The sequence below is a fragment of the Saccharicrinis sp. 156 genome, assembly GCF_050589685.1.
Classification (GTDB): Bacteria; Bacteroidota; Bacteroidia; order Bacteroidales; family Marinilabiliaceae; genus Saccharicrinis.
Map to the genome: position 1 here is coordinate 115,343 of NZ_JBNGOS010000009.1, position 57,671 is coordinate 173,013.

The 57,671-nt window shown below is 39.7% G+C and carries 29 protein-coding genes and 1 pseudogene (1 of these 30 cut by a window edge); 25 read left to right on the top strand and 5 right to left on the bottom strand.

Annotation, left to right across the window (positions count from 1 at the left end; translation table 11 throughout):
- The 4 genes from ACRD64_RS07305 to ACRD64_RS07320 all read left to right on the top strand — a co-directional run.
- On the top strand, window positions 1-2,008 hold the 3' portion of the coding sequence (locus ACRD64_RS07305) for a hypothetical protein (RefSeq protein WP_430932621.1). Its footprint begins 461 nt before the window's first position; 2,008 of the gene's 2,469 nt are visible here — the last part of the coding sequence; its start codon lies beyond the left edge, outside the window; it ends in the stop codon at window positions 2,006-2,008.
- 4 nt (window positions 2,009-2,012) lie between these two features.
- Entirely contained in the window at window positions 2,013-5,075 is a 3,063-nt protein-coding gene (locus tag ACRD64_RS07310) for a sugar-binding domain-containing protein (RefSeq protein WP_430932622.1), read from the top strand.
- A 36-nt stretch (window positions 5,076-5,111) separates the two neighbouring features.
- A complete protein-coding gene (locus ACRD64_RS07315; protein ID WP_430932624.1) occupies window positions 5,112-7,283 on the top strand; it encodes a beta-xylosidase in 2,172 nt (723 codons plus the stop codon).
- Window positions 7,284-7,453: 170 nt separating this feature from the next.
- Window positions 7,454-10,174, top strand: coding sequence for a family 78 glycoside hydrolase catalytic domain (locus tag ACRD64_RS07320; protein WP_430932625.1), 2,721 nt, complete (start codon window positions 7,454-7,456; stop codon window positions 10,172-10,174).
- 55 nt (window positions 10,175-10,229) lie between these two features.
- Here ACRD64_RS07320 and ACRD64_RS07325 read toward each other — a convergent pair whose 3' ends face one another.
- Window positions 10,230-11,108 (bottom strand): AraC family transcriptional regulator, encoded by an 879-nt coding sequence (locus ACRD64_RS07325; RefSeq protein ID WP_430932626.1) that lies wholly within the window; start codon window positions 11,106-11,108, stop codon window positions 10,230-10,232.
- A gap of 132 nt (window positions 11,109-11,240) precedes the next feature.
- Here ACRD64_RS07325 and ACRD64_RS07330 point away from each other — a divergent pair, with 132 nt between their 5' ends.
- The 7 genes from ACRD64_RS07330 to ACRD64_RS07360 all read left to right on the top strand — a co-directional run bounded on the left by ACRD64_RS07330 (window position 11,241) and on the right by ACRD64_RS07360 (window position 22,393).
- Window positions 11,241-12,341, top strand: coding sequence for an L-rhamnose/proton symporter RhaT (locus ACRD64_RS07330; RefSeq protein WP_430932627.1), 1,101 nt, complete (start codon window positions 11,241-11,243; stop codon window positions 12,339-12,341).
- A 195-nt stretch (window positions 12,342-12,536) separates the two neighbouring features.
- Window positions 12,537-13,802, top strand: a complete 1,266-nt coding sequence (locus ACRD64_RS07335; protein WP_430932628.1) for an L-rhamnose isomerase — start codon at window positions 12,537-12,539, stop codon at window positions 13,800-13,802.
- 147 nt (window positions 13,803-13,949) lie between these two features.
- Window positions 13,950-15,068 carry a class II aldolase/adducin family protein gene (locus ACRD64_RS07340; protein ID WP_430932629.1) on the top strand — a complete coding sequence of 373 codons (1,119 nt, stop codon included), beginning with the start codon at window positions 13,950-13,952 and terminating at the stop codon, window positions 15,066-15,068.
- The gene (locus tag ACRD64_RS07345; protein WP_430932630.1) at window positions 15,068-16,447 is read left to right on the top strand and encodes an FGGY-family carbohydrate kinase; all 1,380 of its coding nucleotides are present in this window, start codon (window positions 15,068-15,070) and stop codon (window positions 16,445-16,447) included. The genes ACRD64_RS07340 and ACRD64_RS07345 overlap by 1 nt, the downstream gene beginning before the upstream one ends.
- Window positions 16,448-16,508: 61 nt before the next feature.
- The gene (locus tag ACRD64_RS07350) at window positions 16,509-17,663 is read left to right on the top strand and encodes an iron-containing alcohol dehydrogenase (RefSeq protein WP_430932632.1); all 1,155 of its coding nucleotides are present in this window, start codon (window positions 16,509-16,511) and stop codon (window positions 17,661-17,663) included.
- A 168-nt stretch (window positions 17,664-17,831) separates the two neighbouring features.
- Window positions 17,832-19,130: a class II aldolase/adducin family protein gene (locus tag ACRD64_RS07355; protein WP_430932633.1), complete on the top strand. Its 1,299-nt coding sequence runs from the start codon at window positions 17,832-17,834 to the stop codon at window positions 19,128-19,130.
- Between the two features lie 1,121 nt (window positions 19,131-20,251).
- Window positions 20,252-22,393 (top strand): TIM-barrel domain-containing protein, encoded by a 2,142-nt coding sequence (locus tag ACRD64_RS07360; RefSeq protein ID WP_430932634.1) that lies wholly within the window; start codon window positions 20,252-20,254, stop codon window positions 22,391-22,393.
- A gap of 77 nt (window positions 22,394-22,470) precedes the next feature.
- On the opposite strand, the gene ACRD64_RS07365 is transcribed toward ACRD64_RS07360, so the two are convergent.
- Window positions 22,471-24,966, bottom strand: coding sequence for a glycoside hydrolase family 2 TIM barrel-domain containing protein (locus ACRD64_RS07365; RefSeq protein WP_430932635.1), 2,496 nt, complete (start codon window positions 24,964-24,966; stop codon window positions 22,471-22,473).
- Between the two features lie 331 nt (window positions 24,967-25,297).
- Between ACRD64_RS07365 and ACRD64_RS07370 the strand changes: the two genes are divergently transcribed.
- The 10 genes and pseudogenes from ACRD64_RS07370 (at window position 25,298) to ACRD64_RS07415 (ending at window position 48,257) form a co-directional block, all read left to right on the top strand.
- Window positions 25,298-27,481: a glycoside hydrolase family 3 C-terminal domain-containing protein gene (locus ACRD64_RS07370; protein ID WP_430932636.1), complete on the top strand. Its 2,184-nt coding sequence runs from the start codon at window positions 25,298-25,300 to the stop codon at window positions 27,479-27,481.
- A 162-nt stretch (window positions 27,482-27,643) separates the two neighbouring features.
- Entirely contained in the window at window positions 27,644-31,822 is a 4,179-nt protein-coding gene (locus ACRD64_RS07375) for a two-component regulator propeller domain-containing protein (protein WP_430932638.1), read from the top strand.
- 438 nt (window positions 31,823-32,260) lie between these two features.
- Window positions 32,261-33,778 (top strand): alpha-L-fucosidase, encoded by a 1,518-nt coding sequence (locus tag ACRD64_RS07380; RefSeq protein ID WP_430932639.1) that lies wholly within the window; start codon window positions 32,261-32,263, stop codon window positions 33,776-33,778.
- 1,140 nt (window positions 33,779-34,918) lie between these two features.
- Window positions 34,919-38,071, top strand: a complete 3,153-nt coding sequence (locus ACRD64_RS07385; RefSeq protein WP_430932640.1) for a SusC/RagA family TonB-linked outer membrane protein — start codon at window positions 34,919-34,921, stop codon at window positions 38,069-38,071.
- Between the two features lie 12 nt (window positions 38,072-38,083).
- Window positions 38,084-40,021: a RagB/SusD family nutrient uptake outer membrane protein gene (locus ACRD64_RS07390; protein WP_430932641.1), complete on the top strand. Its 1,938-nt coding sequence runs from the start codon at window positions 38,084-38,086 to the stop codon at window positions 40,019-40,021.
- Window positions 40,022-40,040: 19 nt separating this feature from the next.
- Window positions 40,041-42,869 carry a SusC/RagA family TonB-linked outer membrane protein gene (locus ACRD64_RS07395; RefSeq protein WP_430932642.1) on the top strand — a complete coding sequence of 943 codons (2,829 nt, stop codon included), beginning with the start codon at window positions 40,041-40,043 and terminating at the stop codon, window positions 42,867-42,869.
- 29 nt (window positions 42,870-42,898) lie between these two features.
- Window positions 42,899-44,707: a RagB/SusD family nutrient uptake outer membrane protein gene (locus tag ACRD64_RS07400; protein WP_430932643.1), complete on the top strand. Its 1,809-nt coding sequence runs from the start codon at window positions 42,899-42,901 to the stop codon at window positions 44,705-44,707.
- A gap of 85 nt (window positions 44,708-44,792) precedes the next feature.
- Window positions 44,793-45,698: a DUF1735 domain-containing protein gene (locus tag ACRD64_RS07405; protein ID WP_430932644.1), complete on the top strand. Its 906-nt coding sequence runs from the start codon at window positions 44,793-44,795 to the stop codon at window positions 45,696-45,698.
- Window positions 45,699-45,767: 69 nt separating this feature from the next.
- The gene (locus ACRD64_RS07410) at window positions 45,768-47,279 is read left to right on the top strand and encodes a PKD domain-containing protein (protein WP_430932645.1); all 1,512 of its coding nucleotides are present in this window, start codon (window positions 45,768-45,770) and stop codon (window positions 47,277-47,279) included.
- 177 nt (window positions 47,280-47,456) lie between these two features.
- Window positions 47,457-48,257 (top strand): annotated as a pseudogene (locus tag ACRD64_RS07415) (SDR family NAD(P)-dependent oxidoreductase).
- Between the two features lie 124 nt (window positions 48,258-48,381).
- Here the strand turns inward: ACRD64_RS07415 and ACRD64_RS07420 are convergent.
- On the bottom strand, window positions 48,382-49,119 hold the full coding sequence (locus ACRD64_RS07420; RefSeq protein ID WP_430932646.1) for a DUF4197 domain-containing protein: 738 nt from the start codon (window positions 49,117-49,119) through the stop codon (window positions 48,382-48,384).
- A gap of 64 nt (window positions 49,120-49,183) precedes the next feature.
- On the bottom strand, window positions 49,184-51,085 hold the full coding sequence (locus ACRD64_RS07425) for a YgiQ family radical SAM protein (RefSeq protein ID WP_430932647.1): 1,902 nt from the start codon (window positions 51,083-51,085) through the stop codon (window positions 49,184-49,186).
- Window positions 51,086-51,266: 181 nt separating this feature from the next.
- Here ACRD64_RS07425 and ACRD64_RS07430 point away from each other — a divergent pair, with 181 nt between their 5' ends.
- The 3 genes from ACRD64_RS07430 (at window position 51,267) to ACRD64_RS07440 (ending at window position 55,317) form a co-directional block, all read left to right on the top strand.
- Entirely contained in the window at window positions 51,267-52,373 is a 1,107-nt protein-coding gene (locus ACRD64_RS07430) for a DNA polymerase III subunit gamma/tau (protein ID WP_430932648.1), read from the top strand.
- Window positions 52,374-52,519: 146 nt separating this feature from the next.
- Window positions 52,520-53,011, top strand: coding sequence for a hypothetical protein (locus tag ACRD64_RS07435; RefSeq protein ID WP_430932650.1), 492 nt, complete (start codon window positions 52,520-52,522; stop codon window positions 53,009-53,011).
- Window positions 53,012-53,091: 80 nt separating this feature from the next.
- Window positions 53,092-55,317: an NADP-dependent isocitrate dehydrogenase gene (locus tag ACRD64_RS07440; protein ID WP_430932652.1), complete on the top strand. Its 2,226-nt coding sequence runs from the start codon at window positions 53,092-53,094 to the stop codon at window positions 55,315-55,317.
- 205 nt (window positions 55,318-55,522) lie between these two features.
- Here the strand turns inward: ACRD64_RS07440 and ACRD64_RS07445 are convergent, their stop codons facing one another.
- A complete protein-coding gene (locus ACRD64_RS07445; protein ID WP_430932653.1) occupies window positions 55,523-56,350 on the bottom strand; it encodes an aminotransferase class IV in 828 nt (275 codons plus the stop codon).
- Between the two features lie 156 nt (window positions 56,351-56,506).
- On the opposite strand from ACRD64_RS07445, the gene ACRD64_RS07450 reads away from it, so the two are divergent.
- Window positions 56,507-57,196 carry a hypothetical protein gene (locus tag ACRD64_RS07450; protein WP_430932654.1) on the top strand — a complete coding sequence of 230 codons (690 nt, stop codon included), beginning with the start codon at window positions 56,507-56,509 and terminating at the stop codon, window positions 57,194-57,196.
- Window positions 57,197-57,671: the final 475 nt, after the last annotated feature.

A 57,671-nucleotide genomic window follows, 5' to 3' on the forward strand; every position in this document is an offset into this window, starting at 1 on the left:
TTATGATGCCAGGACTACTTATGGGCCTTTTGCGCTGACCTATGATTTCATTTGGAATTATTTGAAGAAGCCAGACCTTAAAGTATACAATAAAGCAACTAATGCTTATGTATTGTTTGATCAGGTTAAAGCGCAAAAAGCAATGACCAATATTGTGGGTAATGTATTACAAGAGTATGGTAAGCCGGATCGCCATGGTAAGTTCATTTCAAACCATCCTATTTTAACTGCAACGGGTGTTTTGTTCGGAATTCTTTGTGTTGAAGATGACATGGAACGCGAACGTTTGTTTAATGTGTTTTGGGAAACAGGAACATGGCATCAAAACTCATTTAAGCATACCATTTTACCGATGTTCTCCGATCAGGGTATATGGCCGGAGTCATTAAGTTATAGTTTTATGCCCATAATTACCATGGTATTAAATATTGTTGATAGAGTTAAGCCAGAAATGGATGTGACTGCTGACTATATGCATGTTTTCGAAGGTAATTTCCTTTTTGATTATTTAAGAAATCCAGACAGAAAATTTGTCCGATATGGGGATTCAAAACGAAATAATGATAATACGGCTGATCTATACAGGTATACCTTAAGCATCGCAGAAAGAAAAGGTTATGCTGAATTACAACAAAAAGCAGAACTCGCACTGCAGCTATCATATAAAGCTCAGGGAGGCTATCATCCACGTATAACACCAAATCAAATTTTCAATAATTTCCAAGCACTTGAATTATTTTGGGGTCTTCCTGTTCCAAAGGAGGTAGAAAGTGATATGGATTTTAATAAACCCACCGTGATTGTTGAGCATGCAGGTGTGGCTTTACAACGGAATGCCGTGGAGAAGGACAATGAAACCTACGGTTTGTGCGGAATAATTGGCGGAGCGCATTATGTACATTCTCATTTGACGGGTATTGCAATGGAATTGTATGGAGCTGGTTATGTAATGGCTCCCAATGCAGGTTTGCCTCCTTCGGTAAAAGAACGTAAAATTCCGTTGCACGAGCATTATTTTAGGCTTTATGCTGGTAATAATACTGTTATTGTAAACGGGACATCACATGGCCGTGATGAAGGGTCGTGGAAAGGCATGGCCAATGTTTGGCAAAATACAGTCAAAAATATAGCGTCTGAGCCCAAACATTTGGAAGAGCCAATTTGCGCAAATTTTAGTTTTGCTACTCAGTTTCTAAAGGATGAAGTGAATAATTGCGACCAGCAACGTACCTTAAGCACCATCCGTACCAGTGAAACAACCGGATATTACTTCGATATGTTTCGTTCAAAGTCTAACGATGAAAACAAATTTCACGATTATATCTATCACAATTTAGGAGACAAAACACAACTAAGTAATAAAAATGGTAAGGTTCTGGATCTAAAACAAACCAACAGATACCAAACCGATATAGGTGATGTTGTCCACTCTCCTGGCTGGCGATATTTTGAAAATACGGAAGTTTCTTCTCCAACAAAAGAAGCCATTAAGGTTCGTTTCGATATAAAATACGACGACAGATATATGCATATGTTTATGCCAGCAGGTGTCACACGTGAATATACCAAGGCATTGGCTCCTCCTAGCCGCGAGGCCCGTAATGGATATATTGATAAGAAAACGCAGGTGCTGGCTGTTCGTCAGCAAGGTGAGGCATGGAACAAACCTTATATAGCTGTTTTTGAGCCTTCAACCGAATGTGAATCGAGTATTCAAAGTGTGGAAGCATTAATGAATGGCGATAAGGTGGTTGGGGCTATCGTGGTTTCAAAGGTGAAAGATAAAATAATAACAGATTACATTATTTGCCAGGATAGTGCAAAAGATAGTTACATTAATAAGAAATTAAAACTGAAATTCGACGGCTGCTTTGGAATTGTTCGTACCCAAAGCAAAGGAAACAAAGTACAGGTTAGCTTATACATTGGTGAAGGGAGTAAGTTGAGTTTTGGAAAAAATGAATTAACTGCTGGTGAAAATAATAAAGCATTTAAAGAAATTAACTAAGCATATGACGACACGAACTAAATTCAAATTTATTTTAATCTTATGTTTGGTTTTGGCTGTGTTTACAGGTTATAGCCAAAGAAAAACAACGAATTTTAATAAGCAATGGAAGTTTATCCTGGATGAGGATAAGGAAAACTTTGCCAAAGAAAACTTCAATGATGCAAGCTGGACGCCTTTAGATGTTCCGCACGATTGGGCGTTTGAAAAAGGAGTGCGAACAGGCGGTGATCAGGGACAGGGTGGAGGTTACCATGATGGCGGAATTGGCTGGTATCGAAAATCGTTTCAGGTAAAAAACAAGAGCCTTTCAAACACTACTTATGTCAATTTTGAAGGCGTATATATGAACAGCGAGGTATGGATAAACGGACAACATTTAGGCAAGCGACCGTACGGTTATATTAGTTTTCGTTACGATATTTCAGAATATTTACAGGAAGGTAAAAATACCATTGCGGTAAGAGTGGACAACAGTTTAGAACCTTCTGCACGCTGGTATCACCCTTGCGGAATTTATGCACCTGTTCAACTGATTGAAGTCAATCCACTACATATTTCGCCAAACGGAATTTTCGTAACCACACCGGAAATATCAGAGGATAAGGGTAGCGTTAATGCTCAGGTGAAGTTAACAGTTTCGGGGAAAGTGCCCCCAAAGACAATCCTAAAAACTTCCATTCTTTCTTCGGATGGCAGAGTGATCGCAAAGGCCAAACATAGTGTTTCTGATACATCAAAACCATTTGACTTAAAAATGGATGTGAGCAAACCACAGTTATGGAGTCCGGAAACCCCTGCCTTATATGTGCTGGAAACGAAGGTAATGGTGGGCAAGAAAGTGATTGATGTGGTGAAAACAAATTTTGGGTTCAGAACCGTTAAATGGGAGCAGAGTACCGGTTTTTGGTTAAACGGTGAGAATATTAAGCTAAAAGGAGCCTGCGAACATTGGGAAGGTGGCCCGGTTGGTGGAGCCTGGACTAAACCAATGCTGCGCTGGAAATTGCAACTTTTAAAAGATATGGGGTTGAATGCCATTCGCCCTTCTCATAACCCAACCCCTCCCATGTTTTACGATATTTGCGATGAAATTGGTTTGTTGGTGATGGACGAAATTTTTGATGGCTGGCACAAAAAAGCGCCTCAGGATTATGGAAAGCAGGCTTTTAATGACTGGTGGCAACGCGACATCAAGGAGTGGATTACCAGAGACCGTAACCATCCAAGTATTTTTGTATATAGCCTGGGTAATGAAACACATAGCGACATTGCGCCCGAGTTGGTAAAATTCAGCAGAAACATTGATAATACCCGCTTGTACACTTCCGGCGCCGGTAATAGTGAAGACATGGATATTATTGGTGTGAATGGAGGTTCCGAGAACCAATCTTTTATTGAAAACAAAAGCTTCGATAAACCTTTTATCTCTACCGAAGCACCACATACCTGGCAAACCAGGGGATATTATCGTACCCACACATGGTGGCGCGATAATGAATTGCCCAATACTTACCCTCTACCAAATCTAACGGAAAAGGAGATTTTCTTTTATGAAGGTATCGACCCCCAAAAATGGAAGAACAGAAAACAACGTTTTAATTCCTCGTATGATAATGCGACGGTTCGGATTTGTGCCCGAAAAAATTGGGAGCAGATGCGTGATAATCCATGGCACAGTGGTCATTTCCGTTGGACAGGGTTTGACTATTACGGGGAGGCAGGTTTGGTTCATGGCGGTTTACCATTTAATTTATTTATGGGAGGAGCACTGGATGTGGCAGGTTTAAAAAAAGATCTGTATTACTTCTATCAAAGTCAGTGGACTAATGAAACAGTATTGCATATGCTTCCTCATTGGACCCACCCTCGCATGAAAAAAGGTACGATTATACCTGTTTGGGTTTATTCCAATGCCGATGAAGTAGAATTGTTTTTAAACGGTAAGTCCTTAGGCAAAGATAAGCCAGGTACCGTGTGGGATGAGATGCAGTGCGATTGGATGGTGCCTTACGAGAAAGGGAAATTAGAAGCGGTAGCCTATATCCAAGGAAAGGAAGTAAAACACCTTGAGGTAAACACAAGTAAACAACCATCAAAACTAAACCATACCGTTCAAACACTAGAAGCCGAAGACGGTTTTCCTGCAAGTTATATTTTAACATCAGAGGGTTTGGATAATGAAGGAAACTTATTTCCCTATGCCGAAAACAGAATATACTATCGTCTGCAAGGGGGTATTCAAAAGGTTTCCATGGAGAATGGGGATCCTATTGACCCAACGAGTCGTACAAAATCCGATTTTAGGAAAATGTTCTTTGGGAAAACAAGGCTGTTTCTGGAAGGAAATGATCATTGCACTGAGGCTTCTGTGATCACCGCCTCCATACTTGGAGACAAAAACCTTTACCTATCCAATGAAATTGCGATAGAAGCAAAACAAATTCCTGTTTTAGGTAATACAGATTTTCCTGAACTAAGTATCAAATACACGACTGATGGTTCCGACCCTAAAACGAATGGTATTAAATATCTATCTCCTTTTGAGGTTTCGGATGGAACTACCGTGAAAGCTATTGTCCTGCAGAATGGCATGGTGGTTTTATCCATGGAAGAGGTCTTTGGAGAAAACGAGGGTTTGTTCTGGGGAGATCAACATTCGGCTGATATGTGGATAGGAAGAGGTGTAAATATTGCTGCGGAAGATGCGCTGTTAGAAGGTGAAATAAAAGTTAGTGATAATGCACATCGTTATAAAGGTAGCGGCTTTGTAGTTTTTAATGGCCAGGATGGCGCTATTACTTGGTACAAGGAAAATGATGGTGAGGCCGGTGATTTTAGTATACGCTTTAGGTACATGCACAACAACATAGGAAAATTGCACCCCATGAAATTATTTGTCAATGACGAATATGTTAAAACGTTCGAGTTTAAGGCAACCGGTGGTTGGGAAAAAGAGTGGAAGTTTGTGAACACCATTGTCAATTTTAAATCGGGAGCCAATAGTATAAGATTGGAGACCACAGGACAAAGTGGACCCTATATAGATGAGTTATTTGTGGATTAATAAAATAGAGATTGAATAATATTTAAATACAGAACAATGAAAAAAGGTATAATTTTTTTGACGGCAGTTATCCTATTCACAGGATGTCAACAAAAGCAAACAAAGCAGTTGAGCAAAAAAGATGCAGAAATTGCAGTTAAAGTTGAGAAGCTTTTAAGCCAAATGACCTTAGAAGAAAAAATAGCCGAGATGACCCAGGATGCACCTGCCAATGACAGGTTGGACATTCCTGTTATGAAATATGGAGAAGCATTACATGGATTATGGCTTGTTCTTGACTATTATGGGAATACTACTGTTTATCCGCAAGCCGTAGCCTGTGCTTCAACTTGGGAACCTGAGCTCATCAAAAAAATGGCTTCTCAAACGGCGCTGGAAGCCCGTGCTTTAGGTGTTACTCATTGTTACTCTCCTAATTTGGATGTTTATGCAGGAGACGCTCGCTATGGTCGTGTTGAAGAATCTTATGGTGAAGACCCTTATTTGGTTTCACGAATGGGAGTTTCATTTATCCAGGGTTTACAAGGTACAGGTGATGAGCAATTTGATGAAAACCATGTTATTGCAACGGCCAAACATTTTGTCGGATATCCTGAAAACCGCCGAGGTATAAATGGTGGATTTAGCGATATGTCTGAGCGTCGTTTACGTGAGGTTTACCTTCCATCGTTTGAGGCGGCTGTAAAGGAAGCACAGGTAGGTTCCGTTATGCCGGGTCATCAAGACTTCAACGGCGTTCCATGTCATATGAATACCTGGTTATTAAAGGATATCTTACGAGATGAGCTTGGTTTCGACGGTTTTATTGTTTCTGATAATAATGATGTAGGTAGATTAGAGACCATGCATTTTATTCCTGAAACCAGAACAAAAGCGGCTATCTTAGGATTAAAAGCGGGTGTAGATATGGACCTGGTAATTGGTAAAAATGTTGAACTGGCAACATATCACTCAAATATATTGAAAGATACGGTAGAGCAGGATCCTTCATTAATGAAGTATATCGACAAAGCCACATCACGTATTTTGACCGCAAAATATAAATTAGGGTTGTTTGATACAGAACAAATAGAGATTGACGAGGAAACTGTAAATGCTGGTCGTGAAGAACATCGTGAGTTTGCATTGGAAATAGCGGAAAAATCTATTATCATGCTGAAAAATGATAACAATCTCTTACCTCTTGATCTATCAAAAATCAAATCTTTAGCTGTTATTGGACCTAACGCCCACGAAGAAAAACCTAAAAAAGGAACCTATAAACTATTGGGAGGATATTCAGGATTACCTCCATACTACGTTTCAGTTTTAGATGGTTTAAAGAAAAAAGTAGGTAAAAAAGTAAAAATAAACTACGCCAAAGGCTGCGATATTGATAGTTTTTCAAAAGAAGGATTTTCTGCAGCTGTATCTGCTGCAAAAAAGTCGGATGCAGTTGTTTTAGTTGTGGGTAGCTCTCATAAAACGTGTGGTGAAGGTGGAGACCGTTCTGATCTTGATTTGTATGGCGTTCAAAATGAATTGGTAGAGTTGATTCATAAAACAGGTAAACCTGTTATTGTTGTTTTAATCAATGGTCGTCCATTAAGTATAAATTACATCGCCGAAAATATCCCATCTGTGCTTGAGACATGGTATGGAGGTATGCGAGCAGGTGATGCTGTTGCCAATGTTATTTTTGGTGATGTAAACCCAGGTGGTAAACTGACAATGTCTTTTCCTCGCTCGGTTGGACAGGTACCTGTAACATATCTGGAACGTCCTGATTTTATTGGTTCGGGTAAAGGGTTATATCGATTTAGTGATAAGTCTCCATTATTCGCATTCGGTTATGGATTGAGTTATACAACTTTTGAGTATGGAACACCAAGGTTAGTAAAGTCGGCTATTAAGGTAGGTGATGCCACAACAGTATCGGTAGATGTTACCAATACAGGTAAACGGGCAGGTGACGAAGTAGTCCAAATGTATGTGAGAGATGACTATGCTTCTGTAGGCCGTTATCTTAAAATGTTAAAAGGATTTGAACGTATCAACCTTAAACCAGGCGAAACCAAAACAGTAGAGTTTAAATTAAACCCGGAAAATCTGGCTGTTTTAACGCAGGACATGAAAAAAGTAGTTGAGCCCGGTACTTTTACAATTTCGATAGGTACTTCATCAAGGACAGAAGATTTAAAGACAGTAAAATTAAGGGTAATCGAATAAGTTAAAATGTCTGGAACTATATATCTTAGTTGCCCCTATGATTTGATATGTCTGGATATTACCGCAGAATACGTATAGTTAGCCTATTGACCTATCCATAGCGTATTCTGTGGTTTGTTTTTTAGTTATTTGGATTATAAAATGCACCTAGTGTCTTAAAAATATTAACAATGAAATATATTGTAAAAGAGCTTGCTGTAACTATTTTGCTGGGTATGTTTGTTACATCTGTTTCTGCTAAAGTAAAAGTGGGTGAAACAGTTTGTGAGTACCACATTAATCCAATTGGGATAGATGTGTTAAAGCCCAGGCTTAGCTGGAAAATGTTTTCGGATAAGCAAAATGTAACGCAGTCTGCTTATGAAATAAGAGTAGCTGAATGTGAATCTAATCTTATTAAGGGAGATAAAATAACCTGGAGCACTGGCAAGGTCTTAAGTGACGAATCGGTAAGTGTTGAATACGCAGGTCCAGCATTAAAATCATCACAAAGAGTTTATTGGCAGGTTCGTGTTTGGGATAACAACGGGAAAGTGAGTGACTGGAGTAGGCCTGCTTATTGGGAAATGGGCATTATGTCATCTGATGAGTGGAAAGCGAAATGGATAACCAAAAATGAAAATAAGTCAAGTAAGTCACTTCCCGCTCAATATTACAGAAATGAATTTTCAACATCAAAAGAGGTGAGTTCTGCTCGTGCTTACGTAACCTCCTTGGGTTTGTACCAATTGTTTTTGAACGGAAAAAAAGTAGGCGACCAATTATTTACGCCGGGTTTTACCAGTTACAAAAAACGTTTGCAATATCAGGTTTATGAGGTCACAGGTATGCTTCAAAAAGAAAATGCCATTGGAGCGATGGTGGGTGATGGATGGTATCGTGGGTATCTGGGATGGGATGGCGATAAAGCGTATTATGGCGACCAGCTTTCATTGTTGGTTCAGTTAAAGGTGAATTACAAAGATGGAACAAGTGAACTGATAACCACCGATGAAAACTGGAAAGTTTCGTATGGGGCTATTCAGGAATCGGACATATACAATGGTGAAAAATACGATGCTACCCAAGAAATGGATGGCTGGGCTGACAGGGGGTTTAATGATGATGACTGGGAAACAGTAGAGCTTATTGATCATACAAAAGATATTTTGGTTGCATCAAATGGTCTGCAGGTTCGAGCTATTGAAGAACTTAGACCCATTGAAATAATTACTACGCCTAAAGGAGAAACAGTTCTTGACCTGGGTCAGAATATGGTAGGATGGGTTCGTCTGAAAGTAAATGGTGAAAGAGGAGACAAAGTAACGCTTCAGTTTGCAGAGGTGTTGGATAAAGAGGGAAATTTCTTTACTAAAAACTTACGTTCCGCCGAGGCTACAGATTCCTATACCTTAAAGGGAGGAGGTGAAGAGGTTTATGAGCCTCATTTTACTTTTCATGGTTTCCGCTTTGTAAAATTAGTTGATTATCCGGGTGTGGTAACTAAGGATGCTGTTACAGGAATTGTAATTCATTCTGATATGAAGCAAACGGGTAATTTCTCATGCTCTAACCCTTTGATTAACCAGTTGCAAAGCAATATTCTTTGGGGGCAGAGGGATAATTTCTTGGATATTCCAACGGATTGCCCTCAGCGTGATGAGCGTGTGGGTTGGACTGGTGATACGCAGGCCTTTAGTATGACAGCTTCTTATAATTTTGGAGTAGCTCCGTTTTATGACAAATGGTTGAAAGATTTATCGGCAGACCAGCAACCGAACGGTGAAGTTCCAAATATTATTCCTGATATGTGGAATAATAAATTTGGAGGTTGTGCCGGTTGGGCAGATGCAGCCCTTATTGTGCCCTGGACAGTTTATAAAGCATATGGAGATAAGCGTATTTTAGAGCAGCAATATTCAAGCATGAAAGCCTGGGTTCAGTATGTCAAGAAAAATGCAGGTGATGATTATATATGGAACCAAAGACGCCATCAATGGGGAGATTGGTTGAGTTATAATACCGATAAACCTGGCTATCCGGGGGCTTATACCGAAACTGATTTAGTAGCGACAGCTTATTATTGTTATTCAACTTCGCTTTTAGCTAAAATTGCAAGGGTATTAGGAAAAAATGAAGAGGCAAAGGAGTACGAAGAATTAGTAAAAAAGATAAAGGCTGCTTTTGCTAAGGAATATATCACTCCTAATGGTCGTTTGGTCTCGCATACACAAACAGCTTATGCTTTAGCCATCACTTTTGATTTAATCCCGGATGAACTTAAAGAAAAAGCTGCTCACTATTTTGCTGAGGATGTGAAAAAGTTCAAACATTTAACAACTGGCTTTTTAGGAACGCCCATATTAAATAGTAGCTTGTCTGCCATTGGTCGCGACGATTTGGCTTTTATGTTGCTAAACCGTAAAGAGTATCCGGGTTGGTTATATCCTGTTACGCAAGGGGCTACAACCATTTGGGAACGTTGGGATACACAAAAGCCAGATGGTACTATCATTGATGGTATGAATAGCTTTAATCATTATGCTTATGGAGCCATTGGAGAATGGTTGTATAGTTACGTAGCAGGTATTAGTATCGATGAAAATAATCCGGGATATAAACATATTTTATTTCACCCACATCCAGGTGGTGGATTAACAAACGTTATGTATGAGCTTAACACCATGTACGGAGAAGCTAAATCAGCCTGGGAAATTAAAGGAGAGCAATTTATTTATGAAGTTGTTATTCCTGCTAATTCAACAGGAACTGTGACTTTGCCTAATGCCAAAGGGAAGCCGGTAATGGTTAACTCAAAGCCCATTAAAACAATGGTTAAAACAGATATCACTGAATCAGCAGGTGCTTTAAAGTTGACGTTGGGATCGGGTTCCTACAAGTTTGTTTACTAAAATTTCATCTACATATATTTAATGGAGAGGTTGTTAGTCTTCGGATTAGCAACCTTTATTTTTTTATTACGGTACCTCTCAATTCTGTAGGATTTTGTCCAACTTTTTTCTTGAATAGACGACTGAAATAATGGATACTCTGAAAGCCCAGTTCATAGCTTATTTCCTTTATGTTTTTATCGGAAGTAAGGATGAGTTCTTTGGCTCTCATAATCTTTAAATCCAAGTGATATTGATGTGGTGAGATGCCTGTGTACTTTTTAAACATCTTTCTAAAATAGGAGTATCCTATACAGTTCTCTTCCGATAGTCTTTGAAGGTCTACTTCTCCCTCAATATGTTCGCGCATATGAAAACGTGCTTCCTGAATCAGTTTCTCGATAGGTCTGCCGGTAAAGTTTCTTTGTTTTTGCCAGGCTACTATATAACCTAACAATTTGATGATAAGACCTGCCGCAATATGCTGGTTGCCCGGATCCTCGTTTTTAATGAGTTCAAATATTTTATAATAGGTATCAATAAAATCTTCACGCACACCACAGTTGATAACAGATTGTCCTTGAAGGATTTGGTTTTCCTGAAGAAAATGTTGCGCCAGCTTTCCATCAAAACCAATATAGTGTTCTAGCCAACCCTGGTTTTTGTTAGGTCTGTATCTGTGCCATTCATCTTTTCGTATAATCATTAATGAACCAGCTTTAACGATAAATTTCCCTCTTTCGTTTTCCAGCACTCCTGATCCTTCTGTTATAAAGTTAATTTGGTATTCTGGCAAAGTACGGCCATTATTCCAGGTAAAGTAATACCCACTTGGGTGTTCCGGCGAAGGGTAGGTAATTCCGGCAGGAATAGTTGATTTTCCGGCAACATTTAAATATAAGCCCCAATTTTTGTCTTCTTCACTGGCTGTTATATATTTAAAAAAATCTTTCATTGTTAGTCCAAAAAGTGCAAATCAAACGCCATTTTGTGTATTGTAAGTGCGTGTGTATCTATATATTTTTGTATCAAATAAGTTTTTAAACAGAGATAAAAGTATTCATTTTATTATACTAAAAACAAAAATATGCAAGCATTATTAGGAATTATTTTTCATTCATTGGGTGGGGCGTCATCAGGAAGCTGGTATATGCCATATAACCTTGTAAAAAAATGGCGTTGGGAAATTTACTGGATAGTAGGAGGTCTTTTTTCGTGGTTAATAATGCCATACATAGCAACAGCACTAACTTCTCCCGGATGGCTGGATATTTTGTCAGCCACAGACTCGTCAACAGTTCGCCTTACCTATATCTTAGGTGTATTGTGGGGCATAGGCGGCCTGACTTATGGTTTGGGAATCCGTTATTTGGGCATGTCTTTGGGTAATTCGGTATTACTGGGGATAACATCGTTGGTAGGGTCTCTGGGCTTACCTATTCTCCGTAATATAGGTAGTCTGGGCGAAATTCTGCCGGAAGGAGATTCTTTTACCGATATGCTCTCAACAACCAGTGGACAAATCGTTTTGCTCGGGATACTTGTACTTATGGTTGGGATTGTTTTATGTGGCAAGGCCGGCCTGATGAAAGATAAGGAACTTGCAGACGTAAAAGAGGGTGTAAACAGTGAATTTAAACTTACTACAGGTTTAATAATTGCTGCGATTTCGGGCATATTGAGTGCTTTTTTTAGCTTTGGAATAGATGCTGGAAAAGAGATGGGTGAAGCCGTTCGAGAAATAGCAGTTACTAATGACTTCTCTTTTGTAAGCGATGGTAAATATTTGTTTGAGAACAATATTATCTTTTTGGTAATCCTTTGGGGTGGTTTAACAACCAATCTCATTTGGACAGTTGCCCTGATTCTTAAAAATAAAACGGGTGGCGATTTTGTCGACACCAAAACTCCATTGTTAAAGAATTACCTTTTTTGTGCATTGGCAGGTACAACATGGTTTTTGCAGTTCTTCTTTTATGGTATGGGAGAGACAAAGATTGGTAATGGCGCCAGTTCATGGATATTACACATGTCCACAATTATCCTTACAGCCAACTTTTGGGGTTTCTATCGTAAGGAATGGGCAGGCGTTTCTAAAAAAACCAAAACCACGATTTTGCTCGGAATTGGTCTGATCCTGTTATCGGTAATAATTATGGGTATTGCCAAGACCGATTTCGCCCACTAAAAAGTATCCAATAAATCGAGGGGCCTTATTATGCACTTAAATCAAGGGCAGAAGGGGGAATACATCAAGAGATATAACGAGATATGGCCGGAACTATATCAGTTGTTAAAAAGAGCGGGGTGAATGATTATTCAATCTTTCTGGTGCGTTAGTAAAAGTATTTTAATTAAAACAAACAGTATAATTCAACATAAAATGGCAAGTAAAGAAATGATTACAAAGGCCTATGAGTTGGCCAAAGAGCAGTATGCAGCGTTAGGAGTAGATACCGAAGCGGTATTGAAGAAAATCAATGACATTAAAATCAGTCTTCACTGTTGGCAAACGGATGATGTATCAGGTACCGAGAACCCGGATGGACAGCTTTCCGGTGGTATTCAGGCTACAGGTAATTATCCCGGTAAGGCCCGTAATGCTGCTGAAATTATGGCTGACCTGGAGAAAGTGATGTCCATGCTTCCGGGAAAACAGCGTGTTAACGTACATGCCTTATATGGTGATTTCTCCGAAGGTATGGTTGATCGTGATGAAATTAGCGTGAAGCAGTTTCAGGGATGGATAGATTGGTGTAAAGAGCAAGGTATTGGTATGGACTTTAACGGTTCATTCTTCTCACACCCTAAAGCGGATAGCGGTTTTACTTTGTCTTCTAAAAACGAAGAAATTCGTAAATTCTGGGTAGAGCACCTGAAACGTTCTCGCGAAATCGCTGCCGAAGTAGGCAAGCAATTAGGTACTCCATGTGTTTTGAATACCTGGATTCCCGATGGATCAAAAGATACACCAATCGATCGTAACGGAATGCGTGCCCAATTAACCAAGTCGCTTGACGAAGGAATGGCACAAGATTTCCCTAAGGAACACATGAAGGATGCCGTGGAAAGTAAAGTGTTTGGAATTGGAGCTGAGTCTATGACTGTTGGTTCACACGATTATTATTTAGGATATGCCATCAAAAACAACAAAATGATCTGTTTGGATAACGGTCACTTCCATCCAACAGAAGTAGTAGGTGATAAGATTTCATCTTGTCTTCAGTTTGTTGATGAAGTATTGCTGCACGTAACACGTCCAATCCGTTGGGATTCTGACCATGTTGTAACGCTTAACGAAGAGGTGCAGTTAATTGCTTCTGAAATTGTACGTAACGACTTTATTGATAGAGTAAACGTAGGTCTTGACTTTTTTGATGCTTCTATCAATCGCATTGGTGCTTATGTGGTAGGTACCCGTGCTGCCCAAAAAGCATTTATGATAGCCATGTTAGAACCTACTTCTACTTTAGTGAAATATGAAGAAAACGAGCAGAACTTTGAGCGTCTGGCTCTTCTTGAGGAGTTGAAAACAAAGCCATTTGGTGCGGTATGGGATTACTACTGTATGAAAGAAGGAGTTGCTGTAGGTGAGGATTATATCGCTGAAATACAAGCTTACGAAAAAGAAGTATTGTTAAAACGATAAGTTATATATAAGGCAGGTTGAAGAATTGTACTTGTTTGCCCAAGTCATTCTTCACCTGCCTTTTTTAATACAATGGCAGGTATGCCGATACCCTTAATGTCATGTTTGTCATTCTCCTAAAAATCAGTGTATCTAAGTAATTTAAAAATGGATAAAAATATTGATCGATTAATAAAAATATCCCAAACCTTCGGGAAAAACCCTGATTATATCATTGCCGGAGGCGGAAACAGTTCCTATAAGGATGAGGATAGAATGTGGGTAAAAGCCAGTGGGACTTCCATGGCCGATATCGATGAGAACGGATTTGTATGTTTGGATAGGAACAAGATGCAAGTGTTGTCTGAGAAAACCTATAGCGACGATGCAACGGCACGAGAGCAGGAGGTAAAACAGGATTTGCAGAATGCTATTTTATTTCCTGAAGGAAAAAGGCCGTCGGTTGAGGCCAGCATGCACGAGGTTATTCAGTATGCATTTATTATGCATACGCACCCAACCCTCGTAAACGGGGTCTTGTGTGCCAAAAAATCCAAAGAAATGATTGAGGACCTGTTCGGGGACGATGTGGTGTATGTACCCTATACCGATCCCGGTTATGTGTTGTTTAAAGAGGTCGTTAACGCTTTGCTAAAATACAAAGACAAAAAAGCTAAAGAAGCCCAAATTATCTTCCTGGAAAACCATGGGGTGTTTGTGGGGGCCGATAGCTGTGAGGAAATAGAAAAGATCTATACTGAGATAGAAGAGAAGTTAAAAAGCAAGGCTTCTTCCTGTCCGCCCGATTCGGGCAAGGGCGACAATGAAGCGTTGTTGAAGCTGGCCGGACAAATAGAGTTAAATGGAGAGGAGAGCAAAGTTTATGCAGCTGTTGATGACAGTGAGCTAACCAAATCATTTGTTAAGGATGCCAATAGCTTTGCCAGTGTAAGTGTTCCTTTTACACCGGATAATATCGTGTATTGCAAATCGAAATATTTGTTGGTTACAGATAAGGATGATGTGAATGCCAGGATTGCTTCTTTTAAGAAGGAGTGTGGATATAACCCAAAGGTAATTGCATTGGAAGGAAAGGGACTGGTATGTATCGAAGAGAACATGAAATCGGCAAAGATTGTATTAGATGTGTACAAGGATATGATGAAAGTGAGTTATTTATCTGAATCGTTCGGGGGGCCGCGCCCTATGACCCAACAACAAATCGATTTTATTGATAATTGGGAAGTGGAGAATTATAGAAGAAAAATATCTAAAGAAAGTAAGTAATGAGTGCGACTAAAGTTATAGCGGTATTTGATATTGGTAAAACAAATAAAAAGATTTTGTTATTCGATCAGAATCTTAAAGTGGCTTATCAACATGAGCAAAAATTCGAAACCTCAGTCGATGAAGATGGTTTTGAGTGCGATGATATCAAGCTGATACAGGATTGGATGGTAGATACCCTGAGTTCTATTATAGACGAAGGGAAGTTTGATATTCAGGGCATTAACTTTTCGACCTATGGGGCATCATTGGCCTTTTTAAATAAAGAGGGTGAACTATTAACACCTATTTATAACTATTTAAAGGAGGTAAATTCTGATATTCAAGAGACTTTATTTTCAAAGCATGGCGGAGTAAATGAGTTTTGTCGTCAAACGGCTAGTCCTGCCTTAGGTTTGTTGCTGAATTCCGGTATTCAAACACTTTGGTTGAAAAAGGAGAAGAAAGAGATTTGGGACAAAGTGCATGATGTGCTTCACTTCCCTCAGTACCTTTCATATGTATTGACGGGTAAAATATCTTCAGAACCAACCTCTATCGGTTGTCATACCTTTATGTGGGATTTTGATAACATGCAATACCACCCATGGGTTAAAGAAGAAGGGGTTGGCCTTCCCGAGCCGGTCAATAACGACACCGTTTATACTTGTACCATAAAAAGTAAAGAAATAAAAACCGGGGTGGGTATCCATGATAGTTCAGCTTCCCTGGTTCCTTATCTTGCTAATTCGAAAGATAAATTTATCCTGGTTTCAACAGGGACCTGGTGCATCAGCATGAATCCTTATAATGACGAACCATTAACTGCTGACCAACTAAAAAATGATTGTTTGTGTTTTTTAACACCTCAAAAACAACAGGTGAAGTCGTCACGTTTGTTCATGGGTTATTTTCATGAGAAATTAGTTGAAAAGCTAAACGCCTATTTTACAACAGATGCTAATTATTTCAAATCGGTAAGTTATCAGCCAGACCTTATAGAAACCTTGAATAAAGAATTCAGCGATAGTAAAGTCTTCTTCCCGGAAGGAATAGCTGGTTTCGATAAAGGATTGGATATGATAGATTTGTCAGTATTCCATTCGTTCAATCAGGCCTATACACGTATGGTGATGGAACTAACGGATTTGTGTATAGCTTCTATTGATTTAATTATCCCTGCCGACGATAAAACGGAAATATTATACGTTTCGGGAGGATTTGCCCGAAACCCTATATATATCAAGCTCTTGTCGGATCATTATGCCAATAAGAAGGTGTTTACTTCCGAAATTGATAATGCCAGTGCACTGGGAGCCGCTTTAGTTATTGCTGACAACCTGCATGGTTTTGAAAGCAGTAATATAGATTTGACAAAAGATACAAAAACTCTAACTTAGTGTGAAGCGCGTTAATTTAAACGGACTACACTCTTCACACTAAATTAATAAACAAAATAAAATGAACGCATCAAGAAAAATTTATTTGCCCCCATTGAGTATTGTGGGGCCTGACTCTTTAAAAGAATTAGAAGAAGAGTTTAAGTCAAGAGGGTTCAACAAAGCCTTATTAGTAACGGACAGCATGTTACTGGAAATTGGTTTGGCCAAGGAAGTAGAAAGCATTATGGAGGCTGCCGGTTTAGATTATGTAGTATATAGTGATGTTAAACAAAACCCAACTGTTGAGAATGTAAACAAAGGTTTAGAGGTGCTTAAAGGGAACGGTTGCGACTGTATCGTTACTTTAGGCGGCGGATCACCTCAGGACTGTGGTAAAGCCATTGGTATTTTAGCAAGCAATGGTGGGGCTATCGAAGATTATGAAGGAATTCATGTTTCAAAAAAGAAGTCTTTACCAATTATTGCGATCAATACTACAGCAGGTACGGCCAGTGAAATTACCATCAACTACGTGATTACTGACGAGAAACGTAAGGTAAAGATGGTGATGGTAGATAAAAACTGTTTGGTGGATATTGCCGTTAACGATCCTTTGTTGATGTTAAACAAACCTGCGGCATTAACTGCAGCTACCGGTATGGATGCATTAACGCATGCCATTGAGGCTTATGTTACCTTAGGTGCTTACGAATGGTCTGACACACTTGCCATAAAAGCCGTTAAGCTGATTGGGGAGAGTTTAAGAGATGCTGTAAAAGACGGTAAAAATGTGGAGGCCAGAAGTAAAATGGCCTGGGGGCAGTTTATTGCAGGACAGGCATTCTCGAATTGTGGGTTAGGTTATGTTCACTCAATGGCTCACCAGCTTGGAGGTTTGTACAATCTGCCTCACGGTGTATGTAATGCAGTTTTACTTCCCTACGTAGAGGAGTTTAACGCAGACGCATGTGGCGATAAGTTTAGGGATATTGCCGAGGCGTTGGGAGTAGATACTGCCGGAATGAGTACCGAAGAGGCAAATAAAGCTGCTATCAAGGCTATTAAAAAGCTATCTGCAGACGTTGGGATTCCAAGTGGGCTAAAGGAATTAGGCGTTGACGAAAAGGATTTTGAGTTAATGTCGAAAAACGCATTGTTAGATGTATGTGCCGGGGGTAACCCTAAAGAAGTAACGCTTGAGGATACAATTAGTATTTATAGAGCTGCGCTTTAATTTAAAAAAACGGATTTTTTAGAATTAGATTTTATGAACAATCAGGTATTGGATATTCAGGTAGTAATAACAGATATAACAGTATATTAAAGTGGTAATTGGAAAAGGGATACTGCTTTATAAGTTGAGAAATCCTGAATCTTGATACTTGACACTAAATTTTAGCAAATGAAACAACTAGATGTAGCGTTAATGCACCCCAAAGTGCAGATAACAAAAGTAATTAGCAGGATTTATAAAAATGGAATGACAACCACCTCAGGTGGCAATATTTCCATTAAAGACGAGAATGGTGATATCTGGGTAACGCCATCTGCCATCGATAAGGGCACATTAACGGAAAAGGATATCATTTGTGTGAAAAAAGATGGAACCATCATTGGAGATCATAAACCTTCATCCGAGTTTCCGTTTCATAAAGCCATTTATGATGTGCGCCCTGAGATTAAGGCTGTGATTCATGCCCATCCGCCAGCCTTGGTCTCGTTTAGTATTGTAAGGGATATCCCTAATACCAATGTTATACCGCAGGCTAAGCAAATTTGTAGAGAAATTGGTTATGCGCCATATGAGTTGCCAGGCAGTCAGGAGTTGGGGGACAATATCGCTGCGCAGTTCAAAGGCAGTGATATCATGGCGGTGATTATGGAAAACCATGGAACCGTATTGGGTGGTTCCGATATGATGGATGCCTACACAAGATTCGAGACCTTAGAGTTTTGTGCCAGAACCATTATCAATGCGAAAACAATAGGAGAGCCTGTGTATCTAACGGATGAACAAATCAACAAGTTTGATTCGCAAATCCCACATGGTTTTGCTAAAAACGATGAGGTAACCTATCCACCGGAAGAACGTGAAATCCGTCAGGATATTTGTAACATAGTTCGACGTGCCTGCGACCAGGGGTTGATGATTAGTTCGTACGGCACGGTATCTGTTCGCTGGAAGGATAATGACTTTTTGGTAACACCTCCCAATGTTGCCCGATGGGATATTATGCCCCAGGATATTGTTCAAATAAAAGGAGGCAAGGCAGAACCGGGAAAAACACCTAGTCGCTCAGTGGCTCTGCACCAAAAAATTTATGAGTTAAACCCTCATATTAATTCTATCATACTTACACAGCCTCCTTATTTAATGGCTTATGGCACAACAGGGGTTAAGTTTGATGTAAGAACCATTCCTGAAAGTTGGATATTCCTACAGGATGTACCTCTTCTCCCATTTGGTACCTATTTTGAAGGAGACTTAAAAATTCCGGAGTTGTTAAGTGAATCCGTGCCTTCCGTTTTGATCGCAAACGATTCATTTTTAGTTACGGGAGATAAATTGCTGCAAACCTTCGATAGGCTGGAAGTTGCAGAATTCAGCGCCAAGTCGCTGGTTATGGGAGCCCCATTGGGCAAGTTGTTCCCGATCAACGATGAGCAGGTAGAGGCCTTGAGAAAGAAGTTTTTAGGGTAAATATTGCTAAATGTTTATTGTAGTTTGTAAAGGTGGGCTAATAGGCTCACCTTTTTTTGAGTTAAATTATTTCATGCACTGAAAAACAGTCTCACATGACGAGTGATTAACTAAAGTTCTAATTATTAATACGCCGATTTCAGATGCCCTGGGAACAGATTGATATGATATTAATTTAGACTCGGAGATGGTCGCTGCATACTTTTATTATCAGTAGGCGTGAGCAGAGTTATCAAGCTAACAGCCATGGAAGAAGTAATAGTGAAGCGTACAATTGTAGAGGATATTTTGATGAGGAAGGTAACCTATTCATTGTTCGCCAAAGTAATACGGTAGCTAAAGATCAGAAGGTTGATGTTAAAGTTGATTATACATACAATTACACAATTGATGGAAGCGAAGATGCCGATAACGTTGCTGTCCATATTGAGTATGTGGCAGTATCAAGTGAAGAATATGATTTAGTTGCCTATGGAATAGCTGTTGATTTAAGTGGTTCTCTGGCAGTAAATGGGATGACGATTGAAGAAGAAGTGCGTAATTAACACAAGGGGTATTGTTTACTAGTTAGTGATTTAATAAAGGGATTAATGTTATGTTATGATGATTTCCAAATAACATCGAAGAAACAATTCATTTTCTGTTTAATGATTCAATTAAACACACGCGAAAAGGAGACAACATTCTCCCTTCTTTTTTCAGGTTTCAAAAATTAAAAACATCCATCTGCCAAATATTACTCTCTTCCGGCCATACAAACTCTTTAAACCCGCCATGTGCATTAGAGATCCTGTTACGCAATCCAACCACTTCAAAACGAGTCGTTGCACTGAGTTCAACACACCGGATCGGTGCTCCTGAAAGTAATCGGGACAAGTAATGCCTCGTTTCAGTAATGCCTTGTTTTATTGTACTTGCAATGCTCATGACGAACCTCCAATACATAATCCGGGTTCAACCTGAACATATTACTAGTTGTTCATCCCAAATAATAAATCTTAGTTGTTTACTAAGACATTGTGAAAACAAACAAGAATAAAATTTTAATTCATAGATGAAAGTTGTAAATTAAGCAATGCTATTAATTGTTTGTTGGTACTAGTATAACCTTATTTAAAGACATGAAAATAAAAAGTATTGTACTATCCTTGCTGTTGGTAGTAGCGGTAATGAGCGGGGTTTGCGCTCAGAATATTGAATTATTGATCAAGGATGATGTGGCTATGTTTTATCCGGAAAACTTTGATGCCATGAGTCATCTTCCTTCTTTTGCTTTACTAGAAGAGCCCCAGGTTATTGGGGAACTGCCTTCGGAATGGAAAACGAAAGTCGAATTTTACCAATCTTCAAACAGAAGTTATGCCCAGGTATCAGTCGGGGAGAATGTCGATTTATATGGTACGGGAGAAGTCACGGGAGAATTGCTGCGTAATGGAACTACCAGGACTTTGTACAATACGGACAATTTTGTTTATGAACGCTTTCACGGTTTAAGATTGTACCAATCACATCCCTGGGTATTGGGGGTTAGGGACGACGGTTCTGCTTTTGGGGTATTGGCCGATAATACCTGGCGCCAGGAAATTTCATTGGGAACGGAGATTGTGTTCTCGGCGGAAAGCACACCGTTTAGGGTTTTCGTAATTGAAAAAGAAACTCCACAGGAAGTAGTAAAAGAGCTTGCCGAACTGACGGGCAAAATGGAGCTTCCACCGCTGTGGAGCCTGGGTTATCAGCAATGCAGATGGTCGTATTATCCTGACACCAGAGTTAAAGAGATTGCAGATACTTTTCGTATAAAAAAGATACCATGTGATGTGATTTGGATGGACATTCATTACATGGATGCGTATAAAGTGTTTACATTTTCACCGGATCGTTTCCCTAATCCGACGGAAACTAATAGGTATTTGCACAATAAAGGTTTTAAATCCATATGGATGATTGATCCGGGAGTGAAGTACGAAGAAGGTTATAGTGTTTACGATTCGGGTAAAGAACTGGATGTATGGATCAAAACTAAAGATAGTGTTGATTTTAAAGGAGTGGTATGGCCGGGAGAATGTGTCTTTCCTGATTTTACCCAGACCAAAACCAACAAGTGGTGGTCGGGGCTATACAAGGATTACATGGCAACGGGAATAGATGGTGTTTGGAACGATATGAACGAGCCCGCAGTGTTTGGGACACCAACTTTTACCATGCCCGCGGATAACATACATTTGGGAAGTGAGGTATTACAAAAAAACATGCACCTGAGATATCACAATGTGTACGGTATGATGATGGTTAAAGCTTCCCGGGAGGGAATTCTGGCTGCCAATCCCAAAAAAAGACCGTTTGTTCTTACGCGTTCTAATTTCTTGGGGGGTCAGCGTTATGCGGCAACATGGACCGGGGATAATGAGTCCAGTTGGGAGCATTTAAAAATGTCTATACCCATGAGCCTTAATCTAGGGCTTTCAGGTCAGCCCTTTAACGGGCCGGATATTGGCGGTTTTGAGGGGAATGCCACGCCTGAGTTGTTTGGGCATTGGATTGCTCTGGGCACTTTTTACCCTTTCTCGAGAGGGCATTCCATTGAAGGTTCCAAACCACATGAGCCATGGGCTTTCGGAGAAGAAATAGAAAATGTGTCGCGCAAAGCAATTGAAAGAAGGTATCGTTTGTTGCCCTACCTGTATACCCAGTTCTACGAATCTTCAAAAACCGGAATGCCTGTAATGCAACCGGCTTTTTTTGCCGATGTTCGAGATCTTAACCTTAGGGGGGAAGACGAGGCTTTTTTATTTGGCCCGGATTTATTTATTGTTCCCAAGTGGGCAGATGAGGTAAGCATGCCGAAGGGAGATTGGAAATTGATTTCAATTATTGGTGAGGATAGTTCAAAAGACCAATATTTGCCCGATGTAATGATTCGTCCCGGAGCCATTGTTCCGTTGGGTAAGGTCATTCAAAACACCACACAGTATTCAATAAAAAATTTGGAATTGATGATATATCTGGATGAAAATAATAAGGCATTGGGAAAGGTATATTACGATGAAGGAGAGGGGTTCAAATACAAAAACGGAAAGTACATCTATCTGACCATAGAAGCTGTTAATAAAGATAATAAGGTGAGTATTAAAGTTGTTGATGCAGAAGGGAAAGGATCATTTGATAACGTGCTTACATCAATTCAGGTTCTGTTGGGGGATCAGATTTACAAAGTTAAAGGAAACCTGATGAAGGGCATTACTTTTAGCGTGATAGATATCTAAGCGTTAAATCCAAAAAGCACCTAAAACATAAGTCTTTGGTGCTTTTTTATTATTGGGAAATAGAAAATGTTAAGTTTTTATTTGGCAGAAGTAAGGGTAATCACCTTGTCTTGCAATCCGGCAGAACTTGCCTTGATATTTATTTTACCATTTTTTTTGCCCGATTTAACAATGACTAAACAAAATCCGTTAAATAGTTTGATCTTATCAGCTTGCAAGGGTTCAAGAGACGCAGGGTTTCCGTTGCCTACAGCAGCAATACTTCCGGCTCCGTCGATACTAAACTGAATGTGGTTATCTGCCAATAAGCAAGGATTTCCATCTCTATCCTCTACAGAAACAGTAATAAATGATAAATCTTTTCCGTCAGCGAAGATTTCAGATCTATCGGCTACCATCCTTATTTGATATGGATCGTTTGATGTTTTAATTTCTTTCATCGCAGCTTCCATGCCTTCTTTATAGGCGACTACTTTGATGGAGCCCGGATGGTAAGGTACTTTCCACGATAATCGGTATTTCGACATATAAGTCCCTTTTTCAAAAAAGTGGAATTCCGCTGGAATAGGAGTCATGTCTACACCTTTTATCTTTTTACCCATTGATTTTCCATTAACCAAAAGCTCTACCTCGTCGCAGTTGGTATATGCAATTACCGGAATAGTATCTCCTTCCATACCTTCCCAATTCCAATGCGGGAGTACATGAACCATAGGTTCTGTAGTCCACTGGCTTTGGTATAGGTAATATCTGTCTTTGGGGAATCCACATAAGTCAACAGGGGCAAAGTACGAAGAATGCGAAGGCCAGTTGTCGTTCCAATATCCGTGTGTTGAGTTATCACGTCCTCCGTAAGGTGTAGGTTCTCCCAAATAGTCAAAACCAGTCCACATAAATTCCCCCAACGATTGGGTTACTTTTTCCTGTTGTTCAAATTCTACATCGGGTGGGTATGCCCAGGGTGGTCCAACAATGGCATCATAACTCGAAACCTGGTTCGTTTCCTTTTGGGGCATAGCGTCAATTGGTAAGTGGTAAACACCACGACTACTTGTTTGTGAGGATGTTTCCGATCCGTAAACAATGTAGTTTGGATTCATATCCATCACTTCCTGATAATTTAATGGCCAGTAGTTTAAACCTATAATGTCAATATAATCGGCCAGTTTATTTTTAAACGGAGCAGGATAATAATTAAACCCGGCAGTTGTTGGACGCGTCGGGTCTTCGTTGTGACATATGTCCGTTAAGCGTTTGGCGATCTTCCAACCATCTTGGCGCCCTTGCTCCAGAATTTCGTTTCCAATACTCCACATAAACACGCAAGGGTGGTTTCTATCGCGCTTAATCATATCACGCAAATCTTTTTCGTGCCACTTTTTAAAGTACTTGTTATATCCATTCGGGACTTTGCCAATTTCCCATTCATCGAAAGCCTCCACCTGAACAACAATACCTAATTTATCGCAAATTTCAAGTAATTCGGGAGATGGTGGGTTGTGGCTGGTACGAAGGGCATTTACCCCCATGCTTTTCATAATTTCCATCTGGCGCTCTTTGGCTCGGTAATTAATAGCTGCGCCCAAAGGACCTAAATCGTGGTGCATACAAACACCTTTCAGTTTAACGGTTTTTCCGTTGAGCATAAAACCATTCTCGGTAGAAAAGGAAATTTCCCTTATGCCAAATGTTGTTTCGTATCGGTCTATAGTTTTAGCGTCTACTTTTATATATGAAACAGCTTTATATAGGTTTGGAACGTTAATGTCCCAAAGTTCCGGATTTACAACCTCTACATTTTGCTGTACGGTACCTGTTTTTCCCGATTGAATTACGATGTCTGAGTTAAGAGTTTGTAACAAAGCTCCGTTTGGTGCATAAATTTTGGTGGTTAATACAGCCGACTTCTCTACTCCATTTCCGTTGGCAATATATGTTTCAATGTTTACAGATGCTTTTTCTGAACTTACCTTAGGTGTAGTTATGTAGGTGCCATATTGCTCAAAGTGTAACCTGTTGTTAATCTTTAATCTTACATTACGGTAAATGCCGGCGCCGGTGTACCAACGTGCAGCCAAATCTTCTGGTTTTAGTTTTACGGCAATAATATTTTCCTCGCCAAACTTTACAAATGGTGTTATATCAATTTCAAATCCGATATAACCGTAGGGTCTATGGCCTGCAAATGCTCCGTTAACCCATACCTGGGCATTGTTCATCGCCCCATCAAATTCCACGGAAACCAGCTTCCCTTCTTGCTCTTTGTTGATTTTAAAATGTTTCCTATACCAACCGGTTCCGTGCACAGGAAGCCCACCGGTGCGTGCATTGTACTTGCTGTCGAATGGGCCTTCAATAGCCCAGTCATGCGGGAGTTGCAAATTTCTCCATTCGCTATCATCAAAATCGCTTTTTTCAGCATGTTCAGCTTCACCCTTAAAAAATAGCCAATTCTCGTTAAAACTGGTGTCCTCCACAAAATTACTTTGGCTGCAGCCAATCAACAATAAAAAAACGGGAAGGCTAAAAAAACACAACAATCTTATTCGGTTCGGGTCATTATTTTTTTTCATGGCTTATTTTAATATGGGATTTTTGTATCAGTAAAATTATAGTTAGCTCATCTGATTTACGAAAAATATAATAGTTTTAAGAGGGGAGTAATTATTATTATAGAATGGTTCAGAACTTAATTATTGTACCCCCTTATTAAAGATCTTGTCATAAAGCTTGTGGGGTGTAATAGGCTGAAAGTCAGGTTGTGTTGTAAGGAGCATAAAGCGAGAGTGAAATTTTAAAGGAATTTACCCCTCACATAAAGTCTAAAAATTGCATATTTGAGATGGGCATTTTTGCTATGTTTGACCTACTTTTGTGTCAGGATAAATTCATGAAAAATACAAAATGAAGAATCTTATATTAATATTGTTATTCACCGTTTCAGTGTCGGGATTAGCCCAGGAAAATGGTTTTAAATGGGAAGATTATACCTTACCTGCCGAAGAGCGAATTGATGCCATGATTGAAGCGATGACCCTGGAAGAAAAAACCAGCCAGTTGTTGGATCAGAGCAAAGCTATTCCCAGGTTAAATATACCTGAATATAACTGGTGGAATGAGTGCCTGCATGGGGTTGCCCGCAACGGTAGGGCTACTGTTTTTCCACAAGCCATTGGATTGGCTGCAACTTTCGATCCGGAACTGATACAAAAAGTTTCTACCGCTATCTCGGATGAGGCCAGGGCGAAATTTAATATTGCCATTAAAAACGAAAACCGTTCCAGATATGCGGGTCTTACTTTTTGGACGCCTAATATCAATATTTTCCGTGACCCTCGCTGGGGCAGAGGTCAGGAGACTTACGGAGAAGATCCATACCTGACGTCTCAAATAGGTATCGCATTCGTAAAAGGTTTGCAAGGGAATGATGGAAAATACCTGAAGGCTGCGGCTTGTGCCAAACATTATGCAGTTCATTCGGGCCCTGAAGAGTTGCGCCACGAATTTGATGCCATCGTGTCGCCGCGTGATTTATATGAGACCTATCTGCCGGCATTTGAGGCTTTGGTGAAAGAAGCGGATGTGGAGATAGTCATGGGAGCATACAACCGCGTACTCGGAGAACCTGCCTGTGGCAGCCCTTTTTTATTACAAAAAATCTTACGTCAAAAGTGGGGTTTTAATGGACATATTGTTTCCGACTGCGGGGCCATATCCGATTTCCATTTGTACCATAAAGTAACTAATGATGCGGCCGAATCAGCGGCTTTGGCTATCAATAGTGGTGTTGATGTGAATTGTGGAAATACGTACAAACAGCTGGTTGAAGCAGTTAAAAGAGGATTGGTTGTGGAAGATACCATTGACGCCAGGTTACGATCATTATTGCGTACCCGCTTCAAGTTGGGTCTGTTTGATCCTGTTGAACTAAACCCTTTTAATAAGGTAGGTGAAGAAGTTATTTGTAGCGATAAACATAGTGCTTTAGCTTTGGAGGCGGCTCGTAAGTCCTTGGTGTTGTTGACCAATAAAAATGATGTGTTGCCGCTGGATCCCAATATTAAAAATTTGTACGTCACAGGTCCGCAGGCTAATAATAGCGAGGTGCTATTGGGCAACTATTACGGAATGAGCAACCGTTTGGTAAATATTCTTGAAGGGGTAACAGCAGCGGTTGGTGCAGGAACCACCATAAATTACAAACAAGGCTGCCTAGCCTATCGCAAAAATGTAAATCCGATGGATTGGACTACGGGTGAAGCAAAAGCTTCTGATGCCATCATTGCCGTACTTGGGATTACTGGGGCTTTGGAAGGAGAAGAGGGCGAGGCGATAGCTTCCGATACAAAAGGAGATAGATTAAATCCGTATCTTCCTCAAAACCAAATTGAATTTTTAAGGAAACTTCGTAAAAACAATAAAAAGCCTATCGTGGTGGTAATGACCGGAGGTAGCCCTATGGTGATCCCTGAAGTAGAGGAATTGGCTGATGCGATACTTTGGGCCTGGTATCCGGGTCAGGAGGGAGGTACTGCAGTCGCTGACGTTCTCTTTGGTAAGGTATCTCCATCAGGCCGTTTGCCATTGACTTTTTTGAGATCGATCGATCAATTGCCGCCATACGAAGATTATAATATGAAAGGTCGTACCTATAAGTTTATGGAAGATGATCCGTTGTTTCCGTTTGGGTTTGGTTTGAGTTATACCAGGTTTGCATATGAAAGAATGGAGTTAAGTGCCACAAAAGTAAAGAGAGGGGGATCTGTTACGGTGGAATGCGATGTTAAAAATATTGGAGACAGAGACGGAGAAGAAGTGGTACAGGTTTACTTGACTCAGCCTGGGGCAGGGACAACGGCACCTTTTAAGAAACTAATTGGATTTAAACGTGTGGTTATAAATAAAGGTCAATCCGCTCATGTTTCATTTGAAATAACACCTGATTTAATGAAGCAGATTGGCGAAGATGGGAAAGAGTGGCTGAAAAAAGGGGAATACGCCATTGTTATTGGCGGCTCGTCACCCGTTAAGAATATGAAAAGGCTAGGCATTACATCCCCGGTAAAGGCTAGTTTTATACTGAGATAATATCTTTGTTAGGAAATGATAATTTATAACTTTGCCCTGCTACCATTCGGTAGTGGGGAATTTTTATTATGGGCAGTTGTGTTTTAAATCTTTTCTCGCCGGAGGAGCTTAATTATTCCTTGAAATGATTATTTTTAGTCGAAGAATTAAAAAGTGTATTTTATGCGTGCTATTCTATTATCTATCCTAATTATCTTCTCACTATCCATTGGGGCTCAGTCCGATTTTGAAAGGCTAGATACCCATGATGGACTTTCCCAAAACGACATTAACTTTATTTTTCAGGACTCGAAAGGCTTTATGTGGTTTGGAACGGTTGACGGACTGAACCGATACGACGGGCTGAGCTTCGTTCATTACAAAATTACCACGTCAATGGAATATCCTATTGGGAGTAATTTGCCTTTTTGCATGGTGGAGGATGAAGAAGGCAATTTTTGGATTGGTACAACGGACAATGGTATTTGGTACCTTGATCGACGAAAAGAACAATTTCATCAGTTTCCGTTGGAGCATAAAGGGGTACGTTTATTGGCAGGTTTACATGTTAACGGTCTGTTTTTAAATTCGGATGGCTATTTATGGGTTTCATCCAAGGATGGAGTGAGTGTTGTTGATACAAAAAAGTTTAAAAAAGAGGAATATGATAGTAAGGTTTATGAGGCTGATATTAATGGTGGGGATGAGCGTGCCCGGAATTTGAGCGTCATAAACATGATCACGAAAGATAAAAACGGGGATGTCTGGATGTGCGGGTCAAAAGGGGTATTCAAAATAGATGGGAACGGCTATGATAATCTGAAACTAAATAAAATTAAATTGCCTTTTGCATCGGGAGGTTACTTAATAGTTGAAGTTGATAGTGGGTTTATTATTACAACCTATAGAGGTGTTTTTTATTATGGTGATGACCCAAATTCCAATAAAAAAATTGTAAAGAAATTGGAGGATAATTACTTCAATAGGTTTATTGCTACCAGTAAGGGTTCTTATTTTGGAGGAAATAGTAAAGGTCTTTATGAATACAAGTGGGACAATAACAACCTTGAGTTAACTTTGGAGAATCATTTTACCTACGAATTTAACAACATAAAAAGCCTTTCCACCAACAATGTATATGCGCTTTACGAGGACCGATCAGGTTTACTTTGGGTGGGTACCAATGGTGGTGGACTGAATAAACTGGATTTAAATGAAAAAAAATTCGATCATTATTATCAGACTTCAAATCAGGGAAGCCTGTCTCACAATAAAATAAGAGCCCTTCACGAGGATAAAAAGGGAAATCTCTGGATAGGTACCGAAGGGGGTGGTATTTCCTTTATTCATAAGGGGAAAGTAGGAGGGTATGAAACGGGTTTCGAACATATTAACGTGTCAGAAAATGTGGCGCAACAAAATAATGTTTACTGCTTTGCGAATGTGCCCGGGGATGACCATAAAGTAATTATCGGGACTGGTTACCCGGTTAAACTTGCGTTAGGAAAACCATTGCCTAATGGTAAGATAAGCCTGCAATATCTTCCGGAAATAGTTCATAATCCGGTGTTTAAAATCTTTATCGATGAAGATGATAATATATGGTTGGCCACGTATCAGGGTGGCGTTTATCGAATGGGGTATGACACCCAAACGCAAACGTTAGATGTATACAACCATTTAACCATGAATGGGAACCCTAAAACGTCTTTATCATCTAATGTGATCCGTAACATAATTGAAGATGAAAACGGAGATATTCTTATTGGTACCGATAATGGTTTAAATATTATCAGAAGTTCGGAAAAAAATAGAAAAAATCCATATGTACAAGTGGTTAAAAATAGATATAAAGACGCCAGTTCTTTGGCGCATAATTATATTTTGGCCATGTATTTAGACTCAAAACAACGTGTTTGGGTTGGTACAATGGGAGGGGGGCTTTGTTTGATGCATGATAATGGTGGCGATGATATCACTTTTAAGAGATACACCTCGGAACATGGCCTGCCCAATGATGTAATAAAAGCAATCGAAGAGGATGAAAAAGGTCAGTTATGGATATCCACCAATAAAGGATTAACGCGTTTTAATCCAAACACGGAAGAAATAAGAAACTATTCGGTATCGGATGGGTTGCAAGATAATGAGTTTAGCGAACTAGCTTCTTGTAAAAGAGCAAATGGAGAGTTTTTATTTGGTGGAGTGAGTGGCTTTAATAGTTTTTATCCCAATGAAATAACCGATAACCCTTATGCTTCTGATATTGAATTTACCAATCTCACCATCTTAAATGACCCTATATTACCCGGTGTTGCACGAAACGGTCATGTAGTTCTAGCACAGGAATTGCCATCCACCGACTCTTTGCGATTCCGTTATTCCGAAAATAGCTTTAGTGTTGGTTTTTCTGCGCTGCACTTTGTGGCTCCTGAAAAAATTAGATACAAATATATATTGGAAGGTTTTGATACGAACTGGAACGAAATTAAAAGTATGGAGCCTATAGCTAAATATACCAATATACCGCCTGGCAAATACGTGTTAAAAGTATTGGCTACTAATAACGACGGTATTTGGAACTCTGTGCCTGCCAGCTTGTTTATTGAAGTGATACCTCCGTTTTGGCAATCCTCATGGGCATTAATGCTGTACACTTTGCTCTTGTTTTTTATGCTGATGTTCTTTCGAAGATACTCTGTAATTGCTGTAACTCAAAAAAATGAGTTGATGATGGAGCACTTCAAAAAGGAGCAAATGGAAGAGTTGGTTCAATTAAAACTGCAATTCTTTACAAATATTTCGCACGAGTTCAGAACGCCATTAACATTAATACAAACCCCGCTCGAAAAATTGATGGAGAAAGGTGGGGAACTCGATGAAACATTTCGTCAAAAGAGTTACTCTCTGATGATGAAGAATATTTCAATACTCAATCGATTAATCAATCAATTGATGGAGTTTAGAAAGTTGGAAAGGGGTAGTATGCCTTTGGAAGTTACTAAAGGAAACCTTTACGATTTGGTTAAGGAGGTAGTGGATGCTTTCCGTGAAATTGCTCAATCAAAAAACATTCAGTTTGAGATGAAGAGTATGTATTCCATTGTCGAACTATGGTTCGATTCCGATAAAATTGAAAAAGTCCTTTTTAACTTATTATCCAATGCTTTTAAGTTTACGCGCTCCGAGGGGAAAGTCTCAGTAGAGGTGAGCGAAGAAGAAATGGACGGTCAGGAGTGGGTTAGGATTGATGTGATTGATAATGGGCCAGGCATAGATAGAGATAAGCTACCATTCCTTTTTAATCGATTTTATCAGGCTGGCAGTCATAAATTGTCAAAGGTGTCCGGCGCGGGTATTGGACTTTCATATGCTAAAAACCTGGTGACTTTGCATAAAGGCTTGTTACAGGTGACAAGCGAGCCGAATGTGCAGACAAAATTTTCTGTATTTCTTAAAAAAGGTAAGATGCACTTTGACACGGGTGATTTCTGTGAACAAACAGTTGGTGATCAACAGCGCAAGGTAAACCTAACACAGGAAGTGCATTTAGCAAATCAAATTGAAAAAACAGATACGAAAGTACTTGTTAACGAGGATAAACCAACTGTGTTAATAGTTGAAGATAATCATGATGTACAAGAATTACTAAAGGAAACGCTACAGGATGATTTTAATTGTATTCAGGGCTATAATGGTAATGAAGGTCTTGATTTAGCCATAAAGTATACTCCAAATCTAATTATCAGTGATGTGATGATGCCAGAAATGGATGGTTTTGAAATGTGTGAAAAAATAAAGATTGACGAAACCATATGTCATATCCCTATCATTTTGCTGACCGCAAAATCAACGGACAATGATAAAATTGCCGGTTTTGTTGGTGGAGCAGAAGCATACGTGTCAAAACCATTTAAAACGGATGTGTTGTTGGCTCAAATAAAATCGATATTAGAATCCCGCAATAAGGTAATTCAAAAGTTCTCAAAGAACTTAAACGTGGAACCCAAGGAAGTCACGTTTACGTCTATCGACGAAAAACTGATTGAGAGATTGTTGAAAGTAGTGGAGATAAACATTGGGAACCCTGAATTTACCGTAGTACAATTGGCAGACGAAGTAGGTATGAGTCAATCTATTCTTAACAAAAAGCTGAAAGCATTGGTTGGGCAAACCGCCAATGTGTTTATTCGTACAATTAGACTAAAAAGAGCTGCTCAACTGCTGAAACTTAACCGACATTCGGTGACTGACATTGTATACGAGGTAGGTTTTAACGATGTAAAGTATTTCAGAGAGTGTTTTCGTAAGCAATTCAATGTAACACCATCTGAGTATGCAAAGCAAAACAGTGAGCAGTAATCCGGTTATTGGTCATAGGATTATAGTCAATAGTAGCTCGGTAGTAAATAGAGTTGAGGAATGAGAGCAGCTGTAAGGTATACATGTCTTATGTTTTTTAAGCTCTTCGTTTAGCCTTGAGGTTGGGAAAAACACCCTGCCGGAGGTGGAGGGATGGGGCATTTATATCTTGCTAACAACCAACAACCAACAACCATTGAACATAGACCGTTGATTATTGACTGCTGCCTGCTGCCTGAGAGGGGTCATTCTAAATCCCCCTCTTGTTGCCAACAATATCTCCCCTGCCAGGTAAATACAACATTATCACCCCTTTTCACAAAGGTTTCTGTTTGCTAAAAAATGTAATGGATGTTTAATTTTGTTTTACACTTTTTACACGCTTTTAATTGAATGCAAACCATTCTTTACGAATTGTTAAACGATAACAGGAATCATATGAAGAAAAGTATATTTATTGTTGCGTTATTTGGGCTGTTGGTGGTAGCCTGTCAGACCAAAGACGTAAACAAAACGGTAAATAATACTCCGTTTGAAGCTAATTGGGAGTCGCTAAAGACGTACCAGACCCCTTCCTGGTTCCAGGATGCGAAACTGGGTATTTTTATTCATTGGGGCCCCTATAGTGTGCCTGCATTTGCTTCGGAGTGGTATCCCCGATGGATGTATATGGATTCGGTACAATGGAACCCGGATGGAGAAGTAACCCATGAAGCGCCTTCGTGGGTATATAAGCACCATGTCAAAACCTTTGGTAACCCGGGAGAATTTGGGTATAAGGATTTTATCCCTATGTTTAAGGCTGAAAAATTCAGTGCGACAGAATGGGTTGGTTTATTTAAAAAAGCTGGCGCCAAATATGTAGTGCCTGTAGCCGAACACCATGATGGATTCGCCATGTACAAATCAAATTTTACAAGGTGGAATGCGGTTGATATGGGTCCTAAGAGAGATATATTGGGCGAGCTTTCAAAGGCTAGCAAGGAACAGGGGTTGTATTTTGGAGCTTCTTCTCATTTTGCCTTCAACTGGAACTACTATAACCACAAGGAAGGCTTTGATACTGCCGATCCTCAGTATGCCGATTTATATTCGCGCAATCATGCGCATTATGCTCCTGCGGACAAAGAGTTTTTGGAGCTGTGGTGGAATCGTACCAAGGATATTATTGATAATTATCAACCCGACATTCTTTGGTTCGACTTTGTGCTGGATCATGAAGAGTTTGACCCTTATCACCCACAATTAGCACAATACTATTATAACAAAGGCATTGAATGGGGCAAAGATGTTGTTTTACAAACCAAAAACTTTGGTCGCAGAACTTTTCCGGAAGGGACTAATGTTTGGGACATTGAGCGTGGTAAATCTGCCGATATCCTTAAGTTCCCCTGGCAAACAGATACTTCTATTGGAAAAAACAGCTGGTGTTATGTAACTAATTGGGAATCGAAAGATGCCAATACTTTATTAGATGATCTGATTGACATTGTAAGTAAAAACGGTAATATGTTGTTGAATGTGGGCCCTAAGGCAGATGGAACAATTCCGGAAGATCAGGTTGCTATTTTGTTGGAGATGGGCGAATGGTTAGAGGTGAATGGAGAAGCAATTTATAATACCCGTCCTTGGAATGTTTTTGGTGAAGGACCAACGGAGGTAAAAACAGGTCACCATACCGAAGGTAAAAACCCGGATTTAACGTCTGCAGATTTCCGCTTTACACAAAAAGATGGAAAGGTATATGTTATTGCGATGGATGTAGCCGAAGATGGAAATTACCTGGTTAAATCTTTTGCCAAAGAAAATAAAGTGTTTAATGGAACCATTAAAAGCGTAAAACCGTTAAGTGCCGAAGGCTGTGACTGGAGTGTGGATGAGAATGGATTAAGTATTACTTTAAAAGGAGAAAGTAAATCAGATTATGCCTGTGCTTTTGAAGTAGAAGTGCAGTAGTAAGAGATATTATTTAGATTATATTAGGGAGGCCGATAAGTGGTCTCCCTTTTTTTTAAATATTGGGTAGCTTCTAACGATTTTTGGTTAATGTTTTTTTAACCCGGATTATGTATTGGAGGTTCGTCATGAGCATTGCAAGTACAATAAAACAAGGCAGTACTGAAACGAGGCATCACTTGTCCCGATTATTTTCGGGAGCATCGTTCTGGTAAGTTGAAAGTGATGCAACGAAGTGTCTTCTTTTAAAGTAATTTCAATGTGTAATAGAATTTCTAATGCATATTGCGGGTTTAAGTGCTGGAATGTTTGTTTTTTGAGAGGGATGTGATGGTTTGGTAATCAGTATATATAAGGCGCTATATAAATAAGTCTTTTAACCTTGATTCTTTGTCAGCCCTGCCGGTGCCCAAAGGTATGTCACAGAAAGGTAAAATCTTACGAACTATTATTCTAAAATATGCAATTTTATAAAAGGTCTATTTTTATCAATACCTTAACAATCCATAATATTGTATAGCTTAAAGTTAAATGGAAAATAAATGATTGTGAATGCCTTTGGGATTCGTAAACCGGCGTGTTAAAAAATAATAATTGCTTAGAGTGGAGAGTAGGGATTGTGTATTGCTTTTCACGCTGTACAATGACTAAACATTTGGCCTTTGTATGAAATAATGTATGTCATGAATTCTGTTTGTATTTATTGAGGTTGTTTTTTGTAAGTTTCATAAAACGAGGGGGTAAGAGTAGGTTGATTGTGTAGGTGTAAAAAAATCCCCCCCTTTGCTTCGGTCAAAATATCCACCTTCAACAAAAAACCCCCTTTATTGCACTTATTTTATATGATTGCGTTAACAGATGTTAATATAGATTTGTAATTATAAAAAAGTGTTTAAAATATCTTAATAAAAAGCGTGTTCATGTTTAATGGAAATCACAAAAAAATGAAAGGTTCTTTCAAACGAATGCTGGATCCCTGCAAAAGTTCGGGGACAAATAGCATACGAGCATTTGCTCTTAAATCAACAAGTGCAGTGCACTATTATCATTTAGAAGTAATGTAATCATTAGTTGGTTTTAATGTGCTTACACAGTAAAAGAGAATTCTGAAGTGAGTCATTGAAATAAAACAATTTTACTATGAAAAAAACTTTAAAAGTAAAAATGAAAGGTGTCACAAGAAGCTTACTAATGCTTCTGTTTCTGTTTACCTTGCCCAATGCTTTCGCACAGGATGTGACAGTTAAGGGTAAAGTAATGGATGATACCGGAGAAGTAATCCCTGGGGTGAACATCGTTGTAAAAGGAGATAATTCCAGAGGTACCATTACCGATTTTGACGGTAATTATTCCATAACCATAAGTTCGGATGCGGTTTTGGTATACCGATTTATCGGATATCAAACTCAGGAAATTGCGGTTGCCGGTAAGTCGGTAATCAATGTGACCTTGAAAGCGGAAACTGAAATGATCGACGACGTAGTGGTGGTGGGTTATGGTCAGCAGAAAAAGAAGTCGGTAGTAGGCTCTATTACACAAACAAAAGGAGATGAGCTTTTAAAAGCAGGTAGTGTTACTACTGTATCTGAGGCTTTAACAGGCCTACTTCCTGGTGTATCTACTATGCAGGCAGCCGGTCAGCCGGGCTCTACTGCGGCCACCATTCTAATCCGTGGTCAATCTACGTGGACTGATAATACACCTTTGTTCTTAGTGGATGGTGTGGAACGTGATTTTAACAACTTAGACCCTAACGAAATTGAGTCTATCTCGGTGTTAAAAGATGCTTCTGCTACAGCCGTTTACGGGGTGAAAGCTGCAAACGGTGTTATCCTGGTGACCACAAAAAGTGGTTCTATAGGTAAGCCGAAAATTCAGTTCTCTGCCAACGTGGGTATTAAAGATCCAACCATCGATACCGATTACGTATCTGATTTTGCAACTAACCTGGATTATCATAACCTGGCTAAGATGAATGATCATAATTATGATTTATGGCCGGAGTTTTATATTGATAGATGGAGAGACCCCGCCTATGCAGACAATCCTTACTACCAGTATACTTCGTTTATTAATGAACTTTTTGGGACAGGATACACACAACAGTATAACTTAAATATTACGGGAGGTAACGACTTTGTAAAGTACTTTACTTCTTTCGGTTATAACTATGATGGTGATATTTTTGATTTAGAAGAACAACCTGAATTCGACCCTCGTACCTATCAAAAACGTTTTAACTGGCGTACCAACTTAGATTTTACTCTTACAAAAACAACTAAGTTCAATGTAAAACTTTCCGGTGATATGACCAACTGGAACGGTAACTACAATACGCAAGGGACTAATTCTGGTGTTGCAGGCAGCGGTGGACAAATGATGCAACGTATTTATGCAGCCTCGTTATTATATGCACCCCCGGTTTTTGAAGATGGTAGGTTAGGGATGGATCAAAACAACTCCATAAACGTAAACTACCAGGGAATGATGGAGCGTGAAGGAGGTTTCTCTACTAAGAAAAACCGTTTATATTCCGATTTTATCTTACAGCAGGATATTGGTAAACACTTTACTGCAGCAGGTAAATTCTCATACAACTACAGTAGAACGTACGAGTCGAGCATTGAGAAATTATGGCAGAATGCACCAATTTATTACTGGATTCCTTCTTCGGATGGTTATTCTCCGGACGTGGATGAAAATGGTAATATCATTATCTTACAAGATACGGACAGATTAGACGACTGGGAAAACCCGGCAAGTTTATCTAACGAAACAATCGATGGATATAGCACTAACCTTCATTATGAATTTTCTTTAAACTATGACCAGTCGTTTGGTAACCATGCAGTAAGTGCTTTAGCGTTATTCCAACGCGTTAAGCAAAAAAGCGGTGCTAACTTCTCTCACTACGAAGAGAGTTGGGTAGGCCGCGCCACTTACGGATTTGCGGATAAGTATTTATTTGAAGCAAACGGCGCTTATAATGGTAACGAGAACTTTGCTCCGGGAAAACGTTTTGGCTTTTTTCCATCTATGGCTGTTGGCTGGGTGCTTTCCGAAGAAAACTTTATCAAGGACAATCTGCCATTTATCGACTTTATTAAGCTTAGATATTCGTATGGTGAGGTAGGATCTGATAAAGGTTTAGGTAATTTACGATTTGCTTACTTTAGTTCATATGATGACGATCAAATCAGAATGGAGTATGGTTATGTACCGAATATTACCGGTAGTAATAACTCTACTGGTTTATACATGTATTCTGAGGGTCAGCCTGCAGTACCTGATATTAGCTGGGAAACTGCCATTAAGCAAAACTTAGGTGTTGAATTCAACGTGTTACGTAACAGGTTAAAAACTACGGTTGATTTATTCCAGGAGAATCGTAAAGATATCTTGATGCAACGCCGCACTATTCCTAACTGGTATGGTAATACTTTTCCTTATGCAAATATGGGTGAAACGAAAAACCATGGTATCGATATTGAATTAGTATGGAACGATAAAATTGGAGATAACTTTTCATACTGGACAAAAGCTAACTTATCGTTAAGTGAAAACAGAATTGTTAATCGAGATGATCCATTGCCAAGTGCTGAATATGTAAAGCAAGCGGGTAAGCCAATAGGCTGGAACAGTGGACTACAGTCTTTAGGCATCATGCAAAACTGGGACGAAGTGTATGCGTACTCACCTACTTCGTTAAGGTCGGAATTCGTACCAGGAGATTTAACCATGAATGACTATAACGCAGATGGTGTTATTGATGGTAATGATGAAGTGGCTATTGGTAATCCTTCCTATGCGTCTAACTCGTATGCATTCTCATTCGGAGCACAATATAAAAACTTAAGTTTAACAGTTATGTTGAATGGTATGTTTGGCTTATCCAAAGCTATATCAAATAACTACTTATATGCTTATGATACCAATACTAGTACCGGCTTTATGTTGAAAAACAACGAGCAAAAAGATTCATGGACTCCATGGAATACGGATACTGACATACCCATTATGCATACTGTTGAAACAGATTACTATAAAACCACAAGTACTTATAGTCTAAGGAATAGTTCTTTCCTGCGTATTCGAAACGTGGAATTAAAGTATAAATTAGGCAAAGCATTATTAGATAGAACAGGATTTTTTGATAGTGTTGAGTTTTACGTGAATGGAAATAACCTGTACACATGGCAAACATTACCAAGTGCATTCGATCCTGAAGCACAAAAACTCGAGGTATATCCTATTACAAAGAGATATAATTTTGGTTGTAGATTCTCATTCTAAAATTAGATGAACATGAAAAAAAATAATAGATTATTAATTGTATTATTCGCTACTGTGCTTGGTCTGGTTTCCTGTGAGGATTACCTGGATAAGAGTCCTGAGTTAGGGATTACAGCAGATGAAGTATACTCAGAATATTACACTTATAAAGGAGCGGTAGATAGAGGAAACTGGTTGGTGATGAACTATGTTTGTTCTTCAACAAACTGGGGCGCTTTTGTAGGTGCGATGTCCGATGAACAACAGGCGGTTAAAAATTCCATGCCTGTGTACAAGTCCATTAATCAAGGTGTTTGGCAGGATTCTAGATGGAGAGATTTCGGGATGAGCTTTAGATCAGAAACCAATTATGGCGCAGATCCATACTATAACGAACCAGCGGGTAAGTCTTTAAAGGCTATACGTGCCATGGGGTTGGCAATTGAAAATATCGATAATCTGGTGGATTACCCAGCAGAGATTGGTTATTCACAAGATGAATTAAAAGGACAGTTATTAGGACAGGCGTATGCATTGAGAGCCTGGCACCAGTTCGAGGTAATTCGTCGTTATGGTCCTATTTTATTAGTAGATACTGCTGGAGGAGGAAGATCTTCCTTTTCAACAGAATATAGCTTCGACCAGATTCGACCATCTTTCCAGCGTTGTGCCGATTTAATTGCAGCCGACTGTGATGATGCTTACCAAAATTTACCAAACCGATGGACTACATCAACAGATATAGGTAGATTAACCAAGACGTCTGCTTTGGCTATTAAGGCGATGACATATTTGTATGCGGCCAGTCCTTTAATGAATACGCAAAATGGAGCTTATCCATACGGCCAGGATTCATATAATCAGGAGTATGCCCAAAAAGGCATTGATGCCATGCTGGCTGCTTTAAAGCAAGTAGCCAATGGTGGTACTCGCTATAAGCTTTATGATGAAGCGCATTATATGGAAAACTGGATGTCGCAAGGTTACGAAAATGGCGGTGCTATAACCAATGAAGCTTTGTTACAACCTGTGCCAACCAATTCTAACAATTGGAGTTTGCCGATGAACCGTGGAGGTTCAGGTACCGGATGGTTTTTGCCACAGCACGATGGTGGTTGGGCCGTATTTAACGTACCAACACAAAATGCAGTGGATAAGTTTGAAACGATCAACGGTTACCCGGTCTCTAACTTTTCATCTGATGACCCTTCTTTTGATCCTGGAAATCCGTATGATAACAGGGATCCTCGATTAAGAAAGTTTATTTTCTGTCCAGGTGATGATATGTATATTTCTGACCCTAGTGGAGCTGCCAGAACAAACGAAGCATGGTTCAATGATATTGACCCGGGCAATGACGATGGGGCTGGTTATCACTTTAAATATTACAGAGGTAAAAACCTTGTATATACAGGTTATTTTGCAGCCGGTAAATGGAGAAAGTTGGGTTATAACAAATTTGACAACCAATATTCTCAAAACTATTATCGTTCATTCCCCCTAATTCGTTTAGCTGATATGTATTTGGGTTTAGCTGAATTGGCCAATGAAGTTTATGGCCCAACGGCAACAATACCCGGAGCAGGCTTTACTGACGAAACGACAGGAATTGTGGTAAATACGGCTGAGGATGCGTTAAATGTAATCCGTACAAGAGTAGGTATGTCTGAAATTAGAGATGAATATCTTAATGAGTCAGACTTTAGAGACAGAGTACGCAATGAATGGGCAGTTGAGTTCTACGGTGAGTTCCGTCGTTGGAAAGATATGCGTCGTTGGAGAATCGCTAAAGATGTTTTCGCACAGGGAATCTACGGTGCGGAGGTGACTAATAATAACGATGGTACATTTAATTATGTGAATAAAAAACTAAATGTACCTCGGGTTTTTGAAGACAAACACTACTGGTATCCTTTGCATAGCGATTATGTGAATATGTTTGCTACGTTTAAACAAAATCCTGGTTGGTAATATTAAATACGAATAAATTATGAAACAATATATTGTGACACTATCATTGGCCTTGCTCTGTATGCTTTGTGTGGATACAGTTAAAGCACAGGAAGTAAATGATAGTATAAAACAAGAACTTATTGAGCTGCCATACGGGAAAGTTTCAAAAGACCGACTTGTAGGATCAATTGACGTAATTACGAAAGAGGATTTAATGCAATCGGGTTATCCAACATTATCCAATGCATTAGCCTGGAAAGTACCCGGTTATCTTCAAGGTCGGGTTAGAGGATATTCTCGTGGAGGTACTGATGATCAACCATTGGTAATTATAGATGGCCTTTCTAACCGCTTTTTAAGTTCGGTGATGGTTGATGAAGTAGAGTCTGTGCATATCCTTAAGGATGTTACTGCTAAAATGTTATACGGTAGTAAAGCTGCCAATGGTGTTATTGTGGTTAAAACCAAAAGAGGAAAAAATGCAAAGAGAAAGTTTACTGTAACGGGTGATTATGGTTTAAGAATGGCCAACGAGTACCCGGAGTACGTAGGTGCCGCTGATTATATGAAGTATAATAACCAGGCGCGTATGAACGATGGTTTAGATCCGCTGTACTTGCAGGAAGATATTGACATGGCAGGTTCTAGTTATAAATATCCGGATGTAGATTTTTATGATATGTTTCTGGAAGATCAAACCAACTTTCAAAAAGTAAATACGCAGTTAATTGGAGGTGATGATAAAACCAAGTATTTCTTTAATATGGGTTACTTTGGAGAAAGTGGCTTAGAAGCAGTTGGTGATAAAAGTAGAACAGATGCTTTTAATTTAAGAAGTAACCTGGATTATAAAGTGAATAATGTAATTACTGTTAATTTAGATATCGCAGGTCGCTTTTATAACGTGGAAGGAAACAGGTTAAGTGATAGCAACTTTTTTAGTGCTCTTTCAGGCACAAAACCAAACGATTATCCCATCTTTATTAGCGATCAACCGCATGCGGATTCTTTAGGAACATCTGCCGGACAAGGCGGTAGTAACCTTTACGGGGATATGGTTTATGCAGGTTATAAAAGAGATGCAACTTCTTTTGCGCAAACTAATATTGGAATGGACTTTGATTTCGATAAATATGTCAAAGGTTTACAAGCAAGAGTCTTTGCTACTTTCGATGTTAACAATTATATTTCAGAAGGTAAAAAGTTGGAATATCGCACACTTAAGCCTGATGTAACTGCACTAGGACAAGATACTTTAATTGTAAATGGTATTTCAAACCCTAAAGGTAACGAACAACGGTTAGCTGACTCATATTATCGAAATATGGGTGGAGGAGCTTACATCAATTACGACAGAACTTTTGGAAACCATGCTATTTTAGCTGATGCAAGTTATATGTTGGAAACGTTACATACAAAAACTAACGTTGCCGATATGTCTACAGTTCAGGATGATAAAACGATGAACTTTGGCTTAAGGGTGAATTATGCTTTTCAAAACAAGTATATTGCGGAGTACTCTGGTTCTTACATGGGTTCAAGAAAATTCCATAAAGATAACCGTTGGAAATTGTTCAACTCGTTTGGTGTTTCTTACATTGTTTCGGAAGAGGATTTTATGGATAATGTTGATTTTATCGACTACTTAAAAGTAAAAGCTTCGTACGGTAAAATGGGCTACGATAAGTCGTTTGATTATTTATTATACAACAATTATTACAAATATTGGGCAGGCAGTTATACTATTGGTGTTACAAACTCTGACCAATTAGTGGGCACAGAATATATTCAGGCAGGTAATACCGGTTTAACTTATGAAGAATCTGAAGAACTTAATATCGGATTAACCATGCGCATGTTAAACAATAGATTAGAGCTTGGCGCGGAGTATTTTGAGGAAGAGCGTACAGGAATGCCAACAGAAATGAAATATGCATTCCCTCAAACATCCGGAGAACCAACTATTTACGATAATTACAATGCGATCGAAAATAAAGGTTTTGAAGTAACAGCTCAGTTTACGGATAAAGTTGGAGACTTTACATATTCATTAGGAGGTTACCTAACTTCTTATGAGTCTAAATGGACTCAGTATGATGAGTTAAACCAGTTCTCTTTCCAAAACGAACAAGGGACTGAAACAGACGCCATTTGGGGTTATGTTGCGGACGGATTTTATACGACAGCTGATGATGTGGCTACTTATGGTGCAGACGGATCTACACCTCTAACTTCAAGTTTAGGTTCTTCATTAATACCTGGAGATATCAAGTTTAAAGATATGTCGGATACGCAAAGTGAATATACCTATAACGATAACGTAATTAACAGCTACGATAGAGTAATTATCGGTAATTCGCGACCACGTTATATTTATGGTATCAATATTAACCTAAAATACAAAGATGTAAGCCTTTATGCTTTAGGTCAGGGTGTTGGTGGATTTGATAGAACTTTAACATGGCCTACCTACTTTACTAACAAAGGAAATGTAAAGTACTCTGAGTATGTTTATGATGCTGCTGTTCCAACATTTGATGGAGAAGGAAATGCTGTAGGGTTAGTAGATAACAACTTTACCAAACCTCGTTTATCAACTGAAGGAAATGCGCATAGTTATAATACCAATACTTATTTGATGCAAAAAGGTTATTACTTTAAGTTAAGAACTGTTGAATTAGCTTATAAGTTACCCAAAACAGTTTCGTCTGCCATTTTTGCCGATCAATTAAATGTATTCGTTAGAGGTGATAACTTATTTACCATCTCAGATTTAGACGACAGAGATCCTGATAACGTAAATGCTGGTATTACCGGTAACCCTACGTTCAAAACAGTTTCTGGTGGTGTAAAACTTGTTTTTTAATGAAATCGTCTAATTAAAAAGAATTGAAAATGAAAAATATTAATAACTACATACTGCTTTTTACATTGCTAGTGGCATTTGTAGGTTGTGATGATTTCTTTGAAGAGGATTTCAATAACAACTTAACGGAAGAAACAGTATTTAACTATCAGTTAAATCCGGAGTATGTTGCTGGTTTGTACGTTCCTGCCTATGGTGCTATACCCAATAGCTATACTACATTGAATGGTAACTTCCTGGATTGTGCAACGGACAATGCAGTTACTAACAATTATGATGCTACGCCCTGGAAGATGCGCACCATTAGTGAGTATATAACATCAAGTAATTACCCTATTAGTATTTGGGGAAGAAACTACAGATATATTAAGGATATCTATAAGTTTTTGTCTGTGGGATTAAATGATGATATCGTTTACAGAACGTCAGGTGAAGAAAGAGCCGACCAAGTAAAAGAAAGAATGGGCGGTGAGGCTCACTTCCTGTTGGCTTTAAATTACTTCCAATTATTAAGAGACTTTGCCGGTCCTGTGAATGGTCAAATTATGGGTGTACCTATTGTTAACAAAGATATAACTGCTGCTGAGGCACGTAATATTTCAAGATCTTCGTATGAAGATTGTGTTGACTTTATTGTAGCTCACATTGATACGGCTTTAAACTCAGGTTTATTGCCGGAGTATTCTAACGGTTATGTGGGTAGTCACCCCGGTTTAGAACAAAGTATTTATGGTGATGTGGCTTTAGGTATTCCAACTACAACGGCTTGTAATGCCTTAAAAGCGCGGTTGTATTTATATGCTGCCAGTCCTGCATTTACGGTAGGTAAGTCGGATGCTGAAATAAAAGCCTTATATACTAAAGCTGCTGAAGCTGCCAAGTTAGTAATTGATGAAGTAGGCGGTCTTTCAAGCGAAGACTATAACCCAACTGATATTGATGATTATTATACCAAAGCAGATGGTAACCCTGAATTAATCTTACGCAGAGCAACGCAAACAACGAGTTGGGAGCAGGATAACTATCCTCCATCAATTCACCTATCAGTGCAAGGGCGTACAAACCCATCGCAAAACCTGGTAGATGCATTCCCTATGGCCAACGGTTATCCTATTGCTGACGGAATGTCGGGTTATGATTCAGACAACCCATACGCAGGTAGAGATCCTCGTTTTTATATGACTGTTATTTATAACAACGCAACCTTTAAAAATGAACGCATCGAAATGTGGCCCGGAGGTAACAATACCATTGAAGGTAATGATCAGATTGCGGATGACTCCCGTATATCCCGTACTAACTATTACCTAAGAAAGCATATTACTCAGATTCCGAACTTTGCGGCGCAATCAACTACTAAACCATGGCACTATACCGCTACGTTCAGAGCTGTTGAGGCATACCTTACTTTTGCCGAAGCGGCCAATGGCGCAGGAGGACCAGATGCTGCTATCGGCGGCCTTACTGCCAGAGAAGCTTTAAGAGCAGTGAGATACCGTGCCAATGTTCCGGCAAATGCTGACGCATCTGTTGCAAGTGATCCTTATTTGGCTGGATTATCTGATTTGTCAGGTGTTATAAAAAACGAAAGACGTATCGAACTTTGTTTCGAAGGACATCGTTATTATGATATCAGAAGATGGAATGATGATTTAAATGTTAAAGTTAAAAAAGCAACGATTACTACTAGTAATTTTGGCGTTACCTCAGAGTATGACTTTAACCGGGATGCTTATCCAACTCAGGTTGATTTTCCGGAATATATGAGATACGGGGCAATTCCAAGAAACGAAATTCTTACTTGTCCTAACTTGAAACAGAATGATGGTTGGAAATAATTGAAAAATAAATATATTAATGCTTGCCCTGTGTCAGCAGGGTAAGCATTAATAGAGACTTTTGAAAATTTAAAATATTATACGAATGAAAAAGTTAATCTTATTATCGTTATTTCTTGCAGCCATTATGACTGCTTGCTACGACGAATATAAAACAGATTATGTTTATACAGGTGCTTACTTTTCATACCAGCATCCTGCTCGTACCGTAATTATGGAAGATGATCAGGAAAACTTTGAGATTAAAGTAGGCGCTGTATACGGGGGTAGATATTCATACGGAGGAGTTACTGAAACAGTAAATTTCACTATCGATGAGTCTTTAATTACAGATAACACAGAGTATACCGACAAAGGTATTCAGGTAATGCCTTCGTCATGGTACACTTTATCCAGCGAATCTGAAATTAATCTGGTAAACGAAAACGTGGGTTATGTAACTGTAACCATCGATAGAGAGGCTTTGGTTTCAAACCCGGAGGCGTCTCAGAATACCTATGCTATTCCTTTTAAAATGACAGAAGCTACAACAGATTCTATCCTGGAAGGAAAAGATTATTCCATTGTAGTCGTCAAATTTAAAAACCAATGGGATGGCCGTTATTATATTAAAGGGTCGGATAAAACGCTGGATGCTACTGGTACGGAAATATCAGAAATGGTTTACAGTAATGATGCACTAGTTTTAAATAGTTATGTGTATTTAAATACCACCGCCAGAGATGTTGTAACCGTTGCCCGAATTGGTGCCCAGGAAGATGGAAACAAGTATACGTATCAAATGCAGGTTCGTGAATCTGACGGTACGGGTATAATCACTGCTGCCGATGGTTCTGATATAACCCTGGTAGCTGGAGGTTCTAACTACGACTATGCTAACAATCGATTTATTTGTAAATACAATTATACAATGGATGGCGTTGAGCACAGTGTAACGGATACTTTGATATATTCCAATACGGAAATTGTTCTAGAAGATTGGATGGATTAATTAAAATGTTAACATGCGGTAAATAGACTTTGTGGATTTTACCGCTTGTTAAATCTTAAATTTAATTGTATGAAAAAGATATTATATTTTTTATCCTTAATGCTTATTATCCTTAGTGTTACTTCATGTGATGAAGAGGACTACAAGGGTTTGGATATCTCAAAGGATGACCGAGAGGTAGATGTCAAAGAGCTCATGGGCAACCTAAGTGGGCATATTGTAATTAAAAATGCACAGGGTGATGATGTTACTGATGTTGATATGGGGCAGACCTTTTATTTAATTGACAATACCGAAGGAGGGGTTGATAACAGAACCTGGACTATTACGCAAGCCGGGGAGACTATGTCTTCCGACGAGCAGTTATTCAGAGTTAATTTGTCAAAGCCTGGTGAAGCATCTATCAGTTTAACTTCTACCAGATCTTCTGATGGTGAAGAAGTAACATCTACTGTTTCTTTGCCAATTAATAAGATCCCTGTTTCGGCTGATTATATAGCAAGCCCTGTTAATGAAGCTGGTGTTGTTAATCAGTTCATGGGTTATCCTGTCGTATTTACCACAACGGTTGAAGGTTCTCCAACGCTGTTTGATTGGCAATTTGTAGGGCCTGAAACATTAACTTCTGATCAGTTGAATCCAACGATGATTTTCACTAAAGCAGGTGTATATGATGTTACACTTACAGCTGGACGTGATGATGGAGCCGAAGGTATCACAGAAGATATTGTGGAAAAAGTTGGGTTTATAGTCGTTGAACAACTTAATGTTAAGCCTATCAGGGCAGTTGCAACGGATAATAAAATAGAGATACAGTATAACCACCCAATAGCCCAAACATTACCAAGTGAAGCTATCAATGAATTCTCATTAACAATTAATACTAATAGCGGAGCGGTTCTTACACCGGAATTAATTAGGCTAACTGTTACAGGAGAAAAAACCTTAGAAATTACATTCGCAGACCAAATGTATAGTGATGACGAAGTTCTGTTATCATTTACTTCGGCAGGGTCATTAAAGGATGCGACTGGACTGGTTGTACCGTTAGATTTAGCGAATGAACCATGTGTATACGGACATAATCTTCTGTTAAATACAGATATGGAGGATCAGTCAGTATGGATGTACAATACTAATAATGAAGGAACCGCAGAGTTTGTTAATGAATCTTCAGTAGCAAACCCGATTAAACCTTATCAAGGAAGTTGGTGTAGAGCCATTGTAAAAGGTCCCGGAAACTGCAGTTTTGCCGTTATTCAAGGATTAGAAGTAGCAGAAGGAGATGTCATTGAGATTGCTTATGAAGCGCAGAGAGCCGGTAATATTGGTGGAGCTTTAGAAAGAAGAGTAAGTACATGGTTAGGCGGTGGATCCAATGATGCCGGAGGTAACTGGAGTTCAGCTAACCAAGGTGGAGTTGGATCATGGGAAACTGTGAGGAAAACGATCAATGTAAGTGCGGATACAAAAGGTAAAACTGGAGTATTATATTTTAACTTCTTGCGTTATAATGGAGGTGAAACGCAAGCGCTTTGGATTGATAACTATCGCGTTTATGTTCCTAATCCACGTCCTTAATTAAATTTTCTGATTAATATGGTTTATCTAGGCTGCTCCCGTGGGAGTGGCCTTTTTTTCTTAGTTTTAATTCTCGGTTTGCAAAGATGCAAAACAGGAATTAGTATTATCTTTCCGGGGTTAACATCAGGGTAATTTGAAAAGTATTATTATTGCAGCATCAATAATCTAATCATCATGAATATACTTATCACAGGCGCCACATCAGGTATTGGAAAGTCCATTGCCACTTATTTAGCAACCAAAGGACATCATATAATGGGTTGCGGCCGAAGAGTAGATGATGAGTTGAATAAGGAGGGTATAAGTTGGCTCAAAATGGATGTGACCAGTCAATAGTCGGTTGATCATGCGATACATAAAGCCATATCACATTTTGATCAGATTGATGTTTTAATCCAATGTGCAGGACGTGGAGCACTGGGGCCGGTAGAAACCTACAAACCTGAGGAGATAGATGAAGTTCTTCAATTAAATGTGTATGGGATTCAACGGGTGAACAGGGCAGTTTTACCTATTATGCGTCCTAAGAGGAGAGGTCGTATTATCATGGTCAGTTCGCTGGCAGCAGAAGCAGGCTTGCCATATAACGGTGTATATTCGGCGAGCAAAGCCATGCTCGATATCCTAACGGAGTCGTTATGTATGGAGATCAAACAATTTGGCATAGACGCTTGTGTTATTCAACCAGGAGATTTTAAAACCGAGGTTTCTTCGGGTAGAAAAATACCGGGGGATGTGAAAAACTCACCATATAAGGAACAATTCGAACATATTGATGCAACGGTAACAGCGAATGTGGCTCATGCACCCGATCCTATGAAAGTGGCATATAAAGTAGAGAAATTGCTTAAAAAGAAATACCTAAAACCAAAATATAGGGTAGCAGCTCCCATTGAGTTAATGATGCCGAAGTTGAAAAGTATTTTGCCCGCCAGATGGTTTCAGAGGATATTAATGAAATTCTATAACTTATAAATAAATCACGGGTGAGTTTGTACAACATATGAATATTCGCCACAAGAATAAACAAACCGAAAGCTCTTCGCTCAAAGCGCCCCCCTGGTTATAGTCTCTTATCTCAAAAATCTCTAATCTGTCATCACCCAAACACCCGCTTTAAAATATCAGTTACCCTGGCAATAGGATCAGTTCGTATTTTCTTTTCTTCTTCGGCCAGTTTAAGGAATAAACCGTCCAAAGCCTTTTGGGTAAGGTAGCCTTCCAATTCCACCTCTACAGGTTTTAAATCGGCCATCTGACCTACAAAAGATCCGGCCACTTTATTGTAGTTTGATGTCATCGTCGACCAGGTATCGCCAGCCGAATAACCTGCAATTAAATCCTTGTCTACGGAGTTCTTAATTTTAGGGCTGTATAAATTGAACAATTCCTGGTAGGTCTTTGATTTAAAATATTCGGTAGCAGCGTTGTCGGAACCTTTCAGGATATTCATGGCATCGGTGAAAGTCATCTCGGTAATCGCCTTATAAAAAACAGGACCGGCTTCTTTGGCGGCATCTTCGGCAGCCCTGTTTATACCCAGCACCACATCGTCAATCAGTTTTTGTCCGCCGGGTATTTTATGGGCATTATTTACAATAATGTCGGCTTCCGCCGGCAATAATATTTTCACCATTTCATCGCCAAAATAGCCATCTTTAAGGGCTAAGCGGTGAGCTGCGGAGTCGGTTCCTACACGCAGGGCTTCTTTAAGGCCGGATGCCACTTCGGTTTCAGACAAAGGCACATCCATTTCTATCGTATTTACCACTTGCATTAGTTCAGCACAGCCCGATAGGAATATGGTCAATAGTGAGGCCAGGAAAAATTTCTTCATATTGTTAAGTATTTGCTTCTATTTTATTAATTCAGTGGTTTTACTGGGTTTATAATTAATAAAATTAGTTGTTTCGGCCACGCCGACGTCTGTTTGATGAATTAACAAAATTTTTCTTCGAGAAATATACTTCTTTTTTTTCTTTGGTAAAAAGCTTGTTGATCAGTTCTTGCTGATTTTGTTGTTTTAACAAACTCTCAATTTTCTTTTTGTATTCGGGTTTGTACCAAAACAGAAAAATTCTTTGATTTTGTTTGTCGTTTTTCGATTTGGCTGTAAAAGTTTTTTCCAGGGTGTATGGGTGTATGCCTGCATAAAATATAACTGTTGCCACCGTCATTGGGGTAGGGGTAAAGTCCTGTACCTGCTCCAACCTAAAGTCAAGGTTTTTGGTTTCAACAGCCAGGTTGGCCATGTCTTCAACTTGGCTACCCGGATGACTGGAGATAAAATAAGGAATGATTTGCTGGTTCAGGTTGGCGGCTTTGTTAATACGGTCGAAATCCGCCTTAAACTTATGAAACAGTTTAAAACTAGGTTTTCGCATTTGTTTTAAAACAGCATCAGAAGTGTGTTCCGGCGCTACTTTTAGCCTTCCCGACACATGGTTTGTGATTAGGTCTTCCATATATTCCTTATGGCTCTCCTGTTCTTTGGTTGTGGCCATTTTATTATAGAGCATATCATACCTGACACCACTGCCCACAAACGCCTTTTTAATATCGTGCATTTTGTTCACCTTCTTATAAATTTGGGTCATCGCAGAATGATCGGTATTCAGGTTGGTACAAATATTAGGGTGAATACACGAAGGACGGGCACAGCGCTCACAAATCTTTAAGTCTTTGCCTTCCATTTTGTACATGTTCGCACTTGGGCCACCTAAGTCGGATATGTAACCTTTAAAATCAGGCATCTCGGTAATGGCCCTGACTTCCTTTAGAATTGATTTTTCGGAACGCGAGGCAATAAATTTTCCCTGATGGGCGGATATGGTGCAAAAACTGCAGCCCCCGAAACAACCGCGGTGCATATTTACCGAAAACTTGATCATCTCAAAGGCCGGTATCATGCCCTTTTTGTTGTATTTGGGATGAGGTAATCTCGTGTAAGGTAAATCGAACGAAGCATCCAGCTCTTTGCTCGACATAGGCGGGAACGGGGGATTAATAACAATCTGGGTGTTGCCCACAGGTTGAATGAGCCTGGCGGCCTGCCATCGGTTCGATTCTTCCTCCACATGCCTGAAGTTCTTGGCGTATTTTACCTTGTCTTTAAGGCATTCCTCATGTGATGCCAGTTCCAGGTCCTGCCAGTTTTTGTTTTTGGGCAGCACATCCCCATGATGCATAAAAGCCGTTTGGGGAATTGTGGTGAGCGACCCAAAAGGAACTCCTTTTTGCATTAACCGAAGGATTTCTTTCAAAGGTTTTTCCCCCATGCCATATACCAATAAGTCGGCCTTGGTAGAATCCAGGATGCCCGGCATCAGCTGGTCGCTCCAATAATCGTAATGGGTTACCCTGCGGAGCGAGGCTTCTATGCCTCCAATTAAGACAGGGACATCGGGATATAGTTTTTTTAATATCTGCGTGTACATATTGGTCGCATAATCCGGGCGGAACCCGGCTTTTCCTCCCGGCGTATAGGCATCATCCGATCTTAAACGTTTATTGGCAGTATAGTGGTTGACCATGGAATCCATGCTGCCGGAAGTAACCCCGAAAAATAACCGTGGGATACCCAGTTTCTTAAAATCGCGCAGGTCATCGCGCCAGTTGGGCTGAGGTACTATAGCTACCTTTAATCCTTCCGCTTCTATGATTCTGCCCACAACGGCGGCTCCAAACGCTGGGTGATCGATATACGCATCACCACTGAACAAAATCACATCCAACTCGTCCCATCCTCTTTCCTTCACCTCCTTGGCAGTGGTAGGAAGCCAATCGCTTATTTTATATTGCACGCTCAATTTTTTATGCAAAGATAATCATTATTAAAGAATAACGGACGTGGGGGTATGAAATTGTCCCGGTAAGGTTAATTGAAATTCGCTGCCATCGCATGGCCTGTTGATAAATGAATCCCCAAAAATCGTGTTCATTCCATGTTAAATTTTATCTTTGCCCTGAGCAAAAATGTTATTCATGGATTATATTGTTTCAGCGCGAAAATATCGCCCATCTACCTTTGTTTCTGTAGTGGGACAGCAGAATATCACAACTACATTAAAAAATGCCATCAAGGGCAGTCAATTGGCTCACGCCTATCTTTTTTGCGGACCGCGAGGCGTTGGCAAGACAACTTGCGCCCGTATCTTTGCCAAAACAATAAACTGTTCAAATATTACCGACGATTTTGAGGCCTGTAACGAGTGTGAATCGTGTAAGTCGTTCAACGAGAGTCGCTCCTATAATATCCATGAACTCGATGGCGCTTCCAACAACTCGGTGGAGGATATTCGAAGTTTGATTGACAAGGTTCGTGTTCCCCCTCAAATAGGCATCTACAGCGTGTACATTATCGATGAGGTGCATATGTTGTCGCAGGCTGCTTTTAATGCCTTTTTAAAAACATTGGAAGAGCCGCCAAAACATGCCATCTTTATCCTGGCTACCACCGAGAAACACAAAATACTGCCTACCATTTTGTCCCGTTGTCAGATTTATGACTTTAACAGGATTAGTATTGAGGATGCAGTAGGTCATTTAAAATATGTGGCAGGAAGCGAAAGTATCGAAGTAGAGGAGGAGGGGTTAAGCGTGATAGCGCAAAAAGCTGACGGGGCTATGCGGGATGCACTTTCTATCTTCGACCAGATTGTGGCCTTCTCCGGAAAAAGCATTACCTATCAACAAATAATCGACAACCTGAACGTGTTGGATTACGATTTTTATTTTAGGTTGGTGGACGCTTTCCTGGCAGAAGACACTACGCAAACACTATTGATTTTCGACGAGATTTTGCGAAGAGGTTTCGATGCGCATCATTTTATCTCGGGATTGAGTTCCCATCTTCGCGACTTGTTGGTATGTAAGGATAGTGCCACCATTCAGTTGATGGATGTGGGAGCTAAGGTGAAAGAGAAATATGGTGCTCAGGCGCAAAAAAGCTCCATCGACTTTTTAATGGATGCTTTAAATATTACCAATGATTGCGATTTGCAATACAGGGTCGCCAAAAACAAGCGGCTGCATGTGGAGTTTGCCTTGCTGAAGGTAGCTCGCGTGCTGGACCAGCAAAGAAAAAAGTAGCTAAAAAGGCGAAGCAACAAAACGGTTCCGGTGGGAGTGATAAAAATGTAAGTTCAACCGGTGCTTCGTCACCAGGTCCAATCAGATCTGGAAAACCCGTTGCAAAAAACAACCCAGTAAAACATGGCGGTGGGCAAAAGAGCCCATTGAAAAAATCAATTTCGTTAAAAGCGGCCTTACACGGAGAAGGTGATCTTTTAGGGGATAGCCAGTCGGATTACAACAAGGCGAAGTCGCAGGAAGAGGAGATCAGGATTGATCCAAGCTGGAACGATCCCGTAGATCAGGATCGGGTGAAATTGGCTTGGTTAAAATATGCCAAAAAAATTGAGGCTAAAAATCCTCGCTTGGCTAGTATATTAAACAACCATAGGCCAAAGCTGCATTCAGGCACAGTATTAAAAGTTAAGCTTAAAAACCAGACGCAGGATAACGAACTGAAAGAGCAGAAAACGAATATATTCCTATTCTTAAAGAGCGAATTAAAAAATGCCAATCTGGAGCTGGAAACCCAGTTAGTGGTTGGTGAGCAAAAAAATACAAAAGCATTTACAGCCGCAGAGAAAGCTAAGTTGATGGCCAAAAAGAACCCGGCATTGTTGACGCTGACTAAAAAATTCGATTTAGACGTGGAGTAACCTGTTGGGCAATTGTAATTTAAGTGAAGTATTTAAATATAGTTGATATAATTTGGGACTTGCCCCATAAACCTTTTGATATGACAAAAACATCAAAAATTATTTACACCAAAACCGACGAAGCACCTGCATTGGCAACCTATTCTTTATTGCCGATCATAAAAACATTTACAGATGCTGCAGGAGTGGAAGTTGAATTAACGGATATTTCTTTGGCCGGACGAATTATAGCAAACTTCCCCGAAAAGCTTACGGAGGCGCAAAAGCAGCCGGATACCTTAACGCAATTGGGAGAATTGGCAAAAAAACCGGAAGCGAATATTATTAAGTTACCCAATATAAGTGCTTCCATTCCGCAGTTAAATACGGCCATCAAAGAATTACAGGAACATAATTACGATATACCTGATTTTCCGGTGGAACCCAAATCGGATGCAGAAAAAGAAATCAAAGCCAGATATGCCAAAGTATTGGGAAGTGCCGTAAATCCGGTACTACGCGAAGGTAACTCCGACCGCAGGGTAGCGGGAGCCGTAAAGCAATACGCTAAAAACAATCCGCATTCAATGGGTGCCTGGAGTTCAGATTCCAAATCGCACGTTGCCCATATGACCGAAGGGGATTTTTATTCTTCGGAGAAATCATATGTAGCACCTAAAGCTGGGGCCGTTAAAATAGAATGGATTGCTAAGTCTGGCGAAGCAACTGTTTTAAAAGAAAAAACAGAATTGCTTGAAAGTGAGGTGATCGATGGTTCCGTGATGAGTAAAAAAGCCTTACGTGCTTTTTATGCGAAAGAAATTGAGGCTGCCAGGAATGAGGATGTACTATTGTCGTTACACCTGAAGGCCACCATGATGAAGGTATCCGACCCGGTTATGTTCGGGCATGCTGTTACTGTATATTATAAAGATGTATTCGAAAAATATGCAGATCTTTTTAATGAATTAGGTGTAGATGCCAGCAATGGACTGGGGGATGTTTACGCTAAAATAACAACCCTTCCAGCGGATAAAAAAGCAGAAGTAGAAACCGCGATTCAAGAAGTATACAAAAGCCGGCCGGAATTGGCGATGGTAAATTCCGATAAGGGAATAACCAACCTGCATGTTCCCAGCGATATTATTATTGATGCTTCAATGCCTGCAGCAATACGTACTTCAGGTCAGATGTGGGGGCCGGATGGTAACTTAAAGGACACCAAGGCGATGATTCCGGATCGTTGTTATGCTGGTATCTATCAGGAAGTTTTTGCCTTTTGCAAAGAAAACGGAGCCTTTGATGTGACTACGATGGGTAATGTTTCCAATGTAGGTTTGATGGCTAAAAAAGCCGAGGAGTACGGTTCGCACGATAAAACTTTTATAATCTCAGGGGATGGAACGGTTAAGGTGTCCGATGCTGACGGGAATACGGTTTTTGAACATGACGTGGAAGCAGGAGACATCTGGCGTATGTGCCAAACCAAGGATGTTGCCATCAAGGATTGGGTAAAATTGGCCGTGAACAGAGCCAAAGCAACGGGTAATCCGGCCATTTTTTGGTTGGATGAGCAAAGAGCACACGATGCCAATATTATCGCTAAGGTAAACGACTATTTGCAAGGTCATGATTTGACCGGGTTGGAAGTAAAAATAATGTCTCCCGTTGAGGCCATGAAATATACCTTAAAAAGAGTGAAGGCGGGTGAGGACACTATTTCGGTTACAGGAAACGTTCTTCGTGATTATCTGACCGATTTATTCCCTATTCTGGAGCTGGGAACCAGTGCCAAGATGCTTTCGATAGTTCCGTTGTTAGCCGGGGGCGGTTTATACGAAACGGGAGCCGGCGGTTCTGCGCCAAAGCATGTTCAGCAATTTTTAAGCGAAGGACACCTGCGATGGGATTCTTTGGGAGAGTTCCTGGCTTTGGCGGTTTCGTTGGAAGATATGGGTAACAAAACGGGCAACACGAAAGCTGTTCTTTTGGCAAAAGCGCTGGATCAGGCCAACAGCCAGTTTCTCTTGAACGATAAATCTCCGTCGCGTAAGGTGAATGAACCGGATAACAGGACCAGTCATTTCTACCTGGCACTATATTGGGCAAAAGCCATGGCCGAGCAAACCGAAGACGTGGAGTTACAGCGCAAGTTTGCTAAGATGGTGCTGATGTTAACAGACAATGAAAGTAAAATCACACAGGATCTGATTGATGCGCAAGGTAAAGCCGTAAACATTGGTGGATATTATCAACCCGACGAAGAGCTGGTTTCAAAAGCGATGCGTCCGAGCGAAACTTTTAATAATATCCTGGCAAGAGTTTAACCCGCCATATGCATGGGATATCCTGTTATGCAATTAAACTACTTCAAAACAAGGTGTTTTACTGAGTTGTTTCAACTCTCCAGAACGGGGCTGTGCCTCGTTTCGGCAACTCCTTGTTTTATGGTGTTTAAATAATCGTTACGCACCTCTAATACGGTAATCAGGGTTTAATTAAGATTAGAATCAAGGATAAAAGTGCCGATGCTTATTGCGTGTCGGCACTTATTTTATAGGCCGCTATCTTCTCATTTAGTTTGGTCATCAGGTTCCTCATCATCTTGTGTTTAACATCAATGATATGGCCACCAATACGCTTAATAGGTAATATTCGGGGGGAGGTGCCTGTTATAAATGCGGCATCGATGGATGCAAGTTGAGACTCATGTAGGCATTCAAGTTTCATTTTATAACCTAACTCCTGTATAAGCTCCAATACTTTCATACGCATTATTCCTTCAAGTACGATGTGGGAAGGTGCCGTATAAATAGTGTCTCCAACCATAAAGAAAACGTTAGAACGACTTCCTTCGGTTATGTTTCCGTCGTGGTTTACCAGCAAAGCTTCAAAAACATGTTCCTTTTTAATCTCTGAATTAGCCATTTCCCGAACCTGGGTGTGTCCCTTTTTGATGTTCGGATCCACTCTTTCAGCTTCCAAAAGAATGGTTTGTATTCCATTGGAATACATTTCTGGGGTAGGGTAAATGGAAGGTAGGCTAAAAATATATTTGGAACAAGCCCCCTTTTTATCAATAAGGCACGATATTTTAATATTGGTATTGGCTAATTTGTTCTGTTGGATGATTTGTTTTACAGCATCTTTCAATTCCGTATACTGGAAATGATTCTTAAAACCAAGTTTTATGAAACTGGCCTCCAAACGATGCAGATGATCGTCTAAAAATAAAGGAAGGCCATCCTCAACCCGAAAGACTTCGTATATTTCATCGCCTGCCAATAAGGCTTCTTCGCCAGGAATTTTTCCAATGTAAATAGCACTATTGTCAACGGCCTTGTTGTTTTTAGATGGCATACTTTATTGTATAAATGATGGAGGATAAAAATAAAGCAAAATATTATCTTTTACACGCAACCTTTCACAATTAAATCAATCAAGCAAGTATTGAATATATAAAGGGAAATAGTACTTTTAAACAGAATAAATAACACACGTAAAATACATAGTAATATGAAATTATTGAAATTAAAGCAAATAGGATTTTTATTGGTGATGTTGATGGGTATGATGAGTTGCGTGGAGGAAAGCGAGCCATCACCGACCATTTATACGTACTACGGATTCATATATAACGATGGGGGATACTATTATGTGGATATTGACACCGGGGAGAAACTCAAGGTGGTTGAGTTTGATGACTCTGAACTTGACCTGGAACCTTACGATAGGGTAATTGTTAGTTTTATTATCGAAGAAACACCCGAAGTACCTATCTTATATGATCATTTAGTAGAGCTGCAAGGATTCTATGATGTAGATTTTTCGGATATTGTAACCTTGGATGAAACCAGCAGGGATACCATTGGTGACGGGTTTATTACCTTAACAGACTACCACATTGCCGGGGATTATTTAAACATACAAGTTTATTATGACCAGCAGGATGGGGAACATATTTTTTCGTTGTGTTACGACGAAACACAGCAAGAAGAGGGAGAACCTGTTATTTTGGATTTGCGTAACTATTATCCTGAATCAGCTGATGTTAGCGCACAGTATTACACCTATAAATCGTACAATCTAATGGATTTGTCATCTATTGGGGAGCTAAACGATGAGAATAAAATAGAATTTATTCTAAGAACAAACAAGGGGGATTCGCAAGAACAAAAAATTGACTTGGTATATAATCCTATGTAGGAAATGTTGAGTTTAATTGGCGAAAGGGATGTTTATGCAATATGGGCATCCCTTTTCTTTTAGGCACTTACAGTGCAACTAGTGTCATGTCTGAAATGACGGTTAAGCCTCACCTGTTTTTTACCTTATACAAATCAACAAAGATAAGCATCTCCCTAGCTTGCGGGGCGTGAGTCTTTTTGCCTGCCTGTCTGCCCAGCCATAAAGGTGAAGTTAAGCGTTAATGGCAAGGCTAAAGCGGATGGGCGGTATACCGGGTGTCCGAAATTAAGTTTATGAAAATTGTAAACCTGCGATTTGTAAGTGCAGAGCAAATGGCTCTTCCCCTGAGCTCCGAATCTAGATGAAGTACTGCATCAAAGATGCGGGGTTGGGGATTACTGAGTCTCTCTGCTTTTAATCTGTAAGTCCCACTTTAAATATAAACATTATTAGACTCCCTCTACAGGATATAACTTGCAGCATAGTTACTATA

Coding starts and splice junctions, on each gene's coding strand:
- ACRD64_RS07375 (WP_430932638.1), top strand. CDS start 27,644: ATGCGTGCTATTCTATTATCTATCCTAATTATCTTCTCACTATCCATT.
- ACRD64_RS07400 (WP_430932643.1), top strand. CDS start 42,899: ATGAAAAATATTAATAACTACATACTGCTTTTTACATTGCTAGTGGCA.
- ACRD64_RS07370 (WP_430932636.1), top strand. CDS start 25,298: ATGAAGAATCTTATATTAATATTGTTATTCACCGTTTCAGTGTCGGGA.
- ACRD64_RS07325 (WP_430932626.1), bottom strand. CDS start 11,108: ATGAAAGATTTTTTTAAATATATAACAGCCAGTGAAGAAGACAAAAAT.
- ACRD64_RS07405 (WP_430932644.1), top strand. CDS start 44,793: ATGAAAAAGTTAATCTTATTATCGTTATTTCTTGCAGCCATTATGACT.
- ACRD64_RS07330 (WP_430932627.1), top strand. CDS start 11,241: ATGCAAGCATTATTAGGAATTATTTTTCATTCATTGGGTGGGGCGTCA.
- ACRD64_RS07450 (WP_430932654.1), top strand. CDS start 56,507: ATGAAATTATTGAAATTAAAGCAAATAGGATTTTTATTGGTGATGTTG.
- ACRD64_RS07365 (WP_430932635.1), bottom strand. CDS start 24,966: ATGAAAAAAAATAATGACCCGAACCGAATAAGATTGTTGTGTTTTTTT.
- ACRD64_RS07420 (WP_430932646.1), bottom strand. CDS start 49,119: ATGAAGAAATTTTTCCTGGCCTCACTATTGACCATATTCCTATCGGGC.
- ACRD64_RS07390 (WP_430932641.1), top strand. CDS start 38,084: ATGAAAAAAAATAATAGATTATTAATTGTATTATTCGCTACTGTGCTT.
- ACRD64_RS07345 (WP_430932630.1), top strand. CDS start 15,068: ATGAGTGCGACTAAAGTTATAGCGGTATTTGATATTGGTAAAACAAAT.
- ACRD64_RS07355 (WP_430932633.1), top strand. CDS start 17,832: ATGAAACAACTAGATGTAGCGTTAATGCACCCCAAAGTGCAGATAACA.
- ACRD64_RS07320 (WP_430932625.1), top strand. CDS start 7,454: ATGAAATATATTGTAAAAGAGCTTGCTGTAACTATTTTGCTGGGTATG.
- ACRD64_RS07335 (WP_430932628.1), top strand. CDS start 12,537: ATGGCAAGTAAAGAAATGATTACAAAGGCCTATGAGTTGGCCAAAGAG.
- ACRD64_RS07380 (WP_430932639.1), top strand. CDS start 32,261: ATGAAGAAAAGTATATTTATTGTTGCGTTATTTGGGCTGTTGGTGGTA.
- ACRD64_RS07340 (WP_430932629.1), top strand. CDS start 13,950: ATGGATAAAAATATTGATCGATTAATAAAAATATCCCAAACCTTCGGG.
- ACRD64_RS07395 (WP_430932642.1), top strand. CDS start 40,041: ATGAAACAATATATTGTGACACTATCATTGGCCTTGCTCTGTATGCTT.
- ACRD64_RS07430 (WP_430932648.1), top strand. CDS start 51,267: ATGGATTATATTGTTTCAGCGCGAAAATATCGCCCATCTACCTTTGTT.
- ACRD64_RS07315 (WP_430932624.1), top strand. CDS start 5,112: ATGAAAAAAGGTATAATTTTTTTGACGGCAGTTATCCTATTCACAGGA.
- ACRD64_RS07440 (WP_430932652.1), top strand. CDS start 53,092: ATGACAAAAACATCAAAAATTATTTACACCAAAACCGACGAAGCACCT.
- ACRD64_RS07310 (WP_430932622.1), top strand. CDS start 2,013: ATGACGACACGAACTAAATTCAAATTTATTTTAATCTTATGTTTGGTT.
- ACRD64_RS07360 (WP_430932634.1), top strand. CDS start 20,252: ATGAAAATAAAAAGTATTGTACTATCCTTGCTGTTGGTAGTAGCGGTA.
- ACRD64_RS07410 (WP_430932645.1), top strand. CDS start 45,768: ATGAAAAAGATATTATATTTTTTATCCTTAATGCTTATTATCCTTAGT.
- ACRD64_RS07385 (WP_430932640.1), top strand. CDS start 34,919: ATGAAAAAAACTTTAAAAGTAAAAATGAAAGGTGTCACAAGAAGCTTA.
- ACRD64_RS07445 (WP_430932653.1), bottom strand. CDS start 56,350: ATGCCATCTAAAAACAACAAGGCCGTTGACAATAGTGCTATTTACATT.
- ACRD64_RS07350 (WP_430932632.1), top strand. CDS start 16,509: ATGAACGCATCAAGAAAAATTTATTTGCCCCCATTGAGTATTGTGGGG.